Annotated in this window: 69 protein-coding genes and 1 other annotated feature (1 of these 70 running past the window's edge); of the genes, 68 read left to right on the top strand and 1 reads right to left on the bottom strand. The window is 50.8% G+C overall.

What is annotated here, in order from left to right; translation table 11 throughout:
• The 3 genes in view from radA to pssA are tightly spaced (at most 59 nt apart) and all read left to right on the top strand, a layout consistent with a single transcriptional unit that may run on beyond the window.
• Positions 1 to 906: the 3' portion of a DNA repair protein RadA gene (radA, locus tag J2Z18_RS26095; RefSeq protein ID WP_007132595.1), read on the top strand. Its footprint begins 462 nt before the window's first position; 906 of the gene's 1,368 nt are visible here — the last part of the coding sequence; its start codon lies beyond the left edge, outside the window; its stop codon occupies positions 904 to 906.
• A 13-nt stretch (positions 907 to 919) separates the two neighbouring features.
• Positions 920 to 1,996, top strand: coding sequence for a DNA integrity scanning diadenylate cyclase DisA (disA, locus tag J2Z18_RS26090; protein WP_007132594.1), 1,077 nt, complete (start codon positions 920 to 922; stop codon positions 1,994 to 1,996).
• Between the two features lie 59 nt (positions 1,997 to 2,055).
• Positions 2,056 to 2,787, top strand: coding sequence for a CDP-diacylglycerol--serine O-phosphatidyltransferase (gene pssA, locus J2Z18_RS26085; protein WP_007132593.1), 732 nt, complete (start codon positions 2,056 to 2,058; stop codon positions 2,785 to 2,787).
• Between the two features lie 183 nt (positions 2,788 to 2,970).
• Here pssA and J2Z18_RS26080 read toward each other — a convergent pair whose 3' ends face one another.
• Positions 2,971 to 3,366, bottom strand: coding sequence for a nucleoside triphosphate pyrophosphohydrolase family protein (locus J2Z18_RS26080; RefSeq protein WP_007132592.1), 396 nt, complete (start codon positions 3,364 to 3,366; stop codon positions 2,971 to 2,973).
• A 277-nt stretch (positions 3,367 to 3,643) separates the two neighbouring features.
• On the opposite strand from J2Z18_RS26080, the gene J2Z18_RS26075 reads away from it, so the two are divergent.
• The 65 genes from J2Z18_RS26075 (at position 3,644) to salA (ending at position 55,225) form a co-directional block, all read left to right on the top strand.
• Complete coding sequence (locus J2Z18_RS26075) at positions 3,644 to 4,732, top strand: PIN/TRAM domain-containing protein (RefSeq protein WP_007132591.1); 1,089 nt, start codon at positions 3,644 to 3,646, stop codon at positions 4,730 to 4,732.
• 75 nt (positions 4,733 to 4,807) lie between these two features.
• Positions 4,808 to 5,506: a 2-C-methyl-D-erythritol 4-phosphate cytidylyltransferase gene (gene ispD / locus J2Z18_RS26070; protein ID WP_007132590.1), complete on the top strand. Its 699-nt coding sequence runs from the start codon at positions 4,808 to 4,810 to the stop codon at positions 5,504 to 5,506.
• The gene (gene ispF / locus J2Z18_RS26065) at positions 5,503 to 5,991 is read left to right on the top strand and encodes a 2-C-methyl-D-erythritol 2,4-cyclodiphosphate synthase (protein WP_007132589.1); all 489 of its coding nucleotides are present in this window, start codon (positions 5,503 to 5,505) and stop codon (positions 5,989 to 5,991) included. The genes ispD and ispF overlap by 4 nt, the downstream gene beginning before the upstream one ends.
• Positions 5,992 to 6,039: 48 nt before the next feature.
• Positions 6,040 to 7,503, top strand: a complete 1,464-nt coding sequence (gltX, locus tag J2Z18_RS26060; protein ID WP_007132588.1) for a glutamate--tRNA ligase — start codon at positions 6,040 to 6,042, stop codon at positions 7,501 to 7,503.
• Between the two features lie 662 nt (positions 7,504 to 8,165).
• Complete coding sequence (gene cysE / locus J2Z18_RS26055; RefSeq protein ID WP_040740229.1) at positions 8,166 to 8,852, top strand: serine O-acetyltransferase; 687 nt, start codon at positions 8,166 to 8,168, stop codon at positions 8,850 to 8,852.
• 149 nt (positions 8,853 to 9,001) lie between these two features.
• The gene (gene cysS / locus J2Z18_RS26050) at positions 9,002 to 10,408 is read left to right on the top strand and encodes a cysteine--tRNA ligase (protein ID WP_007132586.1); all 1,407 of its coding nucleotides are present in this window, start codon (positions 9,002 to 9,004) and stop codon (positions 10,406 to 10,408) included.
• Positions 10,405 to 10,845, top strand: coding sequence for a Mini-ribonuclease 3 (locus tag J2Z18_RS26045; protein WP_007132585.1), 441 nt, complete (start codon positions 10,405 to 10,407; stop codon positions 10,843 to 10,845). The genes cysS and J2Z18_RS26045 overlap by 4 nt, the downstream gene beginning before the upstream one ends.
• A 119-nt stretch (positions 10,846 to 10,964) precedes the next feature.
• On the top strand, positions 10,965 to 11,714 hold the full coding sequence (gene rlmB / locus J2Z18_RS26040) for a 23S rRNA (guanosine(2251)-2'-O)-methyltransferase RlmB (RefSeq protein WP_007132584.1): 750 nt from the start codon (positions 10,965 to 10,967) through the stop codon (positions 11,712 to 11,714).
• Positions 11,715 to 11,719: 5 nt separating this feature from the next.
• Entirely contained in the window at positions 11,720 to 12,238 is a 519-nt protein-coding gene (locus J2Z18_RS26035) for an NYN domain-containing protein (RefSeq protein ID WP_007132583.1), read from the top strand.
• 188 nt (positions 12,239 to 12,426) lie between these two features.
• Positions 12,427 to 13,071, top strand: coding sequence for an RNA polymerase sporulation sigma factor SigH (sigH, locus tag J2Z18_RS26030; protein WP_006212942.1), 645 nt, complete (start codon positions 12,427 to 12,429; stop codon positions 13,069 to 13,071).
• Between the two features lie 553 nt (positions 13,072 to 13,624).
• The gene (gene rpmG / locus J2Z18_RS26025; RefSeq protein ID WP_006212941.1) at positions 13,625 to 13,774 is read left to right on the top strand and encodes a 50S ribosomal protein L33; all 150 of its coding nucleotides are present in this window, start codon (positions 13,625 to 13,627) and stop codon (positions 13,772 to 13,774) included.
• A gap of 24 nt (positions 13,775 to 13,798) precedes the next feature.
• Positions 13,799 to 13,990 (top strand): preprotein translocase subunit SecE, encoded by a 192-nt coding sequence (gene secE / locus J2Z18_RS26020; protein WP_007132582.1) that lies wholly within the window; start codon positions 13,799 to 13,801, stop codon positions 13,988 to 13,990.
• A 21-nt stretch (positions 13,991 to 14,011) separates the two neighbouring features.
• On the top strand, positions 14,012 to 14,545 hold the full coding sequence (gene nusG / locus J2Z18_RS26015) for a transcription termination/antitermination protein NusG (protein ID WP_007132581.1): 534 nt from the start codon (positions 14,012 to 14,014) through the stop codon (positions 14,543 to 14,545).
• A 77-nt stretch (positions 14,546 to 14,622) separates the two neighbouring features.
• A complete protein-coding gene (gene rplK / locus J2Z18_RS26010) occupies positions 14,623 to 15,048 on the top strand; it encodes a 50S ribosomal protein L11 (RefSeq protein ID WP_007132580.1) in 426 nt (141 codons plus the stop codon).
• A gap of 87 nt (positions 15,049 to 15,135) precedes the next feature.
• Positions 15,136 to 15,828 carry a 50S ribosomal protein L1 gene (gene rplA / locus J2Z18_RS26005; protein WP_007132579.1) on the top strand — a complete coding sequence of 231 codons (693 nt, stop codon included), beginning with the start codon at positions 15,136 to 15,138 and terminating at the stop codon, positions 15,826 to 15,828.
• Between the two features lie 71 nt (positions 15,829 to 15,899).
• Positions 15,900 to 16,058: a sequence feature (ribosomal protein L10 leader region), on the top strand.
• Between the two features lie 63 nt (positions 16,059 to 16,121).
• On the top strand, positions 16,122 to 16,625 hold the full coding sequence (rplJ, locus tag J2Z18_RS26000; RefSeq protein ID WP_007132578.1) for a 50S ribosomal protein L10: 504 nt from the start codon (positions 16,122 to 16,124) through the stop codon (positions 16,623 to 16,625).
• A 68-nt stretch (positions 16,626 to 16,693) separates the two neighbouring features.
• The gene (gene rplL, locus J2Z18_RS25995) at positions 16,694 to 17,056 is read left to right on the top strand and encodes a 50S ribosomal protein L7/L12 (protein WP_007132577.1); all 363 of its coding nucleotides are present in this window, start codon (positions 16,694 to 16,696) and stop codon (positions 17,054 to 17,056) included.
• A gap of 203 nt (positions 17,057 to 17,259) precedes the next feature.
• A complete protein-coding gene (locus tag J2Z18_RS25990) occupies positions 17,260 to 17,862 on the top strand; it encodes a class I SAM-dependent methyltransferase (RefSeq protein WP_007132576.1) in 603 nt (200 codons plus the stop codon).
• A 484-nt stretch (positions 17,863 to 18,346) separates the two neighbouring features.
• Positions 18,347 to 21,892 (top strand): DNA-directed RNA polymerase subunit beta, encoded by a 3,546-nt coding sequence (gene rpoB / locus J2Z18_RS25985; protein ID WP_028406470.1) that lies wholly within the window; start codon positions 18,347 to 18,349, stop codon positions 21,890 to 21,892.
• Positions 21,893 to 21,986: 94 nt separating this feature from the next.
• Positions 21,987 to 25,601 carry a DNA-directed RNA polymerase subunit beta' gene (gene rpoC / locus J2Z18_RS25980; protein WP_007132574.1) on the top strand — a complete coding sequence of 1,205 codons (3,615 nt, stop codon included), beginning with the start codon at positions 21,987 to 21,989 and terminating at the stop codon, positions 25,599 to 25,601.
• Positions 25,602 to 25,774: 173 nt separating this feature from the next.
• The gene (locus J2Z18_RS25975) at positions 25,775 to 26,023 is read left to right on the top strand and encodes a ribosomal L7Ae/L30e/S12e/Gadd45 family protein (RefSeq protein ID WP_007132573.1); all 249 of its coding nucleotides are present in this window, start codon (positions 25,775 to 25,777) and stop codon (positions 26,021 to 26,023) included.
• A gap of 142 nt (positions 26,024 to 26,165) precedes the next feature.
• Entirely contained in the window at positions 26,166 to 26,585 is a 420-nt protein-coding gene (gene rpsL / locus J2Z18_RS25970) for a 30S ribosomal protein S12 (protein ID WP_006212930.1), read from the top strand.
• Between the two features lie 53 nt (positions 26,586 to 26,638).
• Positions 26,639 to 27,109: a 30S ribosomal protein S7 gene (gene rpsG / locus J2Z18_RS25965; protein ID WP_007132572.1), complete on the top strand. Its 471-nt coding sequence runs from the start codon at positions 26,639 to 26,641 to the stop codon at positions 27,107 to 27,109.
• Between the two features lie 45 nt (positions 27,110 to 27,154).
• Positions 27,155 to 29,233 carry an elongation factor G gene (fusA, locus tag J2Z18_RS25960; RefSeq protein ID WP_007132571.1) on the top strand — a complete coding sequence of 693 codons (2,079 nt, stop codon included), beginning with the start codon at positions 27,155 to 27,157 and terminating at the stop codon, positions 29,231 to 29,233.
• Between the two features lie 145 nt (positions 29,234 to 29,378).
• Entirely contained in the window at positions 29,379 to 30,569 is a 1,191-nt protein-coding gene (tuf, locus tag J2Z18_RS25955) for an elongation factor Tu (protein ID WP_007132570.1), read from the top strand.
• Positions 30,570 to 31,010: 441 nt separating this feature from the next.
• A complete protein-coding gene (gene rpsJ / locus J2Z18_RS25950) occupies positions 31,011 to 31,319 on the top strand; it encodes a 30S ribosomal protein S10 (RefSeq protein WP_006676490.1) in 309 nt (102 codons plus the stop codon).
• Positions 31,320 to 31,357: 38 nt separating this feature from the next.
• On the top strand, positions 31,358 to 31,981 hold the full coding sequence (gene rplC, locus J2Z18_RS25945; protein WP_007132569.1) for a 50S ribosomal protein L3: 624 nt from the start codon (positions 31,358 to 31,360) through the stop codon (positions 31,979 to 31,981).
• Between the two features lie 26 nt (positions 31,982 to 32,007).
• Positions 32,008 to 32,631: a 50S ribosomal protein L4 gene (rplD, locus tag J2Z18_RS25940; protein ID WP_007132568.1), complete on the top strand. Its 624-nt coding sequence runs from the start codon at positions 32,008 to 32,010 to the stop codon at positions 32,629 to 32,631.
• Positions 32,631 to 32,924 carry a 50S ribosomal protein L23 gene (gene rplW, locus J2Z18_RS25935; protein ID WP_007132567.1) on the top strand — a complete coding sequence of 98 codons (294 nt, stop codon included), beginning with the start codon at positions 32,631 to 32,633 and terminating at the stop codon, positions 32,922 to 32,924. The genes rplD and rplW overlap by 1 nt, the downstream gene beginning before the upstream one ends.
• 30 nt (positions 32,925 to 32,954) lie before the next feature.
• Entirely contained in the window at positions 32,955 to 33,785 is an 831-nt protein-coding gene (rplB, locus tag J2Z18_RS25930; protein WP_007132566.1) for a 50S ribosomal protein L2, read from the top strand.
• A 73-nt stretch (positions 33,786 to 33,858) separates the two neighbouring features.
• Entirely contained in the window at positions 33,859 to 34,134 is a 276-nt protein-coding gene (gene rpsS / locus J2Z18_RS25925) for a 30S ribosomal protein S19 (RefSeq protein ID WP_007132565.1), read from the top strand.
• Between the two features lie 35 nt (positions 34,135 to 34,169).
• Complete coding sequence (gene rplV / locus J2Z18_RS25920) at positions 34,170 to 34,502, top strand: 50S ribosomal protein L22 (protein ID WP_007132564.1); 333 nt, start codon at positions 34,170 to 34,172, stop codon at positions 34,500 to 34,502.
• Between the two features lie 13 nt (positions 34,503 to 34,515).
• On the top strand, positions 34,516 to 35,181 hold the full coding sequence (gene rpsC, locus J2Z18_RS25915; RefSeq protein WP_007132563.1) for a 30S ribosomal protein S3: 666 nt from the start codon (positions 34,516 to 34,518) through the stop codon (positions 35,179 to 35,181).
• Between the two features lie 2 nt (positions 35,182 to 35,183).
• Positions 35,184 to 35,618, top strand: a complete 435-nt coding sequence (gene rplP / locus J2Z18_RS25910) for a 50S ribosomal protein L16 (protein ID WP_007132562.1) — start codon at positions 35,184 to 35,186, stop codon at positions 35,616 to 35,618.
• A complete protein-coding gene (gene rpmC, locus J2Z18_RS25905) occupies positions 35,608 to 35,805 on the top strand; it encodes a 50S ribosomal protein L29 (protein ID WP_007132561.1) in 198 nt (65 codons plus the stop codon). The genes rplP and rpmC overlap by 11 nt, the downstream gene beginning before the upstream one ends.
• Positions 35,806 to 35,850: 45 nt before the next feature.
• Positions 35,851 to 36,117, top strand: a complete 267-nt coding sequence (rpsQ, locus tag J2Z18_RS25900) for a 30S ribosomal protein S17 (RefSeq protein WP_007132560.1) — start codon at positions 35,851 to 35,853, stop codon at positions 36,115 to 36,117.
• A 37-nt stretch (positions 36,118 to 36,154) separates the two neighbouring features.
• On the top strand, positions 36,155 to 36,523 hold the full coding sequence (rplN, locus tag J2Z18_RS25895) for a 50S ribosomal protein L14 (RefSeq protein ID WP_006212911.1): 369 nt from the start codon (positions 36,155 to 36,157) through the stop codon (positions 36,521 to 36,523).
• A 79-nt stretch (positions 36,524 to 36,602) separates the two neighbouring features.
• Positions 36,603 to 36,959: a 50S ribosomal protein L24 gene (rplX, locus tag J2Z18_RS25890; protein WP_007132559.1), complete on the top strand. Its 357-nt coding sequence runs from the start codon at positions 36,603 to 36,605 to the stop codon at positions 36,957 to 36,959.
• Between the two features lie 28 nt (positions 36,960 to 36,987).
• Entirely contained in the window at positions 36,988 to 37,530 is a 543-nt protein-coding gene (rplE, locus tag J2Z18_RS25885; protein WP_007132558.1) for a 50S ribosomal protein L5, read from the top strand.
• Between the two features lie 46 nt (positions 37,531 to 37,576).
• Entirely contained in the window at positions 37,577 to 37,762 is a 186-nt protein-coding gene (locus tag J2Z18_RS25880; protein ID WP_013312154.1) for a type Z 30S ribosomal protein S14, read from the top strand.
• A 33-nt stretch (positions 37,763 to 37,795) separates the two neighbouring features.
• Positions 37,796 to 38,194: a 30S ribosomal protein S8 gene (gene rpsH / locus J2Z18_RS25875; RefSeq protein WP_007132557.1), complete on the top strand. Its 399-nt coding sequence runs from the start codon at positions 37,796 to 37,798 to the stop codon at positions 38,192 to 38,194.
• 29 nt (positions 38,195 to 38,223) lie between these two features.
• Positions 38,224 to 38,766 carry a 50S ribosomal protein L6 gene (gene rplF / locus J2Z18_RS25870; protein WP_007132556.1) on the top strand — a complete coding sequence of 181 codons (543 nt, stop codon included), beginning with the start codon at positions 38,224 to 38,226 and terminating at the stop codon, positions 38,764 to 38,766.
• A 117-nt stretch (positions 38,767 to 38,883) separates the two neighbouring features.
• Entirely contained in the window at positions 38,884 to 39,252 is a 369-nt protein-coding gene (gene rplR, locus J2Z18_RS25865; protein ID WP_007132555.1) for a 50S ribosomal protein L18, read from the top strand.
• A 26-nt stretch (positions 39,253 to 39,278) separates the two neighbouring features.
• Complete coding sequence (rpsE, locus tag J2Z18_RS25860; RefSeq protein ID WP_007132554.1) at positions 39,279 to 39,776, top strand: 30S ribosomal protein S5; 498 nt, start codon at positions 39,279 to 39,281, stop codon at positions 39,774 to 39,776.
• Positions 39,777 to 39,788: 12 nt separating this feature from the next.
• On the top strand, positions 39,789 to 39,974 hold the full coding sequence (gene rpmD / locus J2Z18_RS25855) for a 50S ribosomal protein L30 (protein WP_007132553.1): 186 nt from the start codon (positions 39,789 to 39,791) through the stop codon (positions 39,972 to 39,974).
• A 45-nt stretch (positions 39,975 to 40,019) separates the two neighbouring features.
• The gene (gene rplO, locus J2Z18_RS25850) at positions 40,020 to 40,460 is read left to right on the top strand and encodes a 50S ribosomal protein L15 (RefSeq protein WP_007132552.1); all 441 of its coding nucleotides are present in this window, start codon (positions 40,020 to 40,022) and stop codon (positions 40,458 to 40,460) included.
• Positions 40,460 to 41,758, top strand: coding sequence for a preprotein translocase subunit SecY (secY, locus tag J2Z18_RS25845; protein ID WP_007132551.1), 1,299 nt, complete (start codon positions 40,460 to 40,462; stop codon positions 41,756 to 41,758). Before rplO ends, secY begins: the two co-directional genes overlap by 1 nt.
• Positions 41,759 to 41,844: 86 nt before the next feature.
• A complete protein-coding gene (locus J2Z18_RS25840) occupies positions 41,845 to 42,489 on the top strand; it encodes an adenylate kinase (protein ID WP_007132550.1) in 645 nt (214 codons plus the stop codon).
• Between the two features lie 5 nt (positions 42,490 to 42,494).
• Positions 42,495 to 43,247 (top strand): type I methionyl aminopeptidase, encoded by a 753-nt coding sequence (map, locus tag J2Z18_RS25835; RefSeq protein WP_028406461.1) that lies wholly within the window; start codon positions 42,495 to 42,497, stop codon positions 43,245 to 43,247.
• 9 nt (positions 43,248 to 43,256) lie between these two features.
• Positions 43,257 to 43,562: a KOW domain-containing RNA-binding protein gene (locus tag J2Z18_RS25830; protein WP_210095564.1), complete on the top strand. Its 306-nt coding sequence runs from the start codon at positions 43,257 to 43,259 to the stop codon at positions 43,560 to 43,562.
• Positions 43,563 to 43,564: 2 nt separating this feature from the next.
• Positions 43,565 to 43,780 (top strand): translation initiation factor IF-1, encoded by a 216-nt coding sequence (gene infA / locus J2Z18_RS25825; protein WP_007132547.1) that lies wholly within the window; start codon positions 43,565 to 43,567, stop codon positions 43,778 to 43,780.
• Between the two features lie 131 nt (positions 43,781 to 43,911).
• Entirely contained in the window at positions 43,912 to 44,025 is a 114-nt protein-coding gene (gene rpmJ, locus J2Z18_RS25820) for a 50S ribosomal protein L36 (protein ID WP_003333770.1), read from the top strand.
• Positions 44,026 to 44,045: 20 nt separating this feature from the next.
• Positions 44,046 to 44,414, top strand: coding sequence for a 30S ribosomal protein S13 (gene rpsM / locus J2Z18_RS25815; protein WP_007132546.1), 369 nt, complete (start codon positions 44,046 to 44,048; stop codon positions 44,412 to 44,414).
• A gap of 19 nt (positions 44,415 to 44,433) precedes the next feature.
• On the top strand, positions 44,434 to 44,829 hold the full coding sequence (gene rpsK / locus J2Z18_RS25810) for a 30S ribosomal protein S11 (RefSeq protein WP_007132545.1): 396 nt from the start codon (positions 44,434 to 44,436) through the stop codon (positions 44,827 to 44,829).
• 134 nt (positions 44,830 to 44,963) lie between these two features.
• A complete protein-coding gene (locus J2Z18_RS25805) occupies positions 44,964 to 45,908 on the top strand; it encodes a DNA-directed RNA polymerase subunit alpha (RefSeq protein ID WP_007132544.1) in 945 nt (314 codons plus the stop codon).
• Positions 45,909 to 45,948: 40 nt separating this feature from the next.
• Positions 45,949 to 46,314, top strand: coding sequence for a 50S ribosomal protein L17 (rplQ, locus tag J2Z18_RS25800; RefSeq protein ID WP_007132543.1), 366 nt, complete (start codon positions 45,949 to 45,951; stop codon positions 46,312 to 46,314).
• Between the two features lie 351 nt (positions 46,315 to 46,665).
• The gene (gene truA, locus J2Z18_RS25795) at positions 46,666 to 47,472 is read left to right on the top strand and encodes a tRNA pseudouridine(38-40) synthase TruA (protein WP_007132542.1); all 807 of its coding nucleotides are present in this window, start codon (positions 46,666 to 46,668) and stop codon (positions 47,470 to 47,472) included.
• A gap of 329 nt (positions 47,473 to 47,801) precedes the next feature.
• Complete coding sequence (rplM, locus tag J2Z18_RS25790; RefSeq protein WP_007132541.1) at positions 47,802 to 48,239, top strand: 50S ribosomal protein L13; 438 nt, start codon at positions 47,802 to 47,804, stop codon at positions 48,237 to 48,239.
• A 20-nt stretch (positions 48,240 to 48,259) separates the two neighbouring features.
• Positions 48,260 to 48,652, top strand: coding sequence for a 30S ribosomal protein S9 (gene rpsI, locus J2Z18_RS25785; protein WP_007132540.1), 393 nt, complete (start codon positions 48,260 to 48,262; stop codon positions 48,650 to 48,652).
• 335 nt (positions 48,653 to 48,987) lie between these two features.
• Positions 48,988 to 49,431 carry a MarR family winged helix-turn-helix transcriptional regulator gene (locus J2Z18_RS25780; protein WP_144870398.1) on the top strand — a complete coding sequence of 148 codons (444 nt, stop codon included), beginning with the start codon at positions 48,988 to 48,990 and terminating at the stop codon, positions 49,429 to 49,431.
• Positions 49,432 to 49,446: 15 nt separating this feature from the next.
• Complete coding sequence (locus J2Z18_RS25775) at positions 49,447 to 51,099, top strand: MDR family MFS transporter (protein WP_007132538.1); 1,653 nt, start codon at positions 49,447 to 49,449, stop codon at positions 51,097 to 51,099.
• A 206-nt stretch (positions 51,100 to 51,305) separates the two neighbouring features.
• Positions 51,306 to 51,998 carry a phosphoadenylyl-sulfate reductase gene (locus J2Z18_RS25770; protein WP_007132537.1) on the top strand — a complete coding sequence of 231 codons (693 nt, stop codon included), beginning with the start codon at positions 51,306 to 51,308 and terminating at the stop codon, positions 51,996 to 51,998.
• A gap of 49 nt (positions 51,999 to 52,047) precedes the next feature.
• The gene (gene sat, locus J2Z18_RS25765; RefSeq protein ID WP_007132536.1) at positions 52,048 to 53,217 is read left to right on the top strand and encodes a sulfate adenylyltransferase; all 1,170 of its coding nucleotides are present in this window, start codon (positions 52,048 to 52,050) and stop codon (positions 53,215 to 53,217) included.
• 73 nt (positions 53,218 to 53,290) lie between these two features.
• Positions 53,291 to 54,064, top strand: coding sequence for an N-acetylmuramoyl-L-alanine amidase CwlD (cwlD, locus tag J2Z18_RS25760; RefSeq protein WP_007132535.1), 774 nt, complete (start codon positions 53,291 to 53,293; stop codon positions 54,062 to 54,064).
• 63 nt (positions 54,065 to 54,127) lie between these two features.
• Positions 54,128 to 55,225 carry an iron-sulfur carrier protein/transcriptional regulator SalA gene (gene salA, locus J2Z18_RS25755; RefSeq protein ID WP_007132534.1) on the top strand — a complete coding sequence of 366 codons (1,098 nt, stop codon included), beginning with the start codon at positions 54,128 to 54,130 and terminating at the stop codon, positions 55,223 to 55,225.
• The last annotated feature ends 136 nt before the right edge of the window (positions 55,226 to 55,361 follow it).

Genomic DNA, 55,361 nt, shown 5'->3' with positions numbered 1-55,361 from the left:
GAATCGATCGAGGAAGCGGTGGAGAGCGTTCAGCCGGGCTTTGTCGTGATCGACTCCATTCAAACGGTATACCTGCCGGAGGTCACGAGCGCGCCGGGAAGCGTATCCCAGGTTCGGGAATGCACCTCCCGCTTCATGCGTCTGGCGAAGGTGAAGGGCATTGCCACGGTGCTGGTCGGCCACGTGACCAAGGAAGGGGCCATTGCAGGGCCGCGGATGCTGGAGCATATGGTGGATTGCGTGCTTTACTTTGAAGGAGAGCGGCATCATACGTACCGCCTGCTGCGTGCGGTCAAGAACCGCTTCGGTTCGACAAATGAGATCGGCATATTTGAAATGGGAGAGGACGGTCTGCGTGAAGTGGGTAACCCGTCCGAGCTGTTCCTCTCCGAGCGCCCTTTAGGCGTAGCCGGGTCGACCGTCGTCGCCAGCATGGAGGGAACGCGTCCTGTGCTCGTGGAGCTTCAGGCGCTTATATCCACGACGCATTTTCCGTCACCGAGACGGATGGGCACAGGCGTCGACCATCATCGCATGAACCTGATTATCGCCGTGCTGGAGAAACGGATGGGCATGTTCCTGCAGACGCAGGACGCCTATTTGAATGTGGCCGGCGGCGTCAAGCTGGATGAGCCTGCCGTCGATTTGGCGATCGCTGTCAGCATCGCATCCAGCTTTCGCGATATTCCGACCAAGCCGTATGATGTTATTTTCGGCGAGGTCGGGCTGACCGGCGAGGTTCGCGCCGTTTCCCGGGCGGAGCAAAGGGTGAAGGAAGCCGAGAAGCTCGGCTTCAAACGCGTGATTTTACCAGAGAAGAGCTTGAAGGGGTGGAAGCACCCCAAAGGAATTGAAATTATCGGAGTTAATACCGTTGCAGATGCATTAGCGGTTGCGTTAGATTAGGGGGCATACGAGGGTGAAGGAAACGAGCCAACTGGACAAAATGAATGATTTGCTAAAGCTGGTAGCACCGGGAACGCCGTTTCGCGACGGATTGGAGAACGTGCTGCGGGCGAAGACGGGCGCGCTGATCGTTGTGGGCTACAGCCCCGAGGTGATGGAGGTTGTCGACGGGGGCTTCTCCATCAACTGCGATTTCTCGCCGAACTATTTGTATGAGCTTGCCAAGATGGACGGCGCCATCATCTTGAGCGAAGACTTGAAACGGATACTATATGCCAACACCCAGCTCATCCCCGACTCATCCATTTCTTCCATTGAGACAGGGATACGTCACCGGACGGCGGAGCGGGTGGCGAAGCAGACGGGCAAGCTGGTGGTGTCCATCTCGCAGCGCCGGAATATCATTACATTGTATCAAGGCTCGCTGCGGTATGCGTTAAAGGAAATCGGCGTTATTTTGACCAAAGCCAACCAAGCGATTCAGACGCTGGAGCGGTACAGAGCCGTGCTCAACCAGTCGCTGACCAACCTGTCCGCCTCGGAATTCGAGGAGCTGGTTACGATCCCCGAAGTGGTCAACGTCATCCAGCGCGTAGAGATGGTGCTGCGCATCAAGAAGGAAATCAAGCGATATATTAACGAGCTTGGCAATGAAGGCCGACTGATCAGCATGCAGATGGATGAGCTGGTAAGCAATATGGAGGAGGAAGCATGGCTCTTGTACGCGGATTATGCGCGCGAATACAGCGAAGAGAAGATCCGCGAGATCATTCTGGCGCTTAAACGTTCGACCGATGAAGAGCTCCTGGACATTCACCATATCGTCAGACTTCTCGGCTATCCGGCTTCCGCCGCCGCTTCCGAAGAAGAGATTCTGCCGCGCGGATACCGGATCCTGAACAAGATCCCGCGTCTGCCGAATGTCATCATCCGTAACCTAGTCGACCGGTTCCAGGATCTGTCCAGCATCATGTCCGCCTCGATCCACGAATTGGACGAAGTCGACGGCATCGGCGAGGTACGGGCACGGAACATCAAGGAAGGATTGAAGAGGCTGCAGGAGCAAGTGTTCATTGACAGACAGATTTAAAAGGCCTACAATCGAACAATCGGTGTTTGGAACGTTCAATTATACGAGGTGAATATAAAATGACGAAATCAATTCCGAACATGTTTACTTTAGGTAATCTGTTTCTCGGAATGATTGGCATCATCTTGGCGACAGAAGGCCGAACAAGTATGGCGGCCATTATGATTATCATCGCCATGCTTCTCGACGGTCTGGACGGCCGGGTGGCCCGGGCGCTGAATGCACAGAGCGAATTCGGCAAGGAACTGGATTCCTTATCGGATGTGATCTCATTTGGTGTAGCACCTGCACTTATTATGTATACAGTTGCTTTTACAGATATCAATTCAGCCTTGGCCTGGACCGTGACCGCGATCTTTCCGATGTGCGGAGCGCTTCGGCTTGCGAGATTCAACGTCCGTCCGGGAATACCGGGATACTTTATCGGCCTGCCGATCCCCGCTGCAGGCGGCGTGCTTGCTACGCTGGCGCTGTTCCATGAAGAGATTACGGCACCTTATATGATTTTTGGCATGTTGCTTCTTTCTTATCTCATGGTCAGCGCCGTCAAGTACCCGAACTTCAAGAAGATCGGCATTCCGAAAACGGCGATCAAATTCACGCCATTGGTCATTATCGGTGCCGTTATGGTGGCCGTGTTCTTTCCGGAGCAGACCTCCATGCTGATCTTTGTCCCGCTCGTGCTGTATGCCGGGTACGGCCTTCAGCAAAATTTCCGCAGACTGACGCGGAGAAAGCGCCGCAAGGATGACAGCCAATCGGATGAAGCCTATCGCTCCTCGGACCGGTAGGTCCGCTATGGCTTCATTAACTTCATTTGCAATCCAAACCGCGCGGGTATGAAACGTTGGTGCCCGCGCACAATAAATAAAAAGCATTTATTTCCCTGCTCCTTGCAGAGAGATAAATGCTTTTTTGTGTTTATTTTGGAATACCCTAAATACCTGCAATCGCTTATCCGGAACATGGCGGCTTTAGGACAGGTTGAACAGACCCAGCGTCGAGCATTTCTGCGACTCCTTCACCACCACGTCATCCAGCTGAATATCGAGCAGATTGGCAAGGGCCGACATATAAAAAAGGTTGCGGCCAAGCTCGGAGCTAACCGCTTCGCGGCAGTTCTCGCACAGATGGCCCTGGACATGGGTGCCCACTAATTCCCGGGCGGATTCGAGATCAGCGTTGATATCGAAGGTTTGCTTCGTGGCATGGAGCTCGATGCATCCGCATTCTGTGATGGCTTTGGTAACGGCACGGTTGACTGATGCATTGCTTTGACCATTTTTCGACAGAACATCCAATAGACTGCGGTGACGGAGCAACAATTCGGAAACTTGATCCTGAAAGGCCTGTAAACTAGGAGCGCTCATTTATACATCCACCTCGATATTATGAATTGAGTTCATTATATTCCACTACTTCGGCCAATTTCAACCAGTTTCAGGCGTTTGGAGGGATTCGATTCCAGATTGCGGCCCACGATGCGGGCCTGGAAATCGCGTGAGTTTCAACAGGGGGAAGGCGTGTGGTATGGGGATCGTGATAAAAAATATACCCCTTAACGATTAGGTCGGCTGAAATTGGAGCATACTGGAAATATAGAAATAACCATAATTCAGTTTACAATAAGGAGGTGTGCGAAAGCTCATGTTAAAAAAAGCTATTTTAGCATTTACGGTATTATGCGGAGCATGGAGCGGCTATACGTTATATCATACAATCGAACGGTCATTTCCCGAGCTCTCGCCGATGTTTGGTCAAGGCGTGTTTGCGGCGGGGAGCGGTGCCTTCGCGCTGCTGGGAGGTTTATTATTCGGCATGATTGGCGTGCTGTCGGCGGAACGGGTGACCCGAAGCCTGCACAGCCTGATCTCTTCGTTCTCACGCATTCCGATGAATGATCTGGCAGCCGGTACAGCCGGGCTATTAGGCGGTCTTCTGTTATCCTTGCTGCTCTCGCCGGGATTATCCTTGTTAGGACAAGTCGGGCAGCTGCTGCAGGTGGGGATTACCGTGCTGGGCGGGTATCTCGGGCTTCGGATCGGACTGGAGAAGAAGGAAGAACTGGCTTCCTTGTGGATGTCGGGACGATGGAGCCAGGCGGCCGAGCCGGAAAGCCGGCGCGTCGAAGAACATAAAATTCTGGATACCAGCGTCATTATCGACGGAAGAATTGCCGATATTTGCAAAACCGGGTTCATCGAAGGAACGATTGTCATTCCCGAGTTTGTACTGGAGGAGCTGCAGCACATTGCCGATTCGTCGGATTTGCTCAAGCGCAATCGCGGGCGCCGCGGACTTGATATTTTGAATAAAATCCAGAAAGAGCTGGATGTAAAGGTTCTCATCTATGAAGGGGACTTCGAAGAAATCTCCGAGGTGGACAGCAAGCTCGTGAAGCTCGCTAAAGTGCTGCAGGGCAAGGTGGTCACGAACGACTTCAATTTGAACAAGGTATGCGAGCTGCAAGGCGTATCGGTGCTGAACATCAATGATTTGGCCAATGCGGTCAAGCCGGTCGTTCTGCCGGGCGAAGAAATCCTCGTGCAGATTATCAAGGACGGCAAGGAGCATGGCCAAGGCGTCGCCTATTTGGATGACGGCACGATGATCGTCGTTGAAGGCGGGCGCGAATATATCGGCACGATGATGGAAGTGCTCGTCACGAGCGTATTGCAAACCTCGGCGGGCCGGATGATCTTCGCCAAACCGAAACTGTTGGAAAAAGCCCAGTAAACGGAGTATGATGGGGATATACATATCCGCCTGCCGGCCAAGCGGACGGCAGGGGCTAAGACAGGAGTTTGGCGCATGAAGAACAGCTTTGGCGCCGTCATCGTGGCGGCGGGCAAGGGAACGCGAATGGGAACCAGGGAGAGCAAGCAGTATCTGGCTCTGGGCGGCAAGCCGATCATCATCCATACGCTTTCGGTGTTCAACCGGCTGCCGTGGCTGCAAGAGCTGGTGCTCGTCACCGGGGCGCAGGACGTTCCCCGCTGCAAATCCTGGGTGGAGGAATACGGGCTGGACAAGGTGACGGCAGTCATCCCGGGAGGCAACGAAAGACAGCATTCCGTCTTTCAAGGCATGAAGCAGCTCTCCTCCGAATGGGTCATGATACATGACGGGGTCAGACCGTTTATTACCCCCGAGGAGATTGAAGCTTGCCGCGATGCGGCGATGGAGGTCGGCGCTTCCGTGCTGGGAGTGCCTGTGAAGGATACGATCAAGCAGGTGAACGGCCAGGGGCTGATAACAGGCACCCCGGACCGTCAAAGTCTGTGGGCCGCTGCGACCCCACAGACTTTTCGTCTTTCCGAGCTGCTTCCGGTCCATGAGAAGGCCGCAAGCGAAGGATTTACCGGAACGGATGACGCGATGCTGATGGAATGGGCAGGCTATCCGGTGAAGGTGGTCGAGGGGAAATACAGCAACATCAAGATCACCACGCCGGAAGACCTGGAATACGCCGCATTTTTACAGAAACGTAAGGGAGAGAATGTAGAATGATTCGTGTTGGACATGGATTTGATGTGCATCAGCTTGTGGAGGGCAGGCCTTGCATCATTGGCGGAGTTACGATTCCTTATGAAAAAGGGCTGCTCGGGCACTCGGACGCCGACGTACTGCTGCATGCGATTGCGGATTCGATTCTTGGAGCGCTGGGGCTTGGCGATATCGGACGTCATTTCCCGGATACCGACCCCGCATTTAAAGATGCGGACAGCCTCAAGCTGCTTGAACAGGTGTGGGTCATGGCAGCCGAGAAAGGGTATAAATTAGGGAACGTCGATGCTACGATCATCGCCCAGAAGCCGAAGATGGCTCCTTATATCCCGCAGATGACAGAAGTAATCGCGAAGGCGCTGGATGCCGAGGTTGAGCAAGTCAACGTCAAGGCAACCACGACCGAGCAGCTCGGCTTCACCGGCCGCGGGGAAGGCATCGCGGCGCAATCGGTTGTCTGCCTTGTGAAAGGTATGCTATCATCTTGAAGGATGTTTGCAGGAATCATTGAAGAATTAGAAGCGGAGGGGTTGCAAATGACCGGAGAAGTCCGCGTGCGCTATGCACCGAGTCCGACGGGACATTTACATATCGGCAATGCCAGAACGGCATTATTCAATTATTTGTTCGCCCGCAAGAACAACGGGAAATTCATTATCCGGATCGAAGATACGGATGTGAAGCGCAATGTGGAAGGCGGAGAGCAAAGCCAGCTTAAATACCTGAAATGGCTTGGCATGGATTGGGACGAGAGCGTGGATGTCGGGGGCGAATACGGCCCGTACCGTCAAACCGAGCGCCTAGATATTTATAAGCAGTACTGGCAGGATCTTCTGGATCGCGGGCTTGCTTATCGCTGCTACTGCACGGAAGAGGAACTTGAGCAGGAGCGGGAGGAGCAAATGGCCCGCGGGGAGACGCCGCGCTATTCCGGTAAGCACCGGAACCTGACCGAAGAGGAGCGTCTTGCCCTGGAAGCGGAAGGACGCGTGCCGAGCATCCGTTTCCGCGTACCGGATGATCGCGTATACACCTTTGACGATATGGTGAAGGGAACGATCTCGTTTAACAGCAAAGAGACCGGCGACTTCGTCATCGTCAAGAAGGACGGAATTCCGACCTACAATTTCGCCGTGGCTGTAGATGACCATCTGATGAAGATCAGCCACGTGCTGCGCGGAGAGGACCATATCTCGAACACGCCGCGCCAGCTGATGATCTATGAAGCCTTCGGCTGGGAGCCGCCTCGCTTCGGCCATATGACGCTCATCGTCGGCGAGGATCACAAGAAGCTGAGCAAGCGGAATGAATCGATCATCCAGTTCATTGAGCAGTACGATCAGCTCGGTTATTTGCCGGAGGCGATGTTCAACTTTATTTCGCTGCTCGGCTGGTCGCCGGAAGGGGAAGAGGAGATTTTCTCCAAGGATCAGCTGATCTCGATCTTTGACGAGAACCGGCTGTCCAAGAGCCCGGCCGTCTTCGATGCGAATAAGCTGGCTCACATCAACAACACCTACATCAAGAGCGCCGATCCGGAGCGGGTGGCAGCGCTGGCGATCCCGCACTTGCAGAAGGCGAGCCGCCTGCCTGCGGAGCTGACTCCCGAGCAGGAAGCCTGGGCGCGTGCGCTGGTGGCGCTCTATCAAGAACAGATGACGGCCGCTTCGGATATCGTCGATCTGTCGGAGGTCTTCTTCCGCACGCATCTCGAGCTGGATGCGGAAGGCATTGAGGTCATGAGCGGCGAGCAAGTGCCTGCCGTACTGTCCGCGTTCCTTAACAAAATCGAGCAATCGGACGAGTTCACCGCAGAGAAGATTGCCGCACTCATTAAGGAAGTCCAGAAGGAGACCGGCTTCAAGGGCAAACAGCTCTTCATGCCGATCCGGGTCGCATTGACCGGGCAGACGCACGGCCGGGACCTGAACCAGACGATTTGGCTGCTCGGCAGAGACCGGGTGCTGGACCGACTGCGTTCGCAGATCAAGGGCGCGTAAGAATAGGCTTTTCCAGGCAGATAATCCTTCTTGTCAGTTCCGTGTTTCATCAGTTATAATTACACTCAACTATAAGTGGAATATTCTTTGATAAAGGTTCAGATATTAACTCCTTAAGAAGAAGTAGCGCAGTGGACGGAATTGAGCTGTAGAAGCAACGCGTTCGCCTTTGTTTTCGGATTTCCCCCTTGAGAAAGTGATTAATAAGAAATCCGAAAACAACAGCGATCGAAAGCACAATCCGTCAACGGAGCGTCCTTTAGAGGAGGGTGGCTTCACCTATATCAACAAATAAACGTATAATAGCTTGGATCAGGAGAAGTACGCATCAAACAGGCACGTTCCAGAGAGGACAATCGGCAGATCAAGCTGCCGGCTGAGAGTTGTCCCGTTAGCCTGCAGCGGAAATGCACCTGTGAGCTGCATGGTTGAAGCGAACACCATCGTTAGATCATGCCGGTCGTCTGCCGTTAATGACTTGAAGAGGAATTGGCTTATGATCAATGCCCTGTTAAGGGAGGATCAGAAGGCCGATTCTAAGCAGAGTGGAACCGCGGTCGAACGCCTCTGCAGCGATAAGCTGCAGAGGCGTTTTTGTTATAGGGAATAACGATGAGGGACAGATGCATAACGCGATTGGAACAGGGAAAGAGGGAGCGTTCATGTTCAAACAGATGAAATCGGATATTCGGACAGTGTTTGAGAATGACCCGGCTGCCCGGGGGCTTTTTGAAGTGGTATTCACCTACTCGGGGCTTCATGCATTATGGGCCCATCGGGTTGCCCATGCCTTATTCAAGCGGCGCTGGTACACGCTGGCCCGGATCATATCCCAGATCAGCCGGTTTATGACCGGGATCGAGATCCACCCCGGCGCCCGGATCGGGCAAAGGCTGTTTATCGACCATGGCATGGGGGTTGTCATTGGCGAGACCTGTGAAATCGGGGACGATGTCGTCATTTACCAAGGGGTAACGCTCGGCGGTACCGGCAAGGAGAAGGGCAAGCGCCATCCGACGATCGGCAACAACGTTGTCATCGGCTCCGGCGCGAAAGTGCTAGGTTCCTTTGCGATTGGGGATAACTGTAATATCGGCTCCAACGCGGTGGTGCTGCGGCCGGTTCCGCCGAACAGCACCGTGGTCGGCAATCCCGGCAAAGTGGTGAAGCAGAACGGGGAGCGGGTTCGCGACCGTCTGGATCATACAAACCTGCCGGACCCGATCGTCGATACCCTTCGCTCGATGCAGAAAGAGATCGACCAGCTGCGTGCGGAGCTGGAGGAGACGAGACGGGAGCTGAAGAAGTCCGCGCCGGAGGTTATGCTGTCTTCGATTAATAAGGAATAACAAGCGATTGCGAGCGAAAGCATTGAACCGTTTATCAATATCGACGAATTCGATTCCGTTGCGGACGCTGCAAGGAGCGCTCTCCCCGAAAATCGGGGGCTTCTCGCACGCCGGACGCAATCTAGATGAAAGGAATGAGGGGATACAACATGGCGCTGCAAATCTATAACACATTGACCCGTATGAAAGAAACATTCGTTGCCCAGGAGGCAGGCAAGGTTAAGATTTATGTGTGCGGTCCTACCGTGTACGATTACATTCATATCGGAAATGCGCGTCCGATGATCTTTTTCGACGTCGTTCGCGCGTACTTCGAGCAGCAGGGCAATGACGTCAATTATGTCGTGAACTTTACGGATGTCGATGACAAAATGATCCGTAAAGCCGAACAGACCGGGACCACCGTTCCGGAGGTCGCGGATAAGTTTATCAAGGCTTACTATGAGGACCTCGACGGCCTCGGCATCCCGCGGGCGACTCTGAATCCGCGGGTAACGGACAACATGGACAACATCATTGAATTTATTCAGGACCTGGTCGATCGCGGCTTCGCTTATGAGAACGGAGGCGATGTTTTCTTCCGCACCCGCAAATTCGACGGATACGGGAAGCTGTCCCAGCAAAATCTCGATGAGCTGCAGTTCGGCATCCGGATCGAGGTGGATAAGCGCAAGGAAAATCCGGAGGATTTCGTGCTGTGGAAGGCTGCAAAGCCCGGCGAAATATACTGGAGCAGCCCGTGGGGTGACGGCCGTCCGGGATGGCATATCGAGTGCTCGGCCATGGCGCGCCGCTATCTAGGGGATACGCTCGATATCCACGGCGGCGGCCAGGATCTGCAGTTCCCGCACCATGAGTGCGAGGTGGCGCAGTCCGAGGCGCTGACAGGGAAGCCGCTAGCGAACTACTGGATGCATAACGGATACATTCGCATCAACAACGAGAAGATGTCGAAGTCGCTCGGAAACGGCGTATTGGTCAAGGATTTGCGCGAACAATATACGAAGGAAGCGGTACGCTACTTTATGCTGTCCACCCATTACCGCAATCCGCTCAACTTCAGCGAAGAGGTTATGAATCAGGCGCAGAACAGCGTGGAGCGTCTTGCCAATGCCGCCGCAAACGTCAAGCACCGGTTAAGCGCGGCAGTCGGCTCGCCGGATGCTGAAGCCGGCGAGGAGATCCGGAATAAAATGTCGGCGGTTCTTGCCGAATTTCATCAGAAAATGCAGGATGATTTCAATACGCCCGATGCGATAACGGCGATGTTCCAGTGGGCGAGCGAAGCGAACCAGCTGCTGCAGGAGCCTTCGATTCCGGCGGCGGATCTGCGGGAGGTGCTTGATGCCTTTAACGAGATGAACGGCGTGCTGCGGATCGTGAACACGGGCGAGGACGAAATGCTGGATGAGGAGATTGAACGCCTGATTGCCGAGCGTGTGGAGGCCAGAAAGAACAAAAACTGGGGAAGAGCGGACGAGATTCGCGACTTGCTGGCGGCCAAAGGCATCGTGCTGGAGGATACTGCGCAGGGCATGCGCTGGAAGCGCAAATGAGCGGGCCGGACTTTCAGGAGCCGGCCTTCGGCTGGTTCGACTTTCCGCCGTCGAAGCCGGCAAGGCTCATTCCGCCGATAGTGCTGGCCTATATCGGGGATGCGATTTATGAGGTCGCCGTGCGGCAGTATTTGATATCCCGGCCGAATCTTCGGCCGAATCACCTGCACCGGACGGCGACGGGACTTGTCTCGGCGAAGGCCCAGAGCCGGATTCTGGCGTACCTGGAGCCGCTCCTCACGGAAGAGGAGCAGGACATCGTTCGCCAGGGGCGCAATGCCAAATCCGGCAGCGTTCCGAAAAATGCGGATGTGCTGGAATATCGCCATGCGACGGCCTTTGAAACCTTGGTAGGGTATTTATATTATACGGGGCGGCAGGACCGGATTCGCGAGCTTGTCGGCAAAAGCATCGAGTACGTGGAACATTCGAAATAAGAGACGGGCTTGGACAGGCTTAGTGTCAGTCAATACATCAATGCATCATGAGAAACGAATCGAGCAGCCGGCTGGCGGCAAATGCCGCTCGTCCAGGCTTATATGCAGGAGGGTACAACATGCAGGAAGAGGAAATTGTCGCAGGCAAGCATTCCGTCACGGAAGCGCTGAGGTCGGGACGAACAATCAATAAAATATGGATCGCTGAAAATGCCCAGAAGCATTTAACCCAGCCGATCATCGCGGAAGCGAAGAAGCTTGGCATCGTCATCTCGCATGTGGACAAGCGCAAGCTGGATCAGATGGCTCCGGGCATTCAGCATCAAGGGGTCGTGGCACAGGTCGCGCCGTATGCGTACGTCGAGGTGGACGATCTGCTGAAAGCAGCCGAAGATAAGGGGGAGCCGCCGTTTCTGCTGCTGCTGGACGAGATCGAGGATCCGCATAATCTGGGATCGATCCTTAGAACGGCGGACTGCACCGGCGCGCACGGCGTTATTTTGCCCAAGCGCAGATCGGCGCAGATTACGGCAACGGTATCCAAGACGTCGGCAGGCGCCGTGGAGTATGTGCCTGTCGCAAGAGTAACCAATCTCGGCCAGACGATCGACCAGCTGAAGGAGATGGGCGTTTGGGTCGTAGGCACCGTGGTTGATGCCGTGCAGGAGCTGTACGACACTGACGTGTTTGAGGGGCCGGTAGCGATCGTCATCGGAAACGAAAATAAAGGGATGGGGCGTCTGATCCGCGAAAAATGCGATGTACTGGTTAAGCTTCCGATGGCCGGAACGATCAATTCGCTGAATGCTTCGGTTGCCGCTGGTGTCGTAATGTACGAAGTGCTTCGCCGTCGTCGCCTTCAGGGTTAGCCGCGATGGCCGATTGGCGGGATGTGCTGCTGGTCGATGGCTATAACATGATCGGCGGCTGGCCGTTTCTTGCCAAGCTTGCAAGCAGCAGCATGGAGGAAGCACGGGATGTGCTGCTTGCGAAGCTGGCGGATTATCAGGCTTATTCGGGACTCCGGGTCATCGCGATTTTTGACGCGTACCGGGTGCCGGGATTGGGCAAATCCTATACGCAGGGCAAGGTTCAGGTATACTTCACGAAGGAGAAGGAAACCGCGGACGAATGCATCGAGCGCCTGGTCGGGGAATTCAGCCATCGCCGGCGCAAAATCTATGTAGCAACCAGTGATCTCATCGAACAGCATATCATCTTTGCCCGCGGCGCTCTCCGCTTATCCGCAAGGGAACTGCTGAACGAAGTCGAGCAGAGCGAACGCGAGGTGAAGCAGAAGATTGCCAAGGAGCAGACCAAAGGCCGAAATACCCTCGACGGCAAGCTTCCGCCCGATATAAAACAGATGTTCGAGCGTTGGCGGAGGGAGTAGTCCTGCAAGCGTATGCTATTGCAAATCTATGAGTAACCTACGAGAAACCATGAAAATCTTACATTTAATGTTAATATCACTCTATATTAGGTAGATCGTGGTTGACGGTCTAGTAGACATCATATATACTTGTCATATATTTCAAGCGAGTGACGGGCTACCGTGCGTTCCGGGCCGGAGGGATTCTATTGAGTGTGGACCTCAAGGAAGTCATGTTGTCAGGGTATGATGTGATAAGTGATGAAGACATTGTCGAGGCGGTCCGTGAAGGTGACAGCGGGGCGCTGGAGTATTTGATCAATAAGTACCGGAATTTTGTACGTGCTAAAGCCCGTTCTTATTTTTTGATAGGAGCCGACCGGGAGGATATCGTCCAGGAAGGCATGATCGGGCTGTACAAGGCAATACGTGATTTTAAAGGGGATAAGCTGTCCTCGTTCAAGGCCTTTGCCGAGCTCTGCATTACCAGGCAAATTATTACGGCGATCAAGACGGCCACGAGACAGAAGCATATTCCGCTCAATTCGTATGTCTCATTGGACAAGCCTATTTATGATGAGGATTCCGACCGTACGCTGCTGGACGTTATTTGCGGCACGGCGGTAAGCGATCCGGAAGAACTGATCATTAATCAAGAGGAGTTCGTCGGTCTGGAGGATAAGATGTCCGAGATTTTGAGCGATCTGGAGCGTAAGGTTCTGATGCTCTATCTGGACGGGCGTTCCTACCAGGAAATCGCGGTAGATTTAAGGCGTCATGTGAAATCGATTGATAATGCTCTCCAGCGTGTCAAGCGCAAGCTTGAACGGTATCTGGAGGTCAGGGATAACTAAAGGCTTGGCAGGCGGTTAAGGGAAGGCTCCAATCAGAGCCTTTTTTTCATTATCTGGACCATAGGGTGCGGTCTGTCGGCTTCCAAGCCTGAAGGATGGTTTTGTCGTTGATATGCTATATGTCCGTCCGGGCGGCATGCATCCCTTAAAAAGTGCCCCATCCGGTGTTTTATCAGCTGGAAGATTGAACATACTGGTATAGACGTAAACGGCTGTTATGTTGAGAACACGCTTCGGCGCAGCTTTGCTGTTCAAGGCAGGATGCCTGCAAGAACTTTACAACCGGTGCCTCGGTTTACTTGCTAATGGCATTTATTGCAGCCCGCGATCAGAGAGAAAAAGGCTTGAAATGGCTCTATCCATATGATAAAGTGTTTTAGGTAGGCCTAAATTCGCGTGTTTTATGAATGGATCGTTGTTACAAGTGCTTGGAACAGCGGTTTTATTCATCTCGCAGAAATAATCAGGCTTCCCCCTAGGAAGCAAGGTTGTTTCTACTAGGATCAATATCGGTTCTTCTGGTGAAGAAGGACGTCTTCGGGAGGTGCACATCATGCGGGTAATTATCACTTTGGCTTGTACAAGCTGCAAACAAAGAAACTACACAACCACCAAAAACAAGCGAAATCACCCCGACCGCATGGAGATGAAGAAATTTTGCAAGTTCTGTAACGAGCAAACTCCTCATCGCGAAACCAGATAGTTTTCATTTGGAGGTGTAGTCGGCGTGAAACGTGGTTTCAAGTCTCTGTTTTCCTTTTTCTCTGAAAGCTGGGCGGAACTTAAAAAGGTTCGCTGGCCCAATCGTAAAGAACTGACGAACTATACTCTAATCGTTCTAGGCACCATTGTGTTTGTCACGATTTATTTTTGGGTTATAGACATCGGCATTTCCGCTGTGATCGAAGCGATTATTTAGAAGGGTCCCAGGTGGCTTGATATGGAAAAAAGATGGTATGTAGTTCATACCTATTCCGGGTATGAGAATAAAGTCAAAGCCAATTTGGAAAAACGTGTCGAGTCCATGGGCATGGAGGACAAAATATTCCGCGTTCTTGTTCCGATGGAAGAAGAAGTGGTAAACAAGGATGGCAAGAAGAAAACGGTCATGCGGAAAGTTTACCCGGGATATGTCTTGGTCGAAATGATTCAAACTGATGATTCTTGGTATGTTGTACGCAACACACCAGGAGTGACCGGGTTTGTCGGTTCGACGGGATCCGGTTCTAAACCGACGCCTTTGCTTCCGGAAGAAGTGGAACAGATTCTGAAGCATATGGGCATGGAGGAACCGAAACCGAAGATCGAATTCGATATCAAAGAATCCGTTCGGATCAAGGTTGGTCCTTTTGCGAATTTTGTGGGCTCCGTGGAAGAGATTTTGGCTGATAAGAGCAAGTTGAAGGTTCACGTCAACATGTTTGGACGGGAAACCCCGCTTGAGCTGGATTACACTCAAGTGGAGAAGATATAGATTTCGTTCTTCGGGTTTCTTGTGGGAGGACGTTTAACTGCGTCCGCTACCACTATTGATGCAAGGAGGTGTCAACCATGGCTAAAAAGGTTATCAAAGTTGTTAAACTGCAAATTCCTGCAGGTAAAGCGAATCCAGCTCCTCCAGTAGGTCCTGCATTGGGTCAAGCGGGTGTCAACATCATGGCATTCTGTAAAGAATTCAACGCGCGTACCGCTGATCAAGCTGGTCTGATCATCCCGGTTGAAATTTCGGTATTCGAGGATCGTTCCTTTACGTTCATCACGAAAACTCCACCGGCTGCTGTTCTGCTTCGCGTGGCTGCTAAGATTGAAAAAGGATCCGGCGAGCCTAACAAGAAGAAAGTCGCTACCGTTAAGCGCGACGCTGTGCGTCAAATCGCTGAAACGAAAATGCCTGACCTGAACGCTGCATCTGTTGAAGCTGCAATGAAGATGGTAGAAGGTACTGCCCGCAGTATGGGTATCACAATCGAGGACTAATCGTTTCTCGAACGTTAAACCGGATGCGTGCATCCGGATCATGTGGGAGGAAATTCCGCTAACACCACAAAGGAGGAAAAAACATTCATGGCTAAACACGGTAAGAAATACGTTGAAGCTGCGAAGCTGATCGACAGCGAAGCAACTTATGAGCCTTTGGAAGCTGTAGAGCTTGTGAAGAAGGCTGCAACGGCTAAATTCGACGAAACTGTCGAAGTGGCTGTGCGTTTGGGTGTAGACCCTCGTAAACAAGACCAGGCTGTTCGCGGTGTTGTTGTACTGCCACACGGTACAGGTAAGACACAACGCGTTCTGGTATTTGCAAAAGGTGAAAAAGCGAAGGAAGCGGAAGCGGCTGGTGCAGATTTTGTTGGCGATCAGGACATGATCAACAAAATCCAACAAGGCTGGTTCGATTTCGATGTCTGCGTAGCTACACCTGATATGATGAGCGAAGTCGGTAAACTTGGCCGTCTGCTCGGTGGTAAAGGCCTGATGCCTAACCCTAAAGCCGGTACGGTTACATTCGAGGTTGCCAAGGCTGTTCAAGAAATCAAAGCTGGTAAAATCGAGTACCGTCTGGACAAAGCAGGTCAAATTCACGCTCCGATCGGTAAAGTGTCCTTCAGTGCAGAACAACTGAATGAGAACCTCAAAGCTCTCATCGATGCATTGAATCGTGCGAAGCCGGCTGCCGCTAAAGGTGTATACCTGAAAGGCATCGCTGTTTCCTCGACCATGGGACCTAGCGCTCGCGTGAGCACAGCTGTTTACAGATAATATTTTTCCATTGACTTTGGTCATGGACATTTGATATTATGTAACAGTTGTGAGTCTTAGAGACTGACCCCTAAAGTTGAATATGCTTACCGTAGACAGTAGGTGCCCTAAGCAGGCTTAATTTCCTACCGAGGTGTTATGATAGAACGTCAGCAGCTTGTCCGGACATTCCGGTCAAATGATGATTCATCAGGCCTTCGTGATTCTACGGAGGCTTTTTTAGTGCCCGTAGGAAGAGCGGGGGGCAAGTGATTTGCTCCTAGCGCTACTAATACAACCAGGAGGTGTAAACATTGGCAAACGCAAAAGTGATTCAAGCGAAACAAGAAGCGGTTGAGGTGATTGCAGCTAAATTGCGCGAGAGCGTGACGACTGTTGTTGCGGACTACCGTGGTTTGAACGTATCGCAAGTTACCGAACTGCGTAAGCAGCTTCGTGAGGCTGGCGTTGAGTTCCAAGTATTGAAGAACTCGTTGCTTCGCCGTGCGACTGCAGCTGCTGAGCTGTCCGAGCTTGACGAAGTATTGACTGGACCTACAGCTGTAGCGTTTGGTACCAATGACGCTGTCGCTCCAGCAAAAATCCTGAATGATTTTGCGAAGAAGAACGAAGCGTTGAAATTGAAAGGCGCAGTAGTAGAAGGCCGTGTGGTTGGAGAGAGCGAAATCAAGGCTCTGGCAGAACTTCCATCCCGCGAAGGTCTCCTCTCCATGCTCCTCAGCGTGCTTCAGGCTCCAGTGCGCAACTTCGCGCTTGCAGTTAAAGCCGTTGCTGAGAAGGAAGAGCAAAGCGCATAAGCTTGGGCTTGCCCGAGCGGTGTAACAACAACTATTAAATCTTAATTATAAATGGAGGTTCAACTTAAATGAGCAAAGAGCAAATCTTGGAAGCAATTAAAGGTATGTCTGTTCTGGAACTGAACGATCTTGTAAAAGCAATCGAAGAAGAATTCGGTGTAACTGCTGCAGCTCCAGTAGCTGTTGTAGGTGGCGCTGGTGCAGCTGAAGCTGCTGAGCAATCCGAATTCGACGTAATCCTGGCAAGCGCTGGCGCTTCCAAGATCAACGTAATCAAAGTGGTTCGCGAAATCACTGGTCTTGGCTTGAAAGAAGCAAAAGAACTGGTTGACAACGCTCCAAAACCATTGAAAGAAAAAGTATCCAAAGACGAAGCTGAAGCTGTTAAAGCTAAGTTGGAAGAAGCAGGCGCTTCCGTAGAAGTGAAGTAATTGCTTCCATAACCGAATCGTCAGCATGAGACAAACCCCTTGAATTTTGGTTCAAGGGGTTTGTTATTGTGGCGGGAAATCTTTTATACTGTTTCTAAAAAAGATAGGACATACTGGTTAATGAAGGGACAGTGCGCCTAGGCCAGTCATGATCTTATGGATCATAATGGAACGACGGTGCTACGATTTACAGGAGGGCAAGAATGCCGAATCAACATTATTACTCGAATCAGCCGGAAACCGCACATGACCGTAAAGAGCTGAAGGCCGAGCTCCGGGGACACTCGCTGAGCTTCATCAGCGATGCCGGGGTGTTCTCCAAGAGCGGCATTGATTATGGCAGCCGGGTGCTGATCGACGCGATGGAATTCGCGCCGGATGCTTCCGTGCTGGATGTGGGCTGCGGGTACGGCCCGATTGGACTGACGGCGGCCAGACTGGCCCCGCAAGGACATGTAACCATGATCGACATTAACAGCCGTGCCGTGGAGCTTGCCCGGGAAAATGCGAGGCATAACGGCATTGCCAATGTGACGATTCTGGAGAGCGATTTGTTTACGGCAGTCAAGGATCAAGCGTTCGACGTGGTGTTGACGAACCCGCCGATCCGTGCCGGGAAGGAAACGGTGCATACGATTTTTGCGGAAGCATGGAATCATTTGCGTCAGGGCGGCCAGCTGTGGGTTGTGATTCAGAAGAAGCAGGGGGCACCGTCCGCGAAGGCCAAGCTGGAAGCGTTGTTTGGGCAGGTGGAGGAAGTGACGAAGGATAAGGGATATCGGATATTCAAAGCAACCAAAGCCTGAACGAAGGATGACGAGATCCACCGAGGATGAAGGCCTTTGATTCCACGGGACTTGTCAGCAAGGTGAAACTTCTGGAGAAGATAGAGTCCTCTGAGAGGCTTAACGGATTTTCATACCGAAGACTCTTGAAATGCAAAATAAAATACAGCATGGGCTGTTGACTTGGGTATTCTGATATGGTATTATTATAAAATGTCAGTATTAGGATGGTCTCTTTGTCTTTAGTTTGCTGAAATGTCAAGCATTATTGTGCGGAAAGATGCATAAAGTATGTCGTCTTGACGTATAATATGTACGTTTTAGGCAAATCTACAAGATATGAGATGATTATCATAACCATGGATAAGCTGCTCTTTTTTCGAAAGGTATTCGATAAGGGCTTTTCTCTATTTATGGGTGTGTGCTCTGTATGTTCCATTATAGTGTTACAAACAGAGGTTCGCAATGAATTTTTAAGTGAGTAGACATGAGGGGTGAGTTTAAGTTGGCAGGACATCTTGTTCAATATGGTCGACGCACTCGGCGCAGTTATTCTCGTATCAACGAGGTACTCGAAGTTCCGAACCTGATTGAAATCCAACAAAAATCTTATGAATGGTTTTTGGAGGAAGGACTCCGCGAAATGTTCCAGGACATCTCGCCGATTCAGGATTTCACGGGGAATTTGGTGCTTGAGTTCATTGACTACAGCCTTGGAGAACCGAAATACACCGTCGATGACGCGAAAGAACGCGACGTTACTTATGCGGCGCCGCTCCGCGTAAAAGTCCGGCTCATTAACAAGGAGACCGGCGAGGTCAAGGAGCAGGAAGTGTTCATGGGTGACTTCCCGTTAATGACGGAAACCGGAACGTTCATTATCAATGGTGCCGAACGGGTTATTGTCAGCCAGTTGGTTCGCTCTCCCAGCGTCTATTTCAGCACAAAAGTGGATAAAAACGGTAAATCGACTTACACAGCAACAGTGATCCCGAATCGCGGAGCATGGCTGGAACTGGAGATGGATGCGAAGGACATCATTTATGTCCGGATCGACCGTACCCGCAAAATCCCGGTAACGGTTCTGCTGCGGGCTCTTGGCTTCGGTACCGATGCCGAGATTCTGGAATTGCTGGGCAATGATGAATATATTCAAAACACGCTGGATAAAGACAACACGGACTCCACCGAGAAAGCGCTCATCGAAATTTATGAACGTCTTCGTCCGGGCGAGCCGCCGACGCTGGAGAATGCGAAGAGCCTCCTGGTCGCTCGTTTCTTTGATCCGAAACGTTATGATCTGGCGAATGTCGGACGCTACAAAATCAACAAGAAGCTTCACATCAAGAACCGTCTCTTCAACCACCGTTTGGCTGAGAGCCTGATCGACGTCGAAACGGGCGAGATTATTGCGGAAGCAGGTCAAACTGTGGATCGTCGTCTTTTGGACGAGATCATGCCTTATCTCGAGAAGAGCGTCGGCTTCAAGAAATACCATGTAACCGGCGGTGTGATGGACAGCGACGATATTACGCTGCAGACGATTGACGTATTCTCTCCGATCGAGGACGGGAAAGTGGTCAAAGTCATTGCAAACGGCAATATCGACAAATCGGTGAAACATATTACGCAAGCCGATATTATCTCTTCCATCAGCTACTTCATCAACCTGCTGCATGGCATTGGCAACACCGATGATATCGACCACCTGGGCAACCGTCGTCTGCGTTCCGTGGGCGAGCTGCTTCAGAACCAGTTCCGTATCGGTTTGTCCCGTATGGAGCGCGTGGTGCGTGAAAGAATGTCGATCCAGGATGCGAACGTGATTACGCCGCAGGCGCTGATCAATATCCGTCCGGTGATCGCCTCGATCAAGGAGTTCTTCGGAAGCTCCCAGCTGTCTCAGTTCATGGACCAGACGAACCCGCTGGCGGAACTGACGCATAAGCGTCGTTTGTCCGCACTCGGGCCGGGCGGTTTGACTCGTGAGCGCGCAGGCTTCGAAGTACGGGACGTTCACCACAGTCACTACGGCCGTATGTGTCCGATCGAGACGCCGGAGGGACCGAACATCGGTCTGATCAACTCCTTGTCAACGTTTGCCCGCATCAACGAGTATGGTTTCATTGAAGCTCCATACCGCTGGGTTGATCCGAAGACCGGGAAAGTCACCGAGCAAATCGATTACCTGACTGCCGACGAAGAAGATAACTACATCGTCGCTCAGGCAAACGCCGAGCTCAATGAAGACGGCACCTTCGCCGATGACATGGTTATCGTTCGTTACAATAAGCAGTCCGATAACATCCTGCCAATGCCGAGCGACCGTGTAGACTACATGGACGTTTCGCCGAAACAGGTTGTGTCGGTTGCGACGGCGCTCATTCCGTTCCTTGAGAACGACGACTCCAACCGTGCGCTGATGGGATCGAACATGCAGCGGCAGGCCGTTCCGCTTCTCGTTCCGAAAGCACCGCTTGTCGGTACCGGGATGGAGCACAAGGCTGCTAAAGATTCCGGTGTATGTATTGTGTCCAAATACGACGGGATTATTGAGCGCTCATCCGCCAACGAAATCTGGCTCCGCCGCGTGGAAACCGTGGATGGACAGGAAGTCAAAGGCGATATAATCAAATATAAATTACACAAATTTATGCGTTCGAACCAAGGAACATGCATCAACCAGCGTCCGATCGTCAAACGCGGAGACGTGGTCAAGAAAGGCGATATCCTCGCTGACGGACCGTCGACCGAACTTGGCGAATTGGCATTGGGCCGCAACGTCGTCGTTGCGTTCATGACTTGGGAAGGCTACAACTACGAGGATGCGATTCTCCTCTCCGAGAAGCTGGTGAAAGAGGATGTATACACTTCGATTCATATCGAGGAATACGAATCCGAAGCCCGCGATACGAAGCTTGGTCCTGAGGAAATCACGCGCGATATCCCGAACGTGGGTGAAGAAGCGCTGAAGAACCTTGACGAGCGCGGTATTATCCGCATCGGTGCCGAGATCAGCGCAGGCGACATTCTGGTCGGTAAAGTAACGCCTAAGGGTGTTACCGAGCTGACAGCAGAAGAGCGCCTCCTGCATGCGATCTTCGGTGAGAAGGCTCGCGAAGTGCGCGACACTTCCTTGCGCGTTCCTCACGGCAGTGACGGAATCATCGTTGACGTGAAGGTGTTCACTCGCGAGAATGGCGACGAGCTGCCGCCGGGCGTCAACCAACTGGTTCGCGTCTACATTGCGCAGAAACGTAAAATTTCCGAAGGTGACAAGATGGCCGGACGTCACGGTAATAAGGGTGTCGTTGCCCGTATTCTCCCTGAGGAAGACATGCCGTTCCTGCCGGATGGCACACCGGTTCAAGTCGTACTGAACCCGCTCGGGGTTCCGTCGCGTATGAACATCGGTCAGGTGCTTGAGGTTCACTTGGGCATGGCTGCCCTTCAGCTCGGCATTCACGTTGCAACGCCGGTATTTGACGGCGCGAACGAATACGACGTGTTTGATACGATGGAAGAGGCCGGCATGCAGCGCAACGGTAAAACCGTGCTTTACGACGGTCGTACCGGTGAACGCTTCGAGCGTGAAGTTACGGTCGGCGTCATGCACATGATCAAGCTCGCGCACATGGTTGACGATAAGATCCATGCCCGTTCCACGGGACCATACTCGCTCGTTACGCAGCAGCCGCTGGGTGGTAAAGCTCAGTTCGGCGGACAGCGCTTCGGTGAGATGGAGGTGTGGGCGCTTGAAGCTTATGGTGCCGCTTATACACTGCAAGAAATTCTTACCGTCAAGTCCGATGACGTGGTCGGCCGGGTGAAAACCTACGAATCCATCGTTAAGGGCGAGAACGTGCCGGAGCCGGGCGTTCCTGAGTCGTTCAAGGTATTGATTAAAGAGCTTCAATCGCTTGGTATGGATGTTAAGATCCTCAGCGAGAATGAAGAGGAAATCGAGATGAAAGAGCTCGATGATGAAGATGATGTTCAAGGTGACAAACTGAGCCTTAACTTGGAAGGCGCTGAAGTCGGAGTGGAATAACGGTCATTTCATCACCGCCGCCCTGCTATGATGCGGCGGCGGTGATCTTGACTGTATAGCACATAAATAGGACTAAGTTGAGGAGGGTTGCTCCTTGTTGGACGTTAACAATTTTGAGTACATGAAGATCGGTCTTGCTTCCCCAGAGAAAATCCGCTCGTGGTCTCGCGGAGAGGTTAAGAAGCCGGAGACGATTAACTACCGTACATTGAAGCCCGAGAAGGAAGGTCTGTTCTGTGAACGGATTTTCGGTCCGCAGAAGGACTGGGAATGTCATTGCGGTAAGTATAAGCGTGTCCGTTATAAAGGCGTAGTCTGTGATCGCTGCGGCGTTGAAGTAACGCGTGCCAAAGTCCGTCGTGAACGGATGGGGCACATCGAGCTGGCTGCACCGGTATCGCATATTTGGTATTTCAAAGGCATTCCGAGCCGGATGGGTCTGGCGCTGGATATGTCCCCAAGATCCCTGGAAGAGATCATTTATTTCGCATCTTATGTCGTTACGGATCCAGGCGACACACCGCTGGAGAAGAAGCAGCTGTTGTCTGAGAAGGAATACCGCAGCTATCGCGAGAAGTACGGCTACGGCTTCCAAGCCGGCATGGGTGCTGAAGCGGTCAAGAAGCTCCTGCAGGATCTTGATATTGAAAAAGAGCTTGAGTTCCTGAAAGAAGAGCTGCGCACGGCTCAAGGGCAGCGCCGTAACCGTGCGATCAAGCGTCTGGAAGTTATCGAGGCTTTCCGTAATTCCGGCAACAATCCGGAATGGATGGTTATGGACGTACTCCCGGTTATTCCGCCGGAACTGCGTCCGATGGTACAGCTCGACGGGGGCCGTTTTGCGACCTCGGACTTGAACGACCTGTACCGCCGTGTCATCAACCGGAACAACCGTCTGAAGAGACTGCTGGATCTCGGAGCGCCGGATATTATCGTACAGAACGAGAAGCGCATGCTGCAGGAAGCTGTTGACGCGCTTATCGATAACGGCCGCCGCGGCCGTCCGGTAACGGGTCCAGGCAACCGTCCGCTTAAATCCCTCAGCCACATGCTGAAAGGTAAGCAGGGCCGTTTCCGTCAGAACTTGCTCGGTAAACGGGTAGACTATTCCGGTCGTTCCGTTATCGTCGTAGGACCTTATCTGAAGATGTACCAGTGCGGTCTTCCTAAGAAGATGGCGCTTGAGCTGTTCAAGCCGTTCGTGATGAAAGAACTGGTCAATAAAGGCCTTGCTCATAATATTAAGAGTGCGAAGCGCAAGGTAGAACGCGTCAGCCCGGAAGTATGGGATGTGCTTGAGGAAGTCATTAAAGAGCATCCGGTTCTCCTGAACCGTGCACCGACGCTTCACAGACTCGGGATCCAAGCGTTTGAACCGATTCTCGTCGAAGGTCATGCCATCCGGCTTCACCCGCTCGTATGTACGGCTTACAACGCCGACTTCGACGGTGACCAAATGGCGGTACACGTTCCGTTGTCGGCTGAAGCCCAAGCGGAAGCGCGTCTCCTGATGCTGGCATCCGGCAACATCCTGAACCCGAAAGACGGTAAGCCGGTCGTAACGCCGTCCCAGGATATGGTTCTTGGTTCCTTCTATCTGACCATGGATAACAAGGAAGAGAAGGGTACCGGCATGATTCTGGGCAGCGTGAACGAAGCGGTATCCGCGTATCAGCGCGGAACTGCGGGCCTCCATGCCCGTGTAGCGATTCCGGTTAAGGCTCTGGGTAAAACCAGCTTTACGGAAGAGCAGCAAAAGGCGATGCTGATTACGACGGTGGGACGGATTATCTTTAACGAAATCTTCCCTGCCAGCTTCCCGTACATCAACGAGGCGACCCGTACCAACCTGCTTCAAGGTACACCTGAGAAGTATTTCGTATACGAAAAGGGTGCCAACCTGCAAGAAGCTATTCAAAGTCTTCCGGTTAGCGGCGCGGTCGGCAAGGAATATCTGGGTCAAATTATCGCCCGCTGCTTCGAGACGTACCATACGACAGAAACCTCTGTCATTCTGGATAAGATCAAGCAGCTCGGCTTCACGTACTCGACTCGCGCAGGGGTTACCGTTGCGGTAGCCGACGTTATCGTCCCTGAGGAGAAGAACGAGATTCTGAGAGAGTCCGACGAGAAGGTTAAAGTGGTAACCAACCAATACCGCCGTGGCTTGATCACGAACGAAGAACGCTATGACCGCGTCATCGACATCTGGTCGAAAGCGAAAGACGATATTACGGACGTCTTGATGAAATCGATGGACCGCTTCAATTCCATCATGCTCATGGTGGACTCCAAAGCGCGGGGTAACAAATCGCAGATCACCCAGCTGGGCGGTATGCGTGGTCTGATGGCGAACCCGTCGGGCCGTATCATCGAGCTCCCGATCAAATCGAACTTCCGTGAAGGCCTGACGGTACTCGAGTACTTCCTGTCCACGCACGGTGCGCGTAAAGGTCTCGCCGATACGGCGCTTCGTACAGCTGACTCGGGTTACCTGACCCGTCGTCTCGTTGACGTTGCGCAGGACGTCATCGTCCGCGAGGATGAGTGCAGCACGGATAAAGGCTTCACTGTAAGCCGGATCCAAGACGGTAAGGAAGTTATCGAGGATCTGTACGATCGGATCGAAGGACGTTACTCCTTTGAAACGGTTCGTCATCCTGAGACAAAAGAGATCATCGTTAACCGCAACGAGCTGATCGATTCGGATAAAGCAGCCGAAATCGTCAAAGCCGGCGTGGAGTCGGTACAAATCCGCTCCATCCTGAGCTGCCGGGCGCGTTATGGCGTCTGCAAGAAGTGTTATGGCCGCAACCTGGCTACCGGCAAGCATGTTGAGATTGGTGAAGCGGTAGGTATTATCGCGGCTCAATCCATCGGTGAACCGGGAACCCAGCTGACGATGCGTACATTCCACACAGGCGGCGTTGCCGGTGACGATATTACGCAAGGTCTTCCGCGTATCCAGGAGCTCTTCGAGGCCCGTAACCCTAAAGGTCAAGCGACCATTAGTGAGATCGACGGCGTCGTGAAAGAGATCCGCGAAACGAAAGACCGTCGTGAAATTGAAATTCAAGGTGAGGCCGAAACGAAGGTCTACTCCGTAACGTATGGCTCCCGTCTGCGCGTTAGCGAAGGCAAGCACATCGAAGCTGGGGATGAACTGACCGACGGTTCGATCGATCCGAAGGAAATGCTTCGCATTAAAGGGATCCGCGGCGTGCAGAACTATATCCTTCAGGAAGTTCAGCGCGTATACCGGAACCAGGGCGTAGAAATCAACGATAAGCACGTTGAGGTTATGATCCGGCAGATGCTGCGCAAAATCCGCATCGTCGACGCTGGAGACACGAATCTTCTGCCTGGCTCCTACGTGGATATCCATGAATACGAAGTGGCTAACAAAGAAGCCATTCTGTCCGGCAAAGAGCCAGCGGTTGCAAAACCGGTTCTGCTCGGTATCACGAAGGCTTCCCTTGAGACAGACTCCTTCTTGTCCGCGGCCTCCTTCCAGGAGACAACCCGCGTCCTGACAGATGCAGCGATCAAAGGTAAAGTCGATCAGCTGCTCGGTCTGAAAGAGAATGTCATCATCGGTAAGCTGATCCCTGCGGGAACAGGCATGAGCCGTTACCGCAACGTGAGATTCGAGGGTCAGAACGATGCGAACGATGAAAGCCAGGAGCTGGAAACCGCTTCTGTAGAATAAAGGAAATGGAGGTGAGAGGAGCCGGGGCTGCTTGATCAAGCCGGCTTTCGGCTCCTTCCCTGCCATTTCTTTTTTTTCACGTTTAATAGCTTGACATCGCCTAGGGCAGATGCTAATATAGCAAAGGTGCGTGAATCGTTGCCTTGTTCCCTGTTCTTTTGGAGGAATGCTTAATGTCTAATGATAAAGGATTACAGGATGCACACGTCAAGATCGGCACCAAACAAACAATGAAGGCCGTTGAAACCGGCCGGGCTACAGAAGTATATGTGGCTGAAGATTGCGACCAGCGTCTGATATCCAAGATCGTATCCCACTGCGAACGATATGGCGTACCTATCAACTATGTACCGACCATGAAGGAGCTTGGGGAAGCATGCGGTATTGAAGTCGGCGCAGCAGCGGCCGCTGTCTTGAAATGATGATTGAGAAATCGTTTTTGCTTTGAGAAGGCAGCTTCTCTATCGGCAAAAACTTTTCATTTGTTCTTTTATGAACCGCCTGGGTCTGTGGACTTAAAATGGTTTGTAACAGGATGATAATTACGGGAAGGGGGTGGCTAACATGCCAACAATCAACCAACTGGTTCGCAAGGGCCGTCAAGCTAAAGTTTACAAGTCGAAATCTCCAGCACTTCAAAAAGGGTTCAACGCTTTGAAACGTGAGGAGACTGATCTGAGCGCTCCGCAAAAACGCGGTGTTTGCACTCGTGTAGGCACAATGACGCCGAAAAAACCGAACTCCGCACTTCGTAAATATGCTCGTGTTCGTTTGACGAACCGCATCGAGGTGACTGCTTACATTCCAGGTATCGGTCATAACTTGCAAGAGCACAGTGTCGTATTGGTTCGCGGTGGACGGGTAAAAGACCTTCCGGGTGTACGTTACCACATCGTTCGCGGCGCGCTTGATACCGCTGGTGTTAACAACCGTATGCAGGCTCGTTCCAAATACGGTACGAAGCGTCCTAAAGCAAAAAGCTAATTGAAGCTCATGTTGGATAAACATGACTCATGACTGAAGAAAGGGGGATATCCATGCCACGCAAAGGTCCAGTTACAAAAAGAGACGTGCTGCCAGATCCGGTGTACAACAGCAAGCTGGTAACTCGTCTGATCAACCGCATCATGTTGGATGGTAAAAGAGGTGTTGCTCAAAGCATCCTTTACAACGCGTTCAACATCATCAAGGAACGTACGGGCAATGATCCGATGGAAGTGTTTGAAGCAGCCATCAAGAACATCATGCCGGTACTGGAGGTAAAAGCTCGTCGTGTCGGCGGTGCGAACTACCAAGTTCCAATCGAAGTTAAGCCAGAGAGACGTACTTCCCTGGGATTACGTTGGCTCGTTAACTACTCCCGCAACCGCGGTGAGAAAACAATGGAAGAGCGTTTGGCAGCAGAGATCATCGATGCTTCCAACAACACAGGCGCTTCCGTTAAGAAACGCGAAGACACGCACAAAATGGCTGAAGCGAACAAAGCGTTTGCTCACTACCGCTGGTAGGATTCAGCAGCTAATAAACTTCAATTTTGAAGGGAGACTATTCGCATGGCAAGAGAGTTCTCCTTGAAAAATACACGTAATATCGGGATCATGGCGCATATTGACGCTGGTAAAACGACCACCACAGAGCGGATCTTGTTCTATACAGGCCGTACGCACAAAATCGGTGAAGTTCACGAGGGTGCTGCTACGATGGACTGGATGGAGCAGGAGCAGGAGCGCGGTATCACGATTACTTCCGCTGCTACGACCGCTCAATGGAAAGGTCATCGCGTTAATATCATCGACACCCCGGGACACGTTGACTTCACAGTAGAAGTTGAACGTTCCCTTCGTGTATTGGATGGGGCAGTAGGTGTATTCAGTGCGAAAGAGGGCGTTGAGCCTCAGTCGGAAACCGTTTGGAGACAGGCTGACAAATACGGGGTTCCTCGGATCGCATACGTAAACAAAATGGACATTATCGGCGCCGACTACTTGAATGTTGTTAAAGACATGAGAGATCGTCTGCAAGCGAACGCGGTTGCTATTCAGCTTCCGATCGGTGCAGAGTCCGACTTCGTCGGCATCATCGATATCATCGAGGAAAAAGCTTATATGTATAAGGATGACCTCGGTCAAAATATCGAAGAAACCGAAGTTCCAGCGGAATTCAAGGATCAAGTTGAAGAGCTCCGCAACGAGCTCATCGAGAAGGTTGCAGAACTTGACGAAGATTTGACAATGAAATACCTTGAAGGTGAAGAAATCACCGTGCCTGAGATTAAAGCGGCTCTGCGTAAAGGTGTTGTCGAAGTTAAAATCTTCCCGGTTATCTGCGGATCTTCTTACCGTAACAAAGGGGTTCAGCTGATGCTGGACGCTGTTATCGATTACTTGCCGGCTCCAACCGACGTACCAAGCATCCAAGGAACTTTGGAAGACGGTACTGAAGTTGAGCGTCACTCTTCCGATGAAGAGCCATTCGCGGCGCTGGCGTTCAAAATCATGACAGACCCTTATGTTGGTAAGCTTACATTCTTCCGCGTTTACTCCGGTATTTTGCAATCCGGCTCTTACGTACTGAATGCAACGAAAGGTAAGCGCGAGCGTATCGGACGTATCCTTCAGATGCATGCGAATAGCCGTCAAGAAATTACCGAAGTTTACTCCGGTGATATTGCGGCTGCCGTAGGTTTGAAAGATACGGGTACAGGTGATACACTGTGTGATGAGAAGCATCCAGTAATCCTGGAATCCATGAACTTCCCTGATCCGGTTATCGAAATCGCGGTTGAGCCTAAGACGAAAGCCGACCAGGACAAAATGGGCGTGGCTCTCGGCAAGCTGACCGAAGAGGATCCGACTCTTCGCGCGCATACTGACGAGGAAACCGGTCAAACGATCCTTGCAGGTATGGGTGAGCTTCACTTGGACATCATCATCGACCGTATGCGTCGTGAGTTCAAAGTGGAAACCAACGTAGGTAAGCCTCAGGTTGCCTATCGTGAAACCTTCCGTGCTCCAGGGCGCGTTGAAGGTAAATTCGTTCGTCAGTCCGGTGGTCGTGGTCAATACGGTCACGTTTGGGTTGAGTTCGAGCCTCTGGAACCAGGTAGCGGTAACCAGTTCGACAGCAAGATCGTCGGCGGTGCTGTACCTAGAGAATACATTGCGCCAGCACAACAAGGTATTGAAGAGCAAATGAAGAACGGCGTACTCGCCGGCTTCCCGATCGTAGACGTTAAAGCAACGATCGTTGACGGTTCTTACCATGATGTCGACTCCAACGAGATGGCGTTTAAGATTGCAGGTTCCATGGCCCTCAAAGCAGCTAAAGACAAGTGTCAACCTGTCCTGCTTGAGCCAATCATGAAAGTGGAAGTTACCGTGCCTGAGGAATACATGGGCGACGTAATGGGTATGCTGAACTCCCGCCGTGGACGTATCGAAGGTATGGATTCACGCGGTGGCGCTCAAATTATCCGTGCGAAAGTGCCTCTGTCCGAAATGTTCGGATATTCCACAACTCTGCGTTCCGGTACACAAGGTCGCGGCGTATTCTCGATGGAACTCTCCCACTACGAAGAAGTTCCTAAGAATATCTCCGAAGAAATCGTGTCCAAGCACAAGGGCGGAGAGTAATAGCACGAGTTCAAAAGTCGTGTAAGGCGATTCTTTGAACAACTTCTAATAACGTTTTACCTGTCGGGGAGGAGAATGGAGCTACCGTTTCATTCCTCCGCAACCGGCCCAAACATATAAATCCCCTTAAGGAGGAATTGTTCAAATGGCAAAGGCTAAATACGAACGTACGAAACCCCATGTTAACATCGGTACTATCGGTCACGTTGACCACGGTAAAACAACTCTGACTGCTGCAATCACAACTGTATTGTCCAAAAGATACGGCGGTGCAGCTATGTCCTTCGACCAAATCGATAAAGCTCCAGAAGAGCGCGAGCGCGGTATCACAATCTCTACTTCCCACGTAGAGTACGAAACTGACGCACGTCACTATGCACACGTTGACTGCCCAGGACACGCTGACTATGTTAAAAACATGATCACTGGTGCAGCTCAAATGGACGGCGCTATCCTGGTTGTATCCGCAGCTGACGGCCCAATGCCGCAAACTCGCGAGCACATCCTGCTGTCCCGCCAAGTAGGCGTACCTTACATCGTTGTATTCCTGAACAAATGCGACATGGTTGAAGACGAAGAGCTTCTGGAACTGGTTGAAATGGAAGTTCGTGATCTCCTGAGCGAATATGACTTCCCAGGCGATGACACTCCAATCACTCGCGGTTCCGCTCGTGAAGCGCTGCAAAACCCAGACGGTCCTTGGGCTGACAAAATCGTTGAGATGTTTAAAACAATCGACGAGTACATCCCATTGCCTGAGCGCGACACTGACAAGCCTTTCTTGATGCCTGTCGAGGACGTGTTCTCCATCACAGGTCGTGGTACAGTTGCTACTGGCCGTGTTGAGCGCGGAACAATCAAAGTCGGCGACGAGATCGAAATCGTTGGTATCGAAGAAGAGACTAAGAAATCCGTTGTTACGGGCGTTGAAATGTTCCGTAAATTGCTGGATTCCGCTCAAGCTGGTGACAACATCGGTGCTCTGCTTCGCGGTATCGACCGTACTCAAATCGAGCGTGGTCAAGTACTTGCTAAGCCAGCTTCCGTTAAGCCACACACTGAGTTCACTGCTCAAGTATACGTACTGAGCAAAGAAGAAGGCGGACGTCATAAGCCTTTCTTCACTGGCTACCGTCCACAGTTCTACTTCCGTACTACGGACGTAACTGGTGTGATCAACCTGCCAGAAGGTTCCGAAATGGTTATGCCTGGTGACAACATCACCGTAACCGTTCAACTGATCGCTCCAATCGCGATCGAAGAAGGAACAAAGTTCTCCATCCGTGAAGGCGGCCGTACCGTAGGTGCTGGTTCCGTAGCTTCCATCATTAAGTAATTTAGGCTTATCGAACAGCCTGAACATATAAAGCAACAGCGTGATGTAACGAGCAACAGTGTGATGTAACGATAACAGAGTCTGATCTTTTACGATCAGGCTCTTTGTTTTTAATACCGCGGGATCCGAAACGTACGAGCAGCGGCATACTTCATATCTATGTCGGGACGTTGTCCACGATGCAGGAATAAGGGGATAAGCACGGCCGGGAAACCTTATTCTATAGTAGAAAAAAAGAGGAAATGCAAGGTATGAATAAATTCTGATTTTATGCTTGCAATGCGCCTATCTTTTCTATATAATAGTGAATGTTGTTCTGCGACGTTGCGATGATGTGAGAGGTTACCGACACACCCGGCCCCTTTGCCATGAGGCAGGTGTTCGGAAAATTTTCACGGAGTATGTCCGATACCAAATTGGGCGATAGAAGGAGGGAATAAAATGGCAAAGCAAAAAATTCGTATTCGCTTGAAAGCATACGACCACAGAATTCTTGATCAATCCGCTGAGAAAATTGTTGAGACAGCAAAACGTTCGGGTGCTGGTGTTTCCGGTCCGATCCCGCTTCCAACTGAAAAGCAAGTAATTACCATTCTCCGTGCGGTGCACAAGTATAAGGATTCTCGGGAACAGTTCGAAATGCGTACTCACAAACGCTTGATCGACATCGTGAACCCGACTCCACAAACTGTGGATGCCTTGATGCGCTTGGACCTGCCGTCCGGTGTAGATATCGAAATCAAACTGTAATAGCATAACGAATTAGTGAAGGGAAAAGAGGTGTCAACATGAAAGGTATCTTAGGTAGAAAACTCGGGATGACTCAAGTATTTACCGCAGAAGGTAATGTAATTCCTGTAACGGTTATCGAAGCAGGTCCTTGTGTTGTTTTGCAGAAAAAAGACCTGGAGAACGACGGATACGAAGCGATCCAGATCGGTTTCTCCGATAAGAAAGAAAACAATGCCAACAAGCCAGAAGCAGGACATGCGAAAAAAGCAAACACTGCACCTAAGCGCTACGTTCGCGAAATTCGCGGTGTTGACCTCGCGAGTGTCGAGGTCGGCCAAGAGCTGAAGGCGGATGTCTTCGCAGAAGGCGAATTTGTTGACGTTACTGGAATTTCCAAGGGTAAAGGTTTCCAAGGCGTAATCAAGCGTTGGGGACAAAGCCGCGGACCAATGTCCCACGGTTCCCGTTATCACCGCGGACCTGGTTCCATGGGTTCGATCCAAGCTAACCGTGTTCCGAAAGGCAAGCGTCTGCCAGGACATATGGGACATGATACGGTAACGATCCAAAAGCTTGAAGTTATCAAGGTTGATGCTGAACGCAACGTTATCCTTGTTAAAGGTTCCGTACCTGGACCGAAAAAAGGCTTTGTGCAAATTAAACAAACGGTGAAGAAATAGTCGCCTAAAGAAAGGAGGAGCAAACAATGCCTAAAGTAGCACTTTATAATGTCAGCGGTAGCCAAGTTGGCGAAGTAGAATTGAACGAAGCAGTATTCGGTATCGAGCCGAACGTGCATGTTATGCACAGCGCAGTATTGCTGCAGCGCGCTTCCCTTCGTCGTGGTACGCATAAAGTAAAAGGACGTTCTGAAGTACGCGGCGGCGGACGTAAGCCTTGGAAACAAAAAGGCACCGGCCGTGCTCGTCAAGGTTCGATCCGCGCACCACAATGGAAAGGCGGCGGAACGGTATTCGGACCAACTCCGCGCAGCTATACATTCAAACTTCCTAAGAAGGTTCGTCGTCTGGCGATCAAATCCGCTTTGTCTTCCAAAGTGAACGACAACGCAATTATCGTATTGGATCAATTGACGCTGAATGCGCCAAAAACGAAAGAGTTTGCTAATATCTTGAGCAATCTTAAGGTAGGACGTAAAGCTCTGATCGTTGCTCCTAGCTACGATGATAATGTTGCCCTTTCCGCTCGTAACATCCCAGGTGTGAAGTTCGTAGCGGCTGATGGCATTAATGTTCTTGACGTACTGTCGTACGATCAACTGATCATTACGAAAGAAGCAGTTCAGAAGGTAGAGGAGGTGCTCGCGTAATGAAAGACCCTCGCGATATAATCAAGCGCCCGGTGATCACGGAACGTACGGCTGACTACATGGCAGAGCTGAAATATGCTTTCGAAGTTGACATTCGTGCGAACAAGACCGAGATCAAGCAAGCTGTTGAATCTATTTTTAAAGTTAAAGTTTCGAGTGTGAATACGATGCGTGTTCCTGCGAAGCCGAAGCGTTATGGCCGTTATTCCGGTTACACAACCGAATGGAAGAAAGCTATTGTAACGCTGACAGCGGACAGCAAGCCGCTCGAGTTCTTTGAATCGGTTGAATAAGAAAACTGCTAAGTAAGGAGGGAAAACACAGTGCCTATTAAAAAGTATAAACCGACATCCCCGGCTCGACGCAACATGTCCGTGTCGACTTTCGAAGAAATCACCACGAACAAGCCGGAGAAATCGCTCTTGGCGCCGCTGAGCAAAACAGCCGGCCGCAACAACCAAGGTAAAATTACGGTTCGTCACCATGGCGGCGGACACAAGCGTAAATACCGTATCATTGACTTCAAACGGAACAAAGACGGCATTCCAGGTCGCGTTGCTACGATTGAATACGACCCGAACCGTACTTCTAATATCGCGCTGATCCACTATGCAGATGGTGAGAAGCGTTATATCCTCGCTCCAAAAGGTCTGAAAGTCGGAGATCAAATCGTATCCGGCGTTGGTGCGGACATCAAAATCGGTAACGCTCTTCCATTGGAGAACATTCCGGTTGGTACCGTTATCCACAACATTGAATTGAAGCCAGGCAAAGGCGGACAATTAGTTCGTGCTGCTGGTACGGAAGCACAGCTTCTCGGTAAAGAAGAAAAGTACGTTACAGTACGTTTGTCTTCCGGTGAAGTTCGTCACATCCTGAAAACTTGCCGTGCAACCATCGGTTCTGTGGGTAACCAAGACCATGAGTTGATCAAGATCGGTAAAGCTGGACGCAGCCGCTGGCTCGGACAACGTCCTGAAGTACGAGGTGTCGTCATGAACCCTAACGATCACCCACACGGTGGTGGTGAAGGCCGCGCTCCAATCGGACGTAAATCGCCTATGTCTCCATGGGGTAAACCAACCCTTGGTGCCAAGACCCGTAAAAAAGGTAAAGCTTCTGACAAATATATCGTTCGCCGCCGCACGAAGTAATGCGCGAGAGTGCATCGCTTCGTGAGAGGCTTTGGATGGTAACGAGACAATTTGGTGAAGGGAGGATTTCTATATGAGCCGTAGTTTGAAAAAAGGACCTTTCGTCGACGGATACCTGCTCAAGAAAGTGGAGGAAATGAACAGCGCAAACAAGAAGGCTGTGATCAAAACTTGGTCCCGCCGCTCCACTATTTTCCCGCAATTTATCGGTCACACGTTCGGTGTATATGATGGCCGCAAGCATGTACCTGTATATGTAACAGAGGACATGGTAGGACACAAGTTGGGTGAGTTTGCTCCAACTCGTACTTACAAAGGTCACGAAGACGATAAGAAAACGAGAAGATAATTATCGAAGCTCTTTGTTTGAGAGGAGGTTAAACAATGGAAGCAAAAGCACATGCAAGAATGGTACGGATTGCTCCTCGTAAAGCTCAACTCGTTGTTGACTTGATTCGCGGCAAGCAAGTCGGTGAAGCCATCGCAATTCTGCGTCACACTCCAAAGGCTGCGTCTCCAGTAGTTGAGAAGCTGCTCAACTCGGCGATCGCGAATGCTGAGCACAACTATTCCTTGGACGTTAACAAGCTGGTGGTAACCGAGGCGTATGTTAACCAAGGACCGACAATGAAACGTTTCCGCCCGCGTGCAATGGGACGTGCAAGCCGGATTAATAAACGCACCAGCCACATTACTTTGGTGGTAGCTGAAAAATAAGGAGGGAAAACGTGTGGGCCAAAAGGTAAATCCAGTAGGACTCCGTATCGGTATTATCCGTGACTGGGAATCCAAATGGTATGCAGGCAAAGATTTCGGTGATCTTTTGCTGGAAGACGTAAAAATCCGTGAATACCTGAAGAATAAATTGAAAGACTCCGCTGTATCCCGTATTGAAATCGAGAGAGCAGCGAATCGTGTGAACGTAACGATCCACACTGCGAAGCCAGGCATGGTTATCGGTAAGGGTGGTTCCGAAGTTGAAGTTCTGCGCGGTCAAGTAACGAAGATCGCCGGCGGCAAAAAAGTTCACATCAACATTTCTGAAATCAAGAACCCTGAACTGGACGCAATTCTTGTTGCTGAAAGCATTGCACAACAGCTGGAACGTCGTGTATCCTTCCGTCGTGCGCTGAAGCAAGCAATTCAAAGAACAATGCGTGCCGGAGCGAAAGGGATTAAAACATCGGTCAGCGGACGTCTTGGCGGAGCCGAGATTGCTCGTACAGAAGGCTACAGTGAAGGAACTGTTCCACTTCATACGCTTCGTGCAGACATCGACTATGGTACAGCAGAAGCGCATACGACTTACGGCCGTATCGGCGTGAAAGTATGGATCTATCGTGGAGAGGTTCTTCCTACGGCTAAGAAACAAGCTGCTCAGGAAGGAGGCAACTAATCATGTTGGTACCAAAACGTGTAAAACACCGCAAACAACAGCGCGGCCATATGAGAGGTCAAGCTAAAGGCGGTACTGAACTGAACTTCGGCGAATTCGGTCTGCAAGCAATGGAGCCAGGCTGGATCACGAACCGTCAGATCGAAGCTGCGCGTATCGCGATGACTCGTTACATTCGCCGCGGCGGTAAAGTATGGATCAAGATTTTCCCAGATAAGCCGATCACTCAAAAGCCTCTCGAGGTCCGGATGGGTAGCGGTAAAGGTAACGTTGAGAAATGGGTTGCCGTAGTTAAACCAGGCAAGATCATGTTTGAACTTGGAGGCGTGTCCGAGGAAATCGCCCGCGAAGCGATGCGTCTCGCCGCTCACAAGCTGCCTGTGAAAACGAAGTTTGTGAAACGAGAAGAAGTGGGTGGTGAAGCAAATGAAAGCTAATGAACTGCGCAACTTAACCACTGCAGAAATCGAGCAAAAAATCGCCGGATTTAAAGAAGAACTCTTTAACCTCCGTTTTCAATTGGCTACGGGCCAGCTTGATAATCCAACTCGGATCCGTGACGTTCGCAAAGAAATAGCTCGTGCTAAAACCGTTATCCGTGAAAGAGAACTTGGGATTAGTTAATGAGACAGGCGAAAGGTCGTCTGTATTCAGGAAGGAGGCTAACAAATGAGCGAAGAACGCAATGCTCGTAAAGTGCAAATCGGTAAAGTTGTCAGCGACAAAATGGATAAGACCATTGTTGTAGCTGTTGAAACTTATAAGAAGCATGACTTGTACCACAAGCGCATTAAATACACGAAAAAATTTAAAGCGCATGATGAGAACAATGAAGCTCAAATCGGAGATACCGTTAAAATCATGGAAACTCGCCCTCTCTCCAAAGACAAGCGCTGGAGACTGGTTGAAGTGGTAGAAAAAGCGGTTATCATCTAAGAAAATGATCAGTTTTCGATGGAAGGAGGACATTTAAATGATTCAACCATTTACTCGTTTGGCTGTTGCTGACAACTCCGGTGCGAAGGAACTGATGTGTATCCGCGTATTGGGTGGTACTGGTCGCCGTACAGCTCAAATCGGTGATTTGATCGTATGCTCCGTCAAACAAGCAACACCAGGCGGCGTTGTCAAAAAAGGTGATGTAGTTAGAGCAGTAGTTGTCCGCACGAAGCGTTCCGTACGCCGTAAAGACGGTTCTTACATCTCTTTTGACGAGAATGCAGCAGTTGTTGTTAAAGACGACAGAAGCCCACGCGGAACTCGTATTTTCGGACCAGTTGCTCGCGAACTTCGCGAAAGAGACTACATGAAAATCGTTTCCTTGGCTCCGGAAGTAATCTAATAACCCGAAAAGCGGTGCTTATCGGCTTAGCGGGTACCCGATAAATCGATGAACTGGCTAGTCATAGGAGGTGTAACGAATGCCTAAAGCAAAAAAGGTTCTGGAATCCCACAACAATAAATTGCACGTGAAAAAAGATGATACGGTTATCGTCATCAGCGGTAAGGATAAAGGCAAAAAAGGCCGTGTTATCGCAGCATATCCTCGTGAAAACCGCGTTCTGGTTGAAGGTGTGAACATGATCAAGAAGCACCAAAAGCCGAACCAAATGAACCCTCAAGGCGGTATCATCGAGAAGGAAGCTCCGATCCATGTATCGAACGTTATGCACGTTGATCCGAAGAGCGGAAAAGTAACCCGTATCGGTTACAAAGTACTGGACAACGGCAAGAAGGTTCGCGTAGCGAAGAGATCCGGAGAAGTTATCGATAAATAAGACGGTTTAGAAAGGAGGTCCTTGAATCATGGCAGCAAGAATGAAAGAACGTTTTTTGAATGAAGTAACTCCTGCTCTGATGCAGAAGTTTAGCTATAAAACAGTAATGCAGGTACCAAAAATCGAGAAGGTTGTCATCAACATGGGTGTAGGTGACGCTGTAGCAAACTCGAAGGTGCTTGATTCCGCTGTAAACGACATGCAGCTGATTGCTGGTCAAAAACCGGTTATCACCCGTGCTAAGAAATCCATCGCGGGCTTCAAACTGCGTGAGAACATGCCGATCGGTGTGAAGGTGACATTGCGCGGTGAGCGTATGTACTACTTCCTCGACAAGCTGTTCAACGTTACACTCCCACGTGTACGTGACTTCCAGGGCGTGTCCACCAAAGCATTTGACGGACGCGGCAACTATACGCTCGGTCTGAAAGAGCAGCTCATTTTCCCTGAAATTGAGTATGACAAAGTGGATAAGGTTCGCGGTATGGATATCGTTATCGTAACGACAGCTAAAACCGATGAAGAGTCCCGTGAATTGCTTGCTCAACTGGGCATGCCATTTGCAAAATAAGACGGTTGTCCTTTTCTCCGAAACTATTTAGGAGGTGTCAGGCTAAGTGGCAAAAACTTCGATGAAAGTTAAACAACAACGCACACCAAAGTTCAAAGTTCGGGCATACACCCGTTGTGAGCGTTGCGGTCGTCCACATTCGGTACTGCAGAAGTTTAAAATTTGCAGAATTTGTTTCCGTGAATTAGCTTATAAAGGCCAGATTCCTGGCGTGAAAAAAGCAAGCTGGTAAGAAGTTTATAACCGGGAAGGAGGTTTATCCTACATGACTATGTCCGATCCAATTGCAGATATGCTTACTCGTATTCGTAACGCGAACACTGTTCGTCACGAAACCGTAGAAATGCCTGCTTCGACGATTAAGAAACAAATCGCTGACATCTTGAAGCGTGAAGGCTTCATCCGTGATGCGGAGTTTGTTGAAGACAATAAACAAGGGATCATTCGTGTATTCCTGAAATATGGCTCCAACAACGAGCGCGTAATCACAGGTCTGAAAAGAATCAGCAAGCCAGGTCTCCGCGTATATACAAAGAGCAACGAAGTACCTCGTGTACTTGGTGGTTTGGGTATCGCGATCATCTCCACATCTAAGGGAGTTATGACCGACAAAGAAGCTCGTCAAGCCAAAGCCGGCGGAGAAGTTCTCTGCTACGTATGGTAATCAACGTCACAAGATAGGAGGTGCAATGAATGTCCCGTATTGGTCGTAAACCAATCGCTATCCCTAGCGGTGTCGAGGTTAAACTCGATAACAATGTAATTACGGTAAAAGGACCGAAAGGTACTTTGACTCGCGAGCTGCATAAAGACATGCAGATCTCTGTAGAAAACAACGAAATCAATGTTGTTCGTCCATCCGACAACAAACTGCATCGTTCTCTTCACGGCACGACCCGCAGCGTTGTCTCGAATATGGTCAACGGCGTAACTGAAGGATTCTCGAAAAACCTTGAGCTCGTCGGCGTCGGATACCGTGCAAGCAAATCCGGTGATAAAATCGTACTGAACGTGGGTTACTCCCACCCAGTTGAAATCACGCCGGAAGCAGGCATCGAGTTCGAAGTGGCTTCCAACACAAAAATTACGGTACGCGGTATCGATAAAGAGCGCGTAGGTGCATACGCTGCTAAGATTCGTTCCGTACGCGAGCCTGAGCCATACAAAGGCAAAGGGATTAAATACGAAGGTGAACGCATTATCCGTAAGGAAGGTAAGGCTGGTAAGAAGAAATAAGGTAGCTTAAGCGTTTGGCGATGGCCAAAGCCGATAGCTAACCTGTTCTTCCTTACTTACCCGATGCGTCTAAAAGTGAAGCTGTTAAGGCAAAACTGAAGGGAGTGAAAGGGAAGCATGATCACGAAACAAGACAAGAACAAAGCTCGCTTGAAGAGACACCTGCGTGTCCGCAAGAAAATTCAAGGAACTGCTGAGCGTCCTCGTCTGAATGTGTTCCGTTCTTCGAAACACATCTACGCTCAACTGATCGACGATGTTGCCGGCGTAACTTTGGCATCGGCTTCTACGCTTGATAAAGAATTGAGCAGCGACATCCAAAACGGCGGTAACGTAGAATCCGCTCGTAAGGTTGGCGAACTCGTTGCAAAACGTGCTGCGGAGAAAGGATACAAGTCTGTTGTATTCGACCGCGGAGGATACTTGTACCATGGACGTATTCAAGCTCTTGCAGAAGCAGCTCGCGAAGCAGGCCTTGAATTCTAAGATAACTTCAAAAGGAGGTAAACGACTTGCGTGTAGATCCTAACACTTTAGAACTGACTGAAAGAGTTGTAAATATTAACCGCGTTGCTAAGGTTGTTAAAGGCGGACGCCGTTTCAGCTTTAGTGCACTGGTAGTTGTCGGTGATGGCAAAGGTTGGGTAGGAGCAGGTATCGGTAAAGCAGGCGAAGTACCGGATGCAATCCGCAAAGGTATCGAAGATGCTAAGAAAAACCTGATCCACGTTCCACTCGTTGGAACTACCATTCCTCACCTTGTGCAAGGTCACTTCGGAGCAGGCAAAGTATTGTTGAAGCCGGCATCCGAAGGTACTGGGGTTATCGCCGGCGGTCCGGTTCGTGCCGTGCTCGAGCTGGCTGGCGTAGGCGACATTTTGACAAAATCTCTAGGTTCTTCGAACTCCATGAACATGGTCAATGCGACTTTGGAGGGCTTGTCCCGCCTGAAGCGTGCTGAAGATGTTGCCAAGCTTCGCGGCAAATCCGTCGAAGAGCTGTTGGGTTAAGGAGGGAATCTCATGGCTAAACTTGAAATCACCCTCGTACGCAGCGTGATTGGACGTCCAGAGGATCAGCGTGCAACCGTGAAGACACTCGGACTTCGTAAAATCAACCATTCCGTGGTTCAAAACGACAATCCTGCGATTCGCGGAATGATCAAGAAAGTAAATCACCTGGTTTCTGTTAAAGAAATCGAAGGTTAATCCCGGGATAGGGATCCCGGACATATTAAGGAGGTGCAACGAACGATGAAGTTACATGAGCTGAGCCCAGCACCTGGTTCCCGCAAAGAGCGCAAGCGCGTTGGCCGCGGTACGAGCAGCGGTACGGGTAAAACATCAGGTCGCGGTCACAAAGGACAAAACGCTCGTTCCGGCGGTGGTGTGCGTCCAGGCTTTGAAGGCGGACAGAACCCGTTGTATCGTCGTCTTCCAAAGCGTGGTTTCGTAAACCCGACCCGCAAAGAGTACGCGATTGTGAACATCGAAGAGCTTAACAGCTTTGCAGCAGGTACTGAAGTGACTCCAGAAGTTTTGGTTGAGAGCGGTATTGTTAACAATACGAAGAGCGGAATCAAAATTCTTGGCAACGGTGAAGTTACCGTTTCTTTGACTGTAAAAGCTAATAAGTTTTCTCAATCTGCGGTAGAGAAGATCGAGGCTGCCGGCGGTAAAACCGAGGTGATCTAATGGTTAAGACCCTGAAAAATATATGGCGTGTCGAGGACCTAAGGAAACGGATATTGTTCACACTGTTCGTTCTGATCATTTTCCGTCTCGGATCGTTTGTACCGGTACCCGGTGTCAATAAAGAAGTCTTTACGCAGACGAATCAAGCAGGAAACGAATTGTTTGGTCTCCTTAACACGTTCTCGGGGGGCGCACTGTCGCAGTTTTCGATCTTTGCCCTCTCGATATTTCCATATATTACGTCGTCCATTATCGTTCAGCTGTTATCGATGGACGTCATTCCGAAGTTTACGGAATGGAACAAACAAGGGGAACACGGTAAGAAGCAGTTGGCTCAGATTACCCGTTATGGTACGGTAATATTGGGTCTCATTCAGGCCTTCGGGATGTCGATCGGTTTCAACCGTTTATATGGCGCCGAAATGGTTCCTGGAGCAACGTTCGTGGATTATCTCGTCATTGCAATCGTGCTTACCGCGGGTACCGCATTCCTGATGTGGCTCGGTGAGCAGATTACCGAACGGGGAATCGGCAACGGAATTTCGATTATTATCTTTGCAGGTATTGCTGCTGGAATCCCGATGCATATCCGGACTCTGGTCGAATCGAACTTCATTCAGGATAACCAAATCTTCCTGAATACGCTGAAGGGTGTCATCATCCTTCTGATTCTGATTCTGATCATTACGGGTGTTGTATTCATCCAGCAAGGGATCCGCAAGATTCCTGTACAATACGCGAAGCGTGTTGTAGGCAATAAAATGTACGGTGGACAGAACACGCACATTCCATTAAAGATTAACGCTGCAGGGGTTATCCCGGTAATCTTCGCGATGTCGCTGCTCCAGTTCCCGGTCATCCTGGCCAGCTTCTGGGCGCATATGGATTGGGCAAAATGGGTTACCAAGAATCTGGCGTATGACAGCCCGCTTGGAATGGTCCTCTATGTTCTCATGATCATTGGTTTCACTTTCTTCTACACATTCGTGCAGATGAACCCGAACCAAATGGCGGATAACATGAAGAAGAACGGCGGTTACGTGCCAGGCATCCGTCCTGGTAAGGCAACCGAGAAGTATCTGACACGGGTGATGACCCGTCTGACCATGACAGGAGCTCTGTTCCTGGCCGTGATCTCTGTGCTTCCAGTGTTCTTCGGGGCGCTTGCAGGACTTCCACGTACGGTTCAGATCGGCGGAACCTCCTTGCTCATCGTTGTCGGTGTTGCACTGGATACGATGAAGCAAATTGAGAGCCAGCTGATCAAACGTCATTACAAAGGTTTTATCAATAAATAGGCGATAGGTTCCGGCGAGTAGGCTTTACTGCTTCCCGGCGCCTATTGTGTTGTTCTTGCTACTGGCAAGAGGAGGGAGTGACTTAAGTGAACATTTTATTCATGGGTCCTCCTGGGGCAGGAAAAGGAACGCAAGCAGAGCATATCGTGAATGAATTCGGTATCCCTCACATCTCGACCGGCGATGCATTTCGCCTCGCGATCAAGCAGGGCACTCCGGTTGGAGTGAAAGCGAAGGAGTACATCGATCAAGGCCTGCTGGTGCCTGATGATGTAACGATTGGTATCGTGGAAGAGCGATTGCAGCAGTCCGATTGCGAAAAAGGTTTCTTATTGGACGGTTTTCCAAGAACCCTTTCGCAAGCGGAAGCGCTGGATGACATTCTCTCCCGCATGAACACCAGTCTTGATCATGTCATCAACCTGAAAGTGGATCGGGATAAGCTTCTGGCCCGCCTTACAGGCCGCCGGATTTGCAAGTCTTGCGGTTCGACTTATCATGTGATCTTTAATCCTCCTAAACAGGAAGGCATTTGTGATAAATGCGGCGGCGAATTGTATCAGCGCTCCGACGATAACGAAGAGAGCGTCGGCATTCGCTTGGACGAATATATCAACAAAACAGCACCACTCCTCACGTTTTATGAGAACAAAGGTCTTTTGCGTCAAATCGATGGTGATCAGGAAATCGACGCGGTTTCCGCACAAATTGCGTCTTTACTGCGAGGTTAACGATAATGATCATTTGTAAATCCGAAGCGGAACTGAGCTTGATGAGAGAAGCAGGAAGAATTGTGGCGGAATGCCACAAGCTCCTTGCCGCTCATGTAGAACCGGGCATTACGACCGGGGAACTGGACCTTATGGCCGACAAGTTCATTCGAAGCCAAGGCGCTGTGCCATCTTTCAAAGGCTACAACGGATTTCCTTCCAGCATTTGCGCATCAGTCAATGAAGAATTGGTGCATGGATTTCCAGGCAAACGCAAATTAATCGAAGGCGATATCGTAACGTTTGATATTGGTGCGCAGTACGAGGGTTACCATGGTGACTCGGCATGGACCTACGGGGTCGGCGAAATTTCCGAAGAAGCCCAGCGTCTGCTGGACGTAACGGAAGGGTCGCTCTATGCCGGACTCGCGCTTGTCAAACCGGATGTCCGCTTGTTTACAATCTCTCACGCCATCCAGCGCTATATCGAGGATGCAGGCTTTTCTGTCGTCCGGGAATACGTCGGTCATGGTGTGGGTACAGAACTGCATGAGGATCCGCAAATTCCGAATTACGGCGTACCCGACCGGGGACCAAGGCTCAAGCCGGGCATGGTGCTTGCGATTGAACCGATGGTCAACGCCGGAAAACGGCATGTTAAGACGCTGGAAGACAACTGGACGGTAGTAACGGTCGATGGCTCTCTGTGCGCTCACTTCGAGCATACGGTAGCGGTGACGCCGGACGGTATGGAAATTTTGACGAAGCTGCCGGAATAGGTGATGAACTTGAACAAGGAAGTCACGATGCAAGTCGGCCAGATTGTTAAAGTGCTGAAGGGCAGAGATGCCGGACAGTATGCCGTTATCGTTTCGATGGAGGATTCCAGGTTCGCATGGATCGCGGATGGGGACAAACGGAAGTTTGACGGAGCGAAGAAGAAGAATATTCTTCATCTGGAGCCCCAGCCCTTCATTAGCAGTGAAGTTGTAAACAGTTTGCAAGAAAGCGGTCGGGTCACAAACGGAAAGCTGCGGTTTGCCGTAAGCCGGTTTGTATCCGATAAATCCAAGGCTGATCAGAAAGGAGACTAATTGTGGCTAAAGAAGATGTCATTGAAGTCGAAGGAACGGTTATTGAACCGTTGCCGAATGCTACCTTTAGAGTCGAGCTGGAGAATGGTCATCAAATTCTCGCTCATGTTTCCGGAAAGTTGCGGATGCACTTTATCCGTATTCTTACAGGAGACAAAGTGGTTGTTCAACTCTCGCCGTACGATTTGACCAAAGGTCGCATCACGTACCGTAAATAGATTTTCGGTTCCCCTGGGGAATCAAAGAGCTGCGAAGCGGTTTTACAGATGTAAAACTCAGCAGCGGCTACAAACGTCCGTTTAGTTACGAAGCTGGTTTTACAACGTAAAACTTGGAGGAGGTAATTAGCATGAAGGTAAGACCTTCTGTAAAGCCTATTTGCGAAAAATGCAAAGTCATTCGCCGCAAAGGGAACGTAATGGTTATCTGTGAAAATCCGAAGCACAAACAAAAACAAGGTTAAAGAAGGGGGTGTAGCGTAAAATGGCTCGTATAGCTGGTGTGGATTTGCCACGTGACAAACGCGTTGAGATCGCCTTGACTTACATTTTCGGAATCGGTAAAACGACTTCCCAGAAAGTTCTGAAGGAAACTGGCATCAATCCGGACACTCGTGTTCGTGATTTGACAGAAGATGAAGTCAGCAAATTGCGCGAAACGATCGACAAAATGGTTAAGGTAGAGGGTGACCTGCGTCGTGAAATTTCCTTAAATATTAAACGTCTTACGGAGATTGGCTGCTACCGCGGTATTCGTCACCGTCGCGGCTTGCCTGTTCGTGGACAACGTACAAAAACCAATGCTCGTACACGCAAAGGTCCTCGTCGTACCGTAGCGAACAAGAAGAAATAAGAAAGGGGGATAACAGACAATGGCTAAACCAAAAAAAGTCGTACGTACTAAACGTCGTGACCGCAAAAATATTGAAAGTGGCGTGGCTCATATCCGTTCCACGTTCAACAATACGATCGTAACGATTACGGATCCTCACGGAAACGCGATTTCTTGGGCAAGCTCCGGCGGCCTTGGATTTAAAGGCTCCCGTAAGTCGACCCCGTTCGCTGCGCAAATGGCTGCTGAAACAGCTGCCAAAGCGGCTATGGAGCACGGTATGAAATCGGTGGAAGTAATGGTTAAAGGTCCTGGCGCTGGTCGTGAAGCAGCGATTCGTTCCCTGCAAGCAGCTGGCCTTGAAGTCAACCTGATCAAAGACGTTACACCAATTCCGCATAACGGATGCCGCCCACCAAAACGTCGTCGCGTATAATGAAGTCATCCTGTTAGTGTGGTATAAAACTAGTGCAATCTGCTAAGAATGGTTGTTTAGGCATACTACTACATGGATTACTGGATAAGATGACAGTTTCATATAGGAGCGACGTTTGAAGGAGGGGTACTTGCGTGATTGAAATCGAAAAGCCGAAAATTGAGACCGTTGATGTCAATGAAGAAGGAACCTATGGGAAATTCGTAGTGGAACCGCTGGAGCGCGGTTACGGCACAACGCTGGGGAATTCACTTCGCCGCATTCTGCTGTCCTCGCTCCCGGGCGCTGCGGTTACATCGATTCAAATCGATGGCGTACTGCATGAATTTTCCACGATTCCGGGTGTCATGGAAGACGTGACCGAAATCATTCTGAACCTGAAAGCTTTGTCGCTCAAGATTCATTCCGACGAAGAAAAAGTGTTCGAGATTGATGCGGAGGGTGAAGGGGTTGTTACCGCTGGTGACATTCGCGCGGATAGCGATGTGGAGATTCTGAATCCGGATCTTCATATTGCAACGCTCGGCCCTGGTGCAAGACTTCATATGCGTATTTTTGCTAGTCGCGGTCGTGGCTATGTCCAGGCGGATCGGAACAAACGCGATGACCAGCCTATCGGCGTCATTCCCGTCGATTCGATCTATACTCCGATTAGCCGTGTTAATTACGGCGTGGAAAATACGCGTGTTGGTCAAGTAACCAACTACGACAAATTGACGCTTGAAATCTGGACGGATGGAAGCATTCGGCCGGAGGAGGCTGTAAGCCTCGGCGCCAAAATCTTGACGGAGCATCTGTTCCTCTTCGTGGGTCTGACTGACGAAGCGAAGGACGCAGAGATCATGGTTGAGAAGGAAGAAGACAAGAAAGAAAAAGTGCTTGAAATGACGATCGAGGAGCTGGATCTTTCCGTTCGTTCCTACAACTGCTTGAAGCGTGCCGGCATTAATACGGTACAAGAGCTGACCACGAAAACCGAAGAGGATATGATGAAAGTCCGGAACCTCGGACGCAAATCCTTGGAGGAAGTACAAGAGAAGCTCGAAGAGCTTGGCCTGGGACTTCGTACGGAAGATTAAGCTTTCAATCGGCTTAGCTTAGCAAAGGAGGGAATAACAGATGGCATACCAAAAGTTGGGCCGCGATTCCAGTGCGCGTAAAGCGTTGTTCCGTGACCTGGTAACCGACCTTTTCTTATATGAGCGCATTCAAACGACAGAAGCGAAAGCGAAAGAAGTTCGTTCGATCGCTGAGAAGCTGATCACGCGGGCAAAGAAGGGTGATCTTCATGCTCGTCGTCAAGTAGCTGCATTCGTACGTCGTGAGACGGTGGATGGCGAACAGGACGCAATTCAAAAACTGTTCTCCGAAATCGCACCTCGTTACGCAGAGCGTCCAGGCGGATACACTCGTATCCTGAAGCTGGGTCCTCGTCGTGGTGACGCAGCTCCAATGGTTTACTTGGAACTGGTGGATCGCGCGTAAGATTGTTTTCATGAAGTGACTGTAGTTATGTATGCCCGGCTCTACGCATGTTTATTCGCCCTGCGAATACGGGGTAGAGCCAGCAGGGGACGTGGTACGAGATCTAGTCGAGCATTCGATGGTTCGACTCGTCTCGACTGCCCCATGGGCAATGATAACGGGGACCTTCTAGTCATGCGGCTGACTCGAAGGGTTTTAGCCAAGCATGATGAAAAGGAGCTCCTTTGGGGCTCTTTTTTTGATCATCAAGAACGTCTACACCGCTCTGAAGGGGAATGGATCCGATCGGATGCCGGCACCTTAGCGTAATGGGGATCGTGTAGTAGACGGCAAGCATTACAGGAGGGCAGCATGCGGAATCTTCTGATGAAAGTCAGTTACGACGGTACCGATTATAACGGCTTTCAAACCCAGCCGGGTGGCCACACGATTCAGGATTATTTGGAGGAGGCTATTCACCGCTTATCCGGTGAGCAGTTGAAAATCACAGCATCGGGACGGACGGATGCCGGCGTGCATGCGCGCGGTCAGGTGTTTAATTTTTACACGGCTTCCCCAATCCCGCTGGAGCGTTGGTGCATGGCCTTAAATACCTGGCTGCCGGAAGATATCGTGGTCACGGAAGCGATGGAGGTGCCGGAGGATTTCCATTCCCGCCGCGCAGCCAAGCGTAAAACGTACCGCTATACGATCAATGCGAACCAGTTCCCTGATATTTTTAACCGCAGATACCAGATCCATCATTACGGGAAGCTGGATATCGAAGCCATGCGGCAGGGACTTTCTCATCTGATCGGGACGCATGATTACACGACGTTTGCATCACGCAAGTCGACGAAGCCGTCCCATGTACGTACGATATTCGACGCCTGGATCGAGACGGATACGTCGATGTGCCGACCGGGCACGAAAGATCAAGGAATCATTCATACGTATTTGACCGGCAACGGCTTCCTTCAGCATATGGTCCGGATTATTATGGGGACGCTGATCGAAGTGGGTGAAGGCAGACGCCATCCGGATGATATGCGGGTGATTCTGGAAGCCAAAAACCGGGCAGCAGCCGGGCCTACCGCCATGAGCAAAGGTCTGATGCTGTGGGAAGTGGAATATGATATCCCCTCGATAGCGGAGACTCCATCCATTCAAACGACCTGAACACGCTGTGCTTCAGTTAGTAGACGGGTGGGAGCCGCTGCAAGCGAGGCTCTCATACAGAGTGGCTAGAACGGTTCTTGACGTGTTTGGCGACTTGTTCGAGTAAAGCGGGAAGCATAACCTGGAAAGCCTAAAAAACACTTGCGTAAGCAGGTTGAATCCTGTATTATATTAGTTGTGTTTTCTTAACGGCTCTCCCACAGCCCCGGTTAAGAAGATGCCACAGAATGACGTAACACGAAGCTACAACATGAACATGCATTACACATGAACGAAGATAAATGATGATAATGAAATGATTTTCGGACGAATACAAGGAGGAACTATACATGCGTACCACCTATATGGCGAAGCCAAATGAAGTTGAGCGCAAATGGTACATCGTTGATGCCGAAGGCAAGACGCTTGGCCGTTTGGCAAGTGAAGTTGCGGCTCTGATCCGCGGCAAACATAAGCCTCAATTTACTCCACATGTTGACACAGGGGATTTCGTAATTGTTATCAATTCCGAGAAAATCCGCCTCACTGGCAAGAAGATGGAGAACAAGAAGTACTATCGTCACTCCCTGCATCCAGGTGGATTGAAAGTAACTGCAGCTCAAGACCTGATTGCAAAATTCCCGGAACGCGTGATCGAAAGCGCAGTTCACGGTATGCTTCCTAAAACTCGCATGGGCGAGAAAATGAAGCTGAGACTGAAAGCATATGCAGGCACAGCACATCCACATGAAGCACAAAAACCAGAAGTTTACGAACTTCGCGGTTAATTAAAAAGGAGGACAGTTTCATGGCTCAAGTACAATACTATGGGACAGGTCGTCGTAAGCACTCGGTAGCACGTGTACGCCTCGTACCGGGTGAAGGACGCATTGTCATCAATAAACGTGATATTAATGAATACTTCGGTTTGGAAACCCTCAAACTGATCGTTAAACAACCTTTGAATCTGACAGAAACAGCTGGTAAGTATGACGTGCTCGTTATCGCTCATGGCGGCGGTATTTCCGGTCAAGCCGGCGCGATCCGTCACGGCATCTCCCGTGCTCTTCTGAAAGCAGATCCGGAACTTCGCGGTTCGCTGAAGAAAGCTGGATTCCTGACTCGCGACCCTCGTATGAAAGAACGTAAGAAATACGGTCTTAAAGCAGCTCGTCGCGCACCTCAGTTCTCCAAGCGTTAATTTACAGCATCCAAGAGTCCTTGGCCAATTATGGTCAAGGGCTTTTTTGCGTTTGGGGATAAGTGCCGGCAATGATGGAAACCATAAGCCGTTTATGCACAGCGGATTCAGCGTATCAAGAGAATCAGGAGGAAATTCCGCATCAAATAAAAGGCCCTTATGCACAATATGTGCACAGCCTGTGAAAAAACGCTGGTGTTGTCTATGACAAATGATATAGCCCCACTTGACTCCATATGTAAATAGCGTTATATTATTTATTGTCGTTTAATTAACAACTTAAATAATTAATATTTAATCATTAATTAGATAAGTAATTGGAAAGGAGGATACGGATGGATCGGAACGAAGAGCTTTTTCAGGTGTCGTCCATGTTCCGTGCCCTGCTCAAGAACATTTCGCAGGATTGGAACAAGACGAGTGCGGGGAAATACAATTTAACCTTTCCGCAATTTCAAGTCCTGTACGTATTGAAGATGCGGGGCCCGCAGAAAGTTTCCGAGCTTGCGGAAGCTCTGTCGCTGACGCCGCCGGCGATTACGGGGCTGACGGACAAATTATTCGCCGAAGGGTATGTTCAGAAGGAGCGCGCAGAGGATGACCGCCGAGTCGTCAATATTACGATTCTGGATGCGGGCTTGGAGATGATACAGAAGGTCAAGCGCGACCAGAAAGAAATGATACAGGGCTTCTTCGACGTACTGTCCGAAGAAGATATACAGCATTTGAAACGGATTTTCTCATTAATGCTGTCCAATATAGACCAACACAAGGGGTAGGGGTGGAAAAAGAATATGGAGCACTTAACGCTTAAACGCAAAATATCCATCATGATCGCAATCATGGCCGCGATGTTTTTCGCTGCAATCAACCAGACGATTACAAGCACGGCGATGCCGCGCATTATCGCGATCTTGGATGGAATGGATTATTATACGTGGACGATTAACATCTACTTATTAACCTCCACGATTGCGACCATTCTGGTCGGTAAGCTGTCCGACATGTTCGGACGGAAGCCGTTTATACTTATTGGGATATTGTTTTTCATGCTGGGTGCCTTTTTAACGGGTACCTCGACGGATGTGTACCAATTTATCATTTACCGTGGTATTCAGGGTATCGGTGCAGGCATTATCCAGTCTACGGCATTCACGGCGGTCGGCGACTTGTTCGCACCGCGTGAACGGGGCAAATGGATGGGGCTGATGACGGCTGTATTCGGATTTTCGAGCGTGCTCGGGCCGACGCTAGGCGGTTATCTGGTCGACCATATCGAATGGCGCTGGCTGTTCTGGATTTTCCTCCCGCTGGGCATTGTTGCTTTCATCATGATATTGTCGCTGTTTCCGAAGGTGGATCGCAAGAAGGGGCAGTCGATCGACTATTTGGGCTCCTTGTTCCTGACAACATCGATCGTTCCGCTGCTGCTGGCTTTCTCTTGGGCAGGGACCGAATATCCATGGGGATCGTCGCAGATCATCGGATTAATCGCGGCTTCCATCGTATCGGCTATCATCTTTATCCTTATTGAGATGAAAGTGAAGGAGCCGATCCTTCCGCTTAGCCTGTTTAAGAACAGCGTCGTGACCATTTCCAATCTGATCGGATTCATTATGAACTTCGGTTTGATGGGAGCCATGATTTATATTTCCTTCTATGTGCAAGGCGTGCTGGGGATATCGCCGACCTATGCAGGTTATGTGACCATTCCGATGTCCGTCTTCATGATGGGCATGAGCGCCGTCGTCGGCCAGCTGATCGCCAAGAGCGGCAAGTACAAGCGCTATGCGCTGATCGGTGTGCCGATTATGATCGTCGGTATGGGAATCATGGTAGTTATGGATAACCTCTGGCTGACGGTCATCAGTACGATTATCTTCGGCCTCGGCCTTGGGCTCGGTATGCCGGTCTTCTCCTTGGCAACGCAAAACGCAGTTCCTCACAAGGAGCTTGGCGTGGTGACGGCTTCCTCCCAATTGTTCCGTAACCTGGGGGGGACCATCGGGATCGCGGTTATGGGTACGGTCATGTCCAACAGCTTGACCAAAAACCTGAAGGAGGCGCTGCAATCGCCGCAGGCCCCTGATTTCAGCTCGCTTGATCCGCAGATGGCGCAGCAAATGCTGTCTTTTGCGAATCCGCAGACGCTGATGAACAAACCGTTGATTGAGCAGACGCAAGCGAATCTTCCTGCCGATGTACAGCCGCTCTTCATGCAGATGATCGACAGCATCCGCGATGCGCTGGGCAACACGCTGTCCATGGTATTCCTGACAGGAGCCCTCGTGCTTGTCATTGCGCTCTTGCTGGTGTTCTTCTTGAAGGAAGTGCCGCTGCGTACCAGCAACCAAGGACCTGCTCCTCAGCAGGGCGACAAGCCGTCCGCAGACGGCCTTGGAAAAACGAATATCAAAGCTGCCGAGCCATCTTTGGCAGCGGATTAAGCCGTCACTCTTCGAGCATATGGAACCTCCAAATGTTCAATAAAGACCCGATGAAAATCCTTTCTTGCGTATGCAGGGAAGGATTTTTTTGGCTTCGTGCGGATGATGATTTGAGGTTGACATTTATTAGGAATGTTTTATACTGAAGGTAATTCATATTATTTCAGTAGGAATATCGGGTTTAAATCGGGGGAGGCATCCAAAACATGAATTTGCTGGAGAAAGAAGATTTGATCAAGGTGCAGGCGGAAGAGCTTGAGCACAAGTCCGCCGAGGAAGTTATCGAATATGCGATCCGCACGTTTCCGAACATCACCTTTGCGTGCAGCTTCGGTGCGGAAGACGTCGTATTGGTTGATATGATTCAGAAGATCAGCCCGTCCACGGATATTTTTTATCTGGATACCGATTTTCACTTTAAGGAAACGTACGAGACTCGCGACCGGTTAGCCGAGCGGTACGGCTTGGAATTTGTCCGGGTATCTCCGCTTATTACGCCGGAGGAGCAGGCCGCTCAGCATGGCGAGGCTCTATGGAGCGTGAATCCGAACCAATGCTGCAACATTCGTAAGGTTGAGCCGTTAACCCGCATTTTGTCTCAATATGAAGCCTGGATTACCGGGATCCGCAGAGACCAAGCGCCTACCCGGGCGAATGCCAAGAAGATCGAATACGATACGAAATTCGGACTTGTCAAATTTAATCCGATCGCCGGTTGGACCAGTGAAGACGTATGGAACTATATCCGCGCGAATGATGTGATTTATAACCCGCTGCATGATCAGAACTATCCGAGCATCGGATGCGAATATTGCACGAGACAAGTGATGCCTGGCGAAGATCCGCGTGCAGGACGCTGGTCCGGCCATGAGAAAACTGAGTGCGGACTTCATAAATAATCCGATCCACATACCCAATCGATGGGAGTCACAAGAGGAGGAATCATTCATGACAGCAATACTCCCCCATGGCGGAACGCTGGTGCAGCGGGTCGTCCAAGGAGAAGAACGCGAAGCTTTATTGAAGCAGGCAGGCACTTTTCAAGCAATTCGGGTCAATGCCTGGACGATCTCGGATCTGGATCTGATCGGCGTAGGGGCCTTCTCGCCGTTGCAAGGATTTCTGAATGAGCAGGACTATAACGCTGTCGTTTCTTCCATGCGGCTCTCCGACGGAACCGTATGGAGCATTCCGATTACGCTTGCGGTGAATGAGGAGACGGCAGCCAAGCTTGAGGTTGGCCGGAAGGCAGCGCTGGTCGGAGAAGAAGACGGCGTTATTTACGGCGTTATTGATGTGGAGAGCATTTATCAGGTTGATCAGAAGCTGGAGGCTGTTCAAGTATTTAAGACGGACGATCCGGAGCATCCCGGCGTTAAAAAGCTGTTTGAGCGCCCATCTACCTATGTAGGCGGGCCGATCCAGGTGCTGAATCGTCCGCAGCCGGAGCGTTTTCGCGAGTTTTATTTCGACCCATCCGAGACGAGAAAGGCTTTCCGGGACAAAGGATGGAACACCGTTGTCGGTTTCCAGACACGCAACCCGGTTCACCGCGCGCATGAGTACATTCAGAAGAGCGCTATGGAAATCGTGGATGCCTTATTCCTGAATCCGCTGGTCGGGGAGACCAAATCGGACGATGTGCCGGCTGATGTGCGGATGAAGAGCTATTTAACCTTGCTGAAGCATTACTATCCGGAGGATCGGACCTTCCTTGGGGTATTTCCTGCCGCCATGCGCTATGCGGGCCCAAGGGAAGCGATCTTTCATGCCATGGTTCGGAAAAACTACGGCTGCACGCATTTCATCGTAGGCCGGGATCATGCCGGCGTAGGCGACTATTACGGCACGTATGAGGCCCAGGAAATCTTCAAGAACTTCACGGCGGAGGAGCTCGGCATTACGCCGCTGTTCTTCGAGCACAGCTTCTTCTGCAAGACTTGCGGCAATATGGCTTCGAGCAAAACCTGCCCGCATCCGAAGGAGGACCACTTGACCTTGTCGGGTACGAAGGTTCGCGGTCTGCTGCGGGACGGCGTTTGCCCGCCGCCTGAATTTACGCGTCCAGAGGTTGCTCAGGTGCTGATTGAGGGTATGAAGGAGCGGGTCTCCGTTTAGTCTGAGGTCATAAATAACCACCTTGTCCCATATGATGGAGTTAGTACAACTCATGGGACGAGGTGGTTTTGTTATGTCCAGGCGGAGTTCGGACAAGGTGACGTTGTGGGTATCGTGGAAGAGAATCAAGCAATCGATAATAGGGGCCGGCCTGCTTGCATTAATTTTGATCGTCGTTACGTATGAGGTTCCATCTGCGAACACCTCCAACACCTGGAGTCTGCCGCTGGCGGGCAAAGTGATCGCGCTCGACGCGGGGCACGGCGGGCCTGACGGCGGGGCTGTCAGCCGCCAAGGGGTGATCGAGAAGGATGTAAACTTAGCCATCACGCTGTATTTACGCGATTATTTGCAGCAGGCCGGAGCGCTGGTGGTGATGACGAGGGAAGGAGATTATGATCTTGCCTCGGAATCGACCAAGGGCTATTCCAAGCGGAAGACCGAGGATCTGAAGCAGCGGGTGCGTAAGATCGAGGACAGCCGGGCAGATCTATTCATCAGCCTGCATCTGAACAGCATTCCTTCCAATCGTTGGAGAGGGGCGCAGACCTTCTTCCCTCCGAACAATGAGGAGAGCAGAAAGCTTGCCGAATTGATCCAGAGCGAAATCCGCCACAACCTCCAGAATACACAGCGGCTGGCGAAGACGGAAGACACCATATATCTGCTTAAGGCTCTACAGATGCCGTCTGCCCTGGTCGAGGTGGGATTCTTGTCCCACCCGGAGGAATCCGACTTGCTCCGGGACGAGAAATACCAACGGAAAGTGGCTGCAGCCGTCTATAACGGTATTTTGCGTTATACCGCTGGAGAGTCCCCGTCCGAGTCGTCACAAGCTGCAGAGTAATGGTATAATAGACATGTTATCGAAGCAATGTCTATTCCATTACATAGAGCAGAGGTGCTTATCATGCTGACTAGAGAACAGGTACAGGAGATACTCCAGCCGCTGACCGATCCCGAAACCGGGAAGAGTCTGATGGAGCTTCAGCGTATTCGGGATATCGTGGTCAAAGAACGGACAGTCCGTCTATCCGTAACCTATAGCAGCGAAGATGTACGCGCTTCCTTAGAGGCGCAAATCCGGGAGCTTCTGGAGGCGATGGGGGCGGAGGATATCCATATCCGGATGCGGCCGCTGGAACAAGGCGGGGGCGAAGCGGCCCGAAATCAGGAGCCGAGCGACCAGGAGAAGCTGACGAAGGGCCATGCCGCAGGTATGGAGAACCATGAGTTATTGAGCGAGGAATCGGGCGTTACTTTCATTGCTGTAGCGAGCGGCAAGGGCGGTGTCGGCAAATCGACGGTGACCGTCAACCTGGCTGCGGCGCTGGCGCGCCAAGGCAAAAAGGTCGGGCTCATTGATGCGGACATTTACGGCTTCAGCGTACCGGATATGATGGGCATCGAAATCGGGCCAACCGTTTCCGATGACGGTGTCATTCATCCCGTAGAACGTTTCGGCGTTAAAGTGATGTCCATGGGCTTCTTCATCCGTGAGAACAGCCCCGTGATTTGGCGCGGTCCGATGCTTGGCAAGATGCTGCGCCAGTTTTTCAGCGATGTGGCTTGGGGGGAGCTGGACTACATGCTTCTTGATCTTCCGCCGGGAACGGGGGATATCGCCCTGGACGTGCATCAGATGATCCCGCAGAGCAAGGAGATCATCGTTACGACTCCGCATGCTACGGCGGCATTTGTCGCCGCAAGAGCGGGGGCAATGGCGATCCAGACCGAGCATGAGATATTGGGCGTTGTAGAGAATATGGCGTACTATGCCTGCTCCCATTGCGGCGAGAAGGATTATGTATTCGGGCGCGGCGGCGGCGGGAAGCTTGCCGAGACGCTCCACACAGAGCTGCTGGCGCAGCTGCCGCTCGGCGGGCCGGATAACCATCCGTCCGAGCCTGATTTCTCTCCTTCGGTGTATAAGCCCGGCACCGAGAGTGCCGCGATATATGATGAGGTTGCGGCCAAGATTGTGGATAAGTGCGAGAGCAACCGTTAATAAGCGATAGCGAAACAAAACAAGCTCCCTGATGGGAGCTTGTCAGATTGTCGAGAAACCCTGTCCTTTTAAAGGATCAGGGTTTCTCTGTATTTCCAAAGTAACTAAGTTAAGAAAAATATGAGGGGGCTACCCC

This window comes from Paenibacillus lactis (assembly GCF_017873605.1).
Lineage (GTDB): Bacteria > Bacillota > Bacilli > Paenibacillales > Paenibacillaceae > Paenibacillus_AQ > Paenibacillus_AQ lactis.
This window is presented reverse-complemented; position numbering and strand designations above follow the sequence as displayed.

What these genes read in the sequence shown, in the direction of transcription:
- pssA (WP_007132593.1), top strand. Translation starts at nt 2,056, where the DNA reads ATGACGAAATCAATTCCGAACATGTTTACTTTAGGTAATCTGTTTCTC.
- J2Z18_RS26080 (WP_007132592.1), bottom strand. Translation starts at nt 3,366, where the DNA reads ATGAGCGCTCCTAGTTTACAGGCCTTTCAGGATCAAGTTTCCGAATTG.
- J2Z18_RS26075 (WP_007132591.1), top strand. Translation starts at nt 3,644, where the DNA reads ATGTTAAAAAAAGCTATTTTAGCATTTACGGTATTATGCGGAGCATGG.
- ispD (WP_007132590.1), top strand. Translation starts at nt 4,808, where the DNA reads ATGAAGAACAGCTTTGGCGCCGTCATCGTGGCGGCGGGCAAGGGAACG.
- ispF (WP_007132589.1), top strand. Translation starts at nt 5,503, where the DNA reads ATGATTCGTGTTGGACATGGATTTGATGTGCATCAGCTTGTGGAGGGC.
- gltX (WP_007132588.1), top strand. Translation starts at nt 6,040, where the DNA reads ATGACCGGAGAAGTCCGCGTGCGCTATGCACCGAGTCCGACGGGACAT.
- cysE (WP_040740229.1), top strand. Translation starts at nt 8,166, where the DNA reads ATGTTCAAACAGATGAAATCGGATATTCGGACAGTGTTTGAGAATGAC.
- cysS (WP_007132586.1), top strand. Translation starts at nt 9,002, where the DNA reads ATGGCGCTGCAAATCTATAACACATTGACCCGTATGAAAGAAACATTC.
- J2Z18_RS26045 (WP_007132585.1), top strand. Translation starts at nt 10,405, where the DNA reads ATGAGCGGGCCGGACTTTCAGGAGCCGGCCTTCGGCTGGTTCGACTTT.
- rlmB (WP_007132584.1), top strand. Translation starts at nt 10,965, where the DNA reads ATGCAGGAAGAGGAAATTGTCGCAGGCAAGCATTCCGTCACGGAAGCG.
- J2Z18_RS26035 (WP_007132583.1), top strand. Translation starts at nt 11,720, where the DNA reads ATGGCCGATTGGCGGGATGTGCTGCTGGTCGATGGCTATAACATGATC.
- rpmG (WP_006212941.1), top strand. Translation starts at nt 13,625, where the DNA reads ATGCGGGTAATTATCACTTTGGCTTGTACAAGCTGCAAACAAAGAAAC.
- nusG (WP_007132581.1), top strand. Translation starts at nt 14,012, where the DNA reads ATGGAAAAAAGATGGTATGTAGTTCATACCTATTCCGGGTATGAGAAT.
- rplK (WP_007132580.1), top strand. Translation starts at nt 14,623, where the DNA reads ATGGCTAAAAAGGTTATCAAAGTTGTTAAACTGCAAATTCCTGCAGGT.
- rplA (WP_007132579.1), top strand. Translation starts at nt 15,136, where the DNA reads ATGGCTAAACACGGTAAGAAATACGTTGAAGCTGCGAAGCTGATCGAC.
- rplL (WP_007132577.1), top strand. Translation starts at nt 16,694, where the DNA reads ATGAGCAAAGAGCAAATCTTGGAAGCAATTAAAGGTATGTCTGTTCTG.
- J2Z18_RS25990 (WP_007132576.1), top strand. Translation starts at nt 17,260, where the DNA reads ATGCCGAATCAACATTATTACTCGAATCAGCCGGAAACCGCACATGAC.
- J2Z18_RS25975 (WP_007132573.1), top strand. Translation starts at nt 25,775, where the DNA reads ATGTCTAATGATAAAGGATTACAGGATGCACACGTCAAGATCGGCACC.
- rpsL (WP_006212930.1), top strand. Translation starts at nt 26,166, where the DNA reads ATGCCAACAATCAACCAACTGGTTCGCAAGGGCCGTCAAGCTAAAGTT.
- rpsG (WP_007132572.1), top strand. Translation starts at nt 26,639, where the DNA reads ATGCCACGCAAAGGTCCAGTTACAAAAAGAGACGTGCTGCCAGATCCG.
- fusA (WP_007132571.1), top strand. Translation starts at nt 27,155, where the DNA reads ATGGCAAGAGAGTTCTCCTTGAAAAATACACGTAATATCGGGATCATG.
- tuf (WP_007132570.1), top strand. Translation starts at nt 29,379, where the DNA reads ATGGCAAAGGCTAAATACGAACGTACGAAACCCCATGTTAACATCGGT.
- rpsJ (WP_006676490.1), top strand. Translation starts at nt 31,011, where the DNA reads ATGGCAAAGCAAAAAATTCGTATTCGCTTGAAAGCATACGACCACAGA.
- rplC (WP_007132569.1), top strand. Translation starts at nt 31,358, where the DNA reads ATGAAAGGTATCTTAGGTAGAAAACTCGGGATGACTCAAGTATTTACC.
- rplD (WP_007132568.1), top strand. Translation starts at nt 32,008, where the DNA reads ATGCCTAAAGTAGCACTTTATAATGTCAGCGGTAGCCAAGTTGGCGAA.
- rplW (WP_007132567.1), top strand. Translation starts at nt 32,631, where the DNA reads ATGAAAGACCCTCGCGATATAATCAAGCGCCCGGTGATCACGGAACGT.
- rpsS (WP_007132565.1), top strand. Translation starts at nt 33,859, where the DNA reads ATGAGCCGTAGTTTGAAAAAAGGACCTTTCGTCGACGGATACCTGCTC.
- rplV (WP_007132564.1), top strand. Translation starts at nt 34,170, where the DNA reads ATGGAAGCAAAAGCACATGCAAGAATGGTACGGATTGCTCCTCGTAAA.
- rplP (WP_007132562.1), top strand. Translation starts at nt 35,184, where the DNA reads ATGTTGGTACCAAAACGTGTAAAACACCGCAAACAACAGCGCGGCCAT.
- rpmC (WP_007132561.1), top strand. Translation starts at nt 35,608, where the DNA reads ATGAAAGCTAATGAACTGCGCAACTTAACCACTGCAGAAATCGAGCAA.
- rpsQ (WP_007132560.1), top strand. Translation starts at nt 35,851, where the DNA reads ATGAGCGAAGAACGCAATGCTCGTAAAGTGCAAATCGGTAAAGTTGTC.
- rplN (WP_006212911.1), top strand. Translation starts at nt 36,155, where the DNA reads ATGATTCAACCATTTACTCGTTTGGCTGTTGCTGACAACTCCGGTGCG.
- rplX (WP_007132559.1), top strand. Translation starts at nt 36,603, where the DNA reads ATGCCTAAAGCAAAAAAGGTTCTGGAATCCCACAACAATAAATTGCAC.
- rplE (WP_007132558.1), top strand. Translation starts at nt 36,988, where the DNA reads ATGGCAGCAAGAATGAAAGAACGTTTTTTGAATGAAGTAACTCCTGCT.
- rpsH (WP_007132557.1), top strand. Translation starts at nt 37,796, where the DNA reads ATGACTATGTCCGATCCAATTGCAGATATGCTTACTCGTATTCGTAAC.
- rplF (WP_007132556.1), top strand. Translation starts at nt 38,224, where the DNA reads ATGTCCCGTATTGGTCGTAAACCAATCGCTATCCCTAGCGGTGTCGAG.
- rplR (WP_007132555.1), top strand. Translation starts at nt 38,884, where the DNA reads ATGATCACGAAACAAGACAAGAACAAAGCTCGCTTGAAGAGACACCTG.
- rpmD (WP_007132553.1), top strand. Translation starts at nt 39,789, where the DNA reads ATGGCTAAACTTGAAATCACCCTCGTACGCAGCGTGATTGGACGTCCA.
- rplO (WP_007132552.1), top strand. Translation starts at nt 40,020, where the DNA reads ATGAAGTTACATGAGCTGAGCCCAGCACCTGGTTCCCGCAAAGAGCGC.
- secY (WP_007132551.1), top strand. Translation starts at nt 40,460, where the DNA reads ATGGTTAAGACCCTGAAAAATATATGGCGTGTCGAGGACCTAAGGAAA.
- map (WP_028406461.1), top strand. Translation starts at nt 42,495, where the DNA reads ATGATCATTTGTAAATCCGAAGCGGAACTGAGCTTGATGAGAGAAGCA.
- rpmJ (WP_003333770.1), top strand. Translation starts at nt 43,912, where the DNA reads ATGAAGGTAAGACCTTCTGTAAAGCCTATTTGCGAAAAATGCAAAGTC.
- rpsM (WP_007132546.1), top strand. Translation starts at nt 44,046, where the DNA reads ATGGCTCGTATAGCTGGTGTGGATTTGCCACGTGACAAACGCGTTGAG.
- rpsK (WP_007132545.1), top strand. Translation starts at nt 44,434, where the DNA reads ATGGCTAAACCAAAAAAAGTCGTACGTACTAAACGTCGTGACCGCAAA.
- rplQ (WP_007132543.1), top strand. Translation starts at nt 45,949, where the DNA reads ATGGCATACCAAAAGTTGGGCCGCGATTCCAGTGCGCGTAAAGCGTTG.
- truA (WP_007132542.1), top strand. Translation starts at nt 46,666, where the DNA reads ATGCGGAATCTTCTGATGAAAGTCAGTTACGACGGTACCGATTATAAC.
- rplM (WP_007132541.1), top strand. Translation starts at nt 47,802, where the DNA reads ATGCGTACCACCTATATGGCGAAGCCAAATGAAGTTGAGCGCAAATGG.
- rpsI (WP_007132540.1), top strand. Translation starts at nt 48,260, where the DNA reads ATGGCTCAAGTACAATACTATGGGACAGGTCGTCGTAAGCACTCGGTA.
- J2Z18_RS25780 (WP_144870398.1), top strand. Translation starts at nt 48,988, where the DNA reads ATGGATCGGAACGAAGAGCTTTTTCAGGTGTCGTCCATGTTCCGTGCC.
- J2Z18_RS25775 (WP_007132538.1), top strand. Translation starts at nt 49,447, where the DNA reads ATGGAGCACTTAACGCTTAAACGCAAAATATCCATCATGATCGCAATC.
- J2Z18_RS25770 (WP_007132537.1), top strand. Translation starts at nt 51,306, where the DNA reads ATGAATTTGCTGGAGAAAGAAGATTTGATCAAGGTGCAGGCGGAAGAG.
- sat (WP_007132536.1), top strand. Translation starts at nt 52,048, where the DNA reads ATGACAGCAATACTCCCCCATGGCGGAACGCTGGTGCAGCGGGTCGTC.
- cwlD (WP_007132535.1), top strand. Translation starts at nt 53,291, where the DNA reads ATGTCCAGGCGGAGTTCGGACAAGGTGACGTTGTGGGTATCGTGGAAG.
- salA (WP_007132534.1), top strand. Translation starts at nt 54,128, where the DNA reads ATGCTGACTAGAGAACAGGTACAGGAGATACTCCAGCCGCTGACCGAT.